Here is a 42,138-nt window from a genome sequence, read left to right on the forward strand (position 1 = left end):
CGGGTAGTGGGCGCCGGCGAGCGCGACCGGCCATCGCGAGATCAGCGCGTACCCGGCGGCGGCCACGGCCATGCCCGCCACGGCGACGGTCCGCTCGCCGAACCGGCGCACCAGCAGGCCGCCCGCGAACGCCGTGACGGCGAGGGCGACCAGGAACCTCGACAGCACCAGCGCCCCGCCCACCGCGTCCCGGCCGAGCAGGGTCTGCGCGGTGAGCTGCACGTTCACGAGCGTCACCAGAAGCGCCGCGCCGGCCAGGAAGCTCGTCGCGAGCGTGCCGGCGAACGGTCCCCGGCGCACGCCCGTCATGTCCAGCAGCCGGACGGGGGAGCGCGCCTCCCACAGCACGAACGCCACGGCCGCCACCAGGCCCGCCCCGATGGCGGGGATCCCCCACGCGGGCAGCACGGCCTTGTCCGGCTCGGGGTTGTAGAGACCGGCCACCAGCAGGCCGAGGGCCAGGGCGAGCAGCAGGCCGCCCACGACGTCGATCCGTACGCGCGGGCCGCCGCGCGGTGCGGGCGGCGGCACCGTCCGCTGGACGGCCACCGCGGCGAGCGCGGCCAGCGGGATGTTGATCCAGAAGATGCCGCGCCACCCTGCCAGCGCCGCGACCCCGGCGCCGTACAGCGGGCCGAGGACGCTGCCGAGCTCCTGCGCCGCGCCGACGGCCCCGAGCGCGATCGGGCGGCCGCGCTCGTCCCACAGGTCGCCGACCAGGGCCATCGTGATGGGCAGCAGAGCGCCCCCGGCGACGCCCTGGAGCGCGCGGCCCGCCGTCAGCAGCGGGATCGACCCGGCGAGGGCGGTCAGCGCGGACCCGGCCGCGAAGCCCGCCAGGCACGCGTGGACGAGCGGCCTGCGCCCGTACCGGTCGGAGAGCCGGCCGAGCAGGGGCATGGCGGCGACGTAGCCGAGCAGGAAGCCGGTGACGATCGGGGTGGCGCGCTCCAGCCGGTTCAGCGGCACCCCGGCGTCGGTGGCGATGTCGACCAGGACGGTCACCACGACGTAGGCGTCCAGGGCGGCCAGCAGCACGGCGGTTCCCCCGACGCCGAGCGCGACCCGGCGGCGCGCGGAGGAGGCCGGCGTGCGCGGGGCGTCGTCCGGTGGCCTCGGCGCGGTGTCGTCCGGGGACGTGCGGGGGGTCTCGCCGGGGCCGAGGGCGGGGTAGGAGGAACCGGTCATCAGTGGCTACTTCGCCGGGGCGGTGATCGTGACCGGCACGTCGTAGTCGTCCAGCGTGACCAGGACGGTGCCCGCGTTCGCCCCGCCGCCGAGGGGGAGGCTGGCCTTCACCAGGCGGCTCGTGGCCTTGTCGACCCACACCTGCCCGTCCACCTCCTGGTTCACGCCCGGGACCAGCGTGGTCACCATCTGCTTGGGCAGGTGGACCGCGACGCGGTAGGCGTCCGCGCCGCCGATCTTCTCCTCGGCCTCGGTCTTCGCGCCGGTCGCGCCCGCCAGCAGCCCCGGCACGCCCTTGGCCGGGTCCAGGATCGCCGACGGGTCGTAGATCGCCGAGAGCTGCTCGCGGGTCATGGTCTGGTACCCGCCGGTGGGGCCCTTGAAGTAGACCGTGTCTCCCGTCAGCACGAAGGCCAGCTCCTGCAGGGCGCCGAGCACCTCGACCTGGACGGTGCCCTGGGCGTCGCCCTCCCTGGTCAGGGAGCCTTCGGCGTGCCGCACAGGCACGGGAGGCCTGCCCTCGGTCGCGATGGTGAAGGCCACGGTCCTGACCGACCGCATCGTCTCGGCCGACTTCTTCATCAGCTCGGGCCCGCCGGGCAGCGCGCCGCCGCCCGGCGATGAGGAGCACGCGGTGGCCAGGGACAGCGCCACGAGCAGCGGGGCGAACGTCCACCCCCGGGCGCGGCGGCGCGGCGCGAGCCGTCCGCGCGGGACGGGAGCAGGGCGGGGACTCGAGAAGAGCGACCGTATCGACACAGCCCGGATGCTAGCCACCCTCGCCGGGACGTCAGCGCCGTTCCCGGGTATCGGTTCGGGATAATCGCTCCCGGGCCGGGCCGCAGGAAGCTCACCGCGGACCTTGTGCGGCCGTCCTGCCGTGTCGTGATTGCCCGACCGGCAGTCCCAAGCCCCATCTCTTTGCCATATAGGCAAGCCGCTGTGCTTATGGCGCATGGTGGTCGTAAGTTCATCTCAGGCGCACAAGTCCGGCGTGCAAAGCCCCGCCGCGTCACGTGACTCTCGGCATGGGGGATCACCACGGCGCCGCGCCGCATACCGCTTCGGGCAAAGGCGTGCGGCCCTCGGCAGAAACGAAAGGAATGACACCTCATGGATGCAGATCACGTTCCCTCGCACGACCAGTCGGCGAACAACGCCGCAGACAGCGTGCCCGCCGACTACGAGGCGTGGCGCGAGGGCAGGTGGGAAGAGATCGCCGGCCAGTTCGGCAAGGTGAAGGTCGTAGCCAACGGCAAGGTGGCCGGCCGGGACGCCCGCGTCATTCCGGGCGTTCCCGGAGAGTGGAGCGTCACCGAGGCGGGCGTTTTGACACTGTCGGTCGCGGCCGACGACGGCGTGACGATCAACGGCGAGGCGGTGAACGGAACGGCCGAAGTGCCTTCCGGCAGCTCTCTTGAGTTCTCTGGGGGGCGCGTGGGCTTTGCGGGAGGTGCGGACGGAACCTACGGCGTGATCGTCATGGACCACGAGGCCCTCGCCCGGTCGGGCCTCAGCGGGATCGACACGTACCCCTACGACCCGGCCTGGGTCTTCGAAGGCGTATATCGAGCGGCTCCGGAGGGCCGCCGCGTCGAAGTGGAACGCCTGACGGCTCCCCGCAGCATGGATGCCATCCTGGCGCCCGTCGACCTCGTCGTCACCATCAACGGCACCGAGTACGTGCTGTCCGTACTCGAAGAGCGGCCGGGCCAGCGGCTCGTGATCTTCACCGACGAGACCAACGGCACCGAGACACCCGAAATCGGCCGCTGGCTGACGCTGCCGCTCCTGGAGCCCGGCAGCACCGTGACCGTCGACTTCAACCAGGCGACGCTCTCCTACCACCACCTGGTCCCGACCGTCTTCAACTGCCCCCTCTCGCCTGCCGGCAACCACCTGCCCATGCGCGTCGAGGCAGGAGAACGCGCTCTCGTCTACGCCAAGAACTGAGCGCCCTTCAGTTCCCCACAAGACCACCAGTTCCTGATAAGTCACACCACGCACAAACAGGGAGCAACACCATGAGCCAGGATCTCAAGGACAAGGCGATCGCCTATCTCCGCCACCTGGAGAACAGGGAATGGGCCGATGCGCAAGCGATGTGCTCGGAGAAGGCCACCGTCTGGCACAACGACGGCAAGGGCGACGCGACGATCCGGGAGAACGTCGCGGGCATGGAGGCCCAAATCGACCCCATCGAGTCGATGCGCTACGACATCACCCGGCAGTTCTCCCAGCCCGGCGAAGTCCTCCAGCAGCACGTCGTGAACGTGGTCATGAAGGATGGAGGGGCCTTCCGGGTTGACGCCGCCGTGTACTTCCGCTTCGAAGACGGCCTCATCACCCGTATCGAGGAGTACGCCTGCTTGCCCAGCAACGGCTGAGCCGGCGGAGCACGCCTCGAAGGCGTCACATTCGCGCTGTGTCGCACCGAACCGTTCAGCTGGTGCGACACAGCGCTTGCCCGTTGTTTCGCGGACATCGCGACTGACCCGGCCGTATGCTCGCGATACCCTTGGTGCTTCTGGGCCGGTCACGAACCGCGGCGGCCTTCTCATCGGCGTCGAGTCTGATCGTCGTGGCGCCGACCGGCCGGCAGGCCCTCGGAACGGCGGACGACCTGCGCGGCTCTCCTAGGCGCGTTCCTCGCCGCGCAGCTTCAGCAGGTGCTCGACGACCGGGGCGTAGGCTGCTTCCAGGGCTTCGATCAGCTCGGGGGCGAGGCGATCGATGAAGTGGTAGCGGACGTTGGCCACGTGCCTGGGCGCCACGCGCTGGATCGTGTCCCATCCGTGCTGGGTCAGCACCGCGAACGTGCCGCGCCGGTCGTCCGCGCAGCTCTCCCTGCTCACCAGCAGCGACGCCTCCATGCGCGCGATCTGGTGGGACAGGCGGCTGCGGGACTGGATCGTCGCCTCGGCCAGATCGCTCATGCGCATACGATGGCCAGGGCTCTCGGAGAGGTTGACCAGGATCTCGTAGTCGTTGATCGACAGCCCGAACTCCTGGAGCTCGCGGTCGAGCCGGTGCTCGAGGAGCTTGTGCGCGGACAGGTGGGCACGCCAGGCACGCTGCTCCCCGCTGCTCAGCCAGTGGGGGTCGAGTTCATCGGATTCCGCCGTGCTCATGGAGGTGAATCTATCTCTCCTCGGACTCCGCGCCACCACGAGCGGTGGTGAAATGCGGTGCTCCGGGGAGTCCGACCAATGAAACATAGTTTCCTGCGCGTGGTCTTACGCCCGGTAGCGGATGTAGTCCGTGGCGATCTCCCGCATACGGGCGCCGCCGAACGGGTCGCCGTGACCCGCGCGGACCTCCTCGACCTCGAGGTCGAGGAGGCGGCGCATCGTCGCAACGTACGCCGGGATGTCGGCGCCGTGCATCTCGTCCAACAGGCCGCCCTCGTAGATCACGTCCCCCGCGTACAGAACGCGGGCGGTCTCGTCCAGCAGGATCATGCTGCCCGGGGAGTGGCCGGGGGCGTGCAGGGCGCGCAGGGTGCGGTCGCCGAGGTCGATGAGGTCGCCTTCGTGCAGGCGGCGGGGTGGTGTGAGCACCGGGCGGACGCCGTACGCGGCGAGCTCGAAGTCGTCCACGGGGACGGCGTCGAGCAGCAGTTCGGGGAACGTGAACCCCGTGACGTCGATACCGAGGAGGTCCAGCTCGGTCGTCGTGTACAGGCTCGCCGGCGCCGGGTGGCGGAGGGCGTCCGCCTCGGAGACGTGGACCCCGACCTCCCTGAACTCGTGGGCGCCGCCGACGTGATCGAGGTGCGTGTGCGTGATCAGCGCCAGGGGGTCGTGCGCGAACAGGTCGGGGAGATGGCGGCGCAGGGACGCGACACCCAGGCCGGTGTCGATGACCACGTCCCGTGCGGTGCCACGGATCCACCACAGGTTCGCCGCGACCAGTGCGTGGAGATGGGGCTCGGTGATCCGGATGACCTGATCGTCGGCCGGCTCGGTGACGAACCACCGTGTTGTGATGGGGAGTTGGGGCATGTCCGTGTCCCTCTCATGACGTGACCGGTGTCGCCACCGGCCTGGGTTCACCGGCCGGGGTCCGGGGGCCGCAGGGCGTCCGGGGCGAGGTGGCCGGCGAGATGACGCCCGCGCCGATGACGACGACATGGCGGATTCCCTCTGGCGCCTTCGCGTTCCTCCCTTACACCTCCCCGGGAAGGCCCGGCGCCGAGTCCGTGCCGGACGCGAGCAGTTCGGCGACGGCCAGGTCGGCCAGCGCCGTGCCGACGGACTTGAACACGGTCTGTCCCTGGCGTACGGGTCGCGCGGTGAGCAGGGTGGCCAGGTCCCGCAGCCGTCCGGGGTGGAGCAGGCCGCGTTCGACGGCCTCCACGATCTCGCCCGACTCGACCGCGCACGCGGAGGCGTCGTCCACCGCCACGTACGAGGCGCGGCCGAGGAGTTCGGCGGGGAATTCCCGCATCGCCGCCCGGTACGACCCCACCGCGTTCAGGTGGGCCTCCGGCCCGAGTGAGGAGGCGGAGAACAGCGGTTCGGTGGCGCCCGTCGCACAGCAGACGACCTGCGCGTCCCGTACGGCGTCGTCCGGGTCGTCCGCGACGCTCACGCGGGCCTGCGGCATCGTCGCGGTCAGGCGTTCCGCGAGGAGATCGGCCCGGCGGCGGGTCCGGTTCCAGATGGTGACCTCGTCCACCGGGCGGACCAGGGCCACCGCCGCGACCTGTGCGGCGGCCTGTTCCCCCGCGCCGAGCACCGTCAGCCGGTGCGCGTGCCGCACCGCGAGGACGTCCGTGGCGAGACTGACCATCGCCGCGGTCCGCAGGACGGTCAGGACGTCGGCGTCGGCCGCCCAGACCGGTTCCCCGCTGCCCCCGACCCACAGCAGCGTCCCGTCGATCATCGGTGTCCGTCCGCCGGACGTCGCGTCGGTGGCGACCTTCACGACCTTGACGATCGCGTTTCCGTCGGAGTGCCGCCGGGCCGCCATGACCAGCATCCGGCCGTTGCCCAGGGCCAGCCGCAGCGGCTGCTCGTGCCCCGCCGCGCCGCTCAGGAACGCCGCGCGGACAGCCTCGGTCGCGGCGCGCAGCGTGACATGCTCCTCGACCTCCCGCGCCGACCAGTACCGCATCGCCCGCCCGGTTTCCGCCCCGCTCGTCGCGCTCACCGCCCGGCCTCCTCGACCCGCCCGGACCACAGTCCGCGGGTATGGTGCAGATGGCATCGCATGAGGTCCGCGGCCTCGCGGGACCGGCCCGCCTCGATCAGGTCCAGCAGTTCGCCGTGCTCGGCGGCCGAGCGGAGGAACTCCGGGGATCCGGCGACCTTCTGGAGGCCGTACAGGCGGGTCTGGTCGCGGAGCAGTCCGACGTGCTGGACAAGACGGCGGTTTCCGTACCGCTCCAGGATCCCGAGGTGGAGGTCCCGGTCGCGGGCGACGAAGTTGGCCATGTCGCCGTCGACGGCGTACTGGGTGATCTCGTCCGCGACGCGGCGCAGTTCGGACAGGTCCGGGGTGGGGCGCGCGGCCGCTATGCGTTCGATGGCGGGCACCTCCAGCATCAGCCGCAGGTCCATCAGCTCGTCCAGGTCCTCGTCGCTGAGGGCGACCACCCGGAAGCCGCGGTTGCGCAGCATCTCGATCAGTTCGTCGCGGGCCAGGTCGAGCAGGGCCTCCCGGACCGGCGTGATCGACACCCCGAGCTTCTCGGCGAGCGAACCGATGGAGTGGATTTCCCCAGGCCGCAGTCCGCCCGAGACGATGAGGGCCCGGATCGCCTGGCCGCACTGCTCGCGCAGGGACGTGCGCGACACCGTGAGTTCGGGTGACGGAGAGCTGGTCATGCGGCTCCTTCATGGAGGGAGAGACCCGCGAGCGGGGTCTGCCCGGGGTGAGTCTCTGTGTCTGTGTACGGTACGACCGTGCCCCTCGGTGAGGTATTAAACCGTACCAATGGGTCGGGTGGCCGTCGTGGGAGCCGTCCCGACGGCGTCTCTCCCGGGGTCAATTGCCGGCCTCCCCGTAGTTGAACGTGGTGACGCAGCCCCCGTCGACGGTGACGACGGACCCGGTCATGAAGGACGCGGCGTCCGACGCCAGGAACACGGCCACCTCAGCCACTTCGTCGGGGGTGCCTTGGCGGCCCAGCGGCTGCCGCCGGGCCGCTGCCTCCCGGACGGCGGTCGCCTCCGCGAAGGCCTCCGGCGGCAGCCGCCGTCCCCGCGCCCCGAGCGCGGTGTCGATGTAGCCGGGGCACAAGGCGTTGACGCGGATGCCGTCCCCGCCGTAGTCCACGGCCATCTGGCGGGTCAGATTGATGATGCCGCCCTTCGTCGCACAGTAGGCGGGCGCCTGGGGTGCGCCGATGAGGCCGTAGGTGGAGGCGATGTTGACGACCCGGCCGTCTCCCTGGTCCAGGAAGTGGACGAGGGCGTACTTCGAGCAGAGGAAGGTGCCCCGCAGGTTCACGTCGAGGACGCGGTCGAAGTCGGCCGGCTCGACCTCGTGCAGCCGCCCCTTCGGGCCGCCCACCCCCGCGTTGTTGACGAGGATGTCCAGCCGTCCCCAGGTCCCGGCCGTGGCCGCCACCAGGTGTTCGGCCTGCGCGGCGTCCGCCACGTCGGCGCGGACCGCGATCGCGCGTCCACCCGCCTCGCCGATCTCCCGCGCCACCTTCCCGGCGTCGGGCTCCGACACGTCGGACACCGCGACCGAGGCGCCCGCGGCGGCCAGCCGGTGGGCGATCGCCCGCCCGATCCCGTTGCCCGCCCCGGTGACGATCGCCACCCTGTCGTCAAGTCGGTTCATCGCGGTGCGGTCACCTTCCGTGCGGGGACAAGCGGGCTGGTACGGGGCGGGGGTACGGGCCGTCGTGGTCGTCCTGCTCATCCCGGCAGGCTCCGGCACAGGAAGACCACGGTGACGAACCGGCGGTACAGCTCCAGCGGGTCCGGCGCGGTGATCCGCGCGGACAGGCCGGCCGCGGGACGGACACCCTCGATACGGCAGGCCAGTTCGAGGTAGTCGCTGGAACGGAACGTGACCGTGAGGTCCGTGGAGCTGTCGAACGCCGGTGCCGGGGTACGGCCCAGCCGGTCGATCGCCGTTTTCGCCCGGTCACGGATCAGTTCGGTGGCGACCGACGGGTGCAGCGAGTCGGCGGCGTATCGGCTGACCGAACGCTTCACCACGGCGGTCTGCACCCCCGGACAAAAGCGCCGGGTCTCCTCGGCGGTCACTTGGTCACCGGTGACCAGCGAGACGGGCACCCCGTACGCGCTCGCCACCAGCGCGTTGACCCCGGACTCACCGGCCACGACGTCATTGATCCGGACCTCGGCGATGGCGGGGGAGTAGTAGGTGTGCGACAGCGCGGAGCCGTGGCTGCTCGCCGACCCGTGGTACGAGACGAGGAAGACGGCGTCAAAGGTGCCGTCCAGCCCCTCCATCATGTACATCGGCTTGTACCGGCCCGAGAGGTACCGGGCCCGTCCGGCGAGGGCGTCCGGCCGGAGGTTGGTCATCGCCGAATGCGCGTCGTTGACCAGGAACTCCGTGGCCCCCGCGTCGATCGCGCCCTCGATGGCCGCGTTGATCTCGGCGGTCAGCAACTCGACGGCGTACGCGTATTGCGAGCCGTTCCGCGAGCACTGGTCCCAGTCCACCAGCCCGGCCGTGCCCTCCATGTCGGAAGAGATGAAGACCTTCACAGCACGCTCCGGGGGTGCATCTCCGGCTCGGTGGACGAGGCCGTCATCACCGCGTAGACCGAGCCCTCCATCCCGGCGGCGGCGCCGTGGCGGCCGTCGGGGGTCAGGGCCAGGCACCGCAGCTCGGCGCGGAACGCGTCGGGGAGGGACGCGGCGTCCTTCAGCATCGCGAGGCAGGCTTCGGCGGGGCCGAGCCCGGCGCGCAGGGAGGCGACGATGCTGTGCGCGCCGACGGCCCGCATGCTCAGCTCGCCCCGGCCGGTGCAGGCGGCCCCGCCATGGCGGGCGTCCGCGTAGTTCCCGGACCCCGGCAGCGCCGAGTCGCCGACCCGGCCCGGGTACTTCCACGGGTAGCCGCTGGTGGAGACACCGACGACCAGCTCGCCCGTCGAGTCGAGGGCGAGGATGTTGATCGTCCCCCAGGGCCCCGGGTGCGGGGCGAAGCGCTCGACCAGTTCCCGGACGGTCTCCCGGTAGTGCTGGTCACCCGCCTTCGCGCGGGTGTTCTCGCCCTCCACGGACTCCGGCGACGGCTCCAGCGTACTGAGCCACAGCGCCTTCGACTCCTCGGTCAGCAGATCGCTGCGGGTGAAGCCGTTCTCCTCCGCGAACAGTTCGGCGCCCTCGCCCACCAGCAGGCTGTGCTGCGGCAGACGCTCCAGCACCGCGCGGGCGATCGAGATCGGATGGGCGAAGTCCTTGACCGCTCCCACCCCTCCGAACCGCCGGGTGGACCCCACCATCACCGAGGCGTCCAGCTCGACCACCCCCCGGGCGTTGGGCAGACCGCCCGTACCCACGTAGTGGTCGGACAGATTGTCCTCGCAGCGGCGCAGGCCCTCCTCAACGGCGTCGAGGGCCGACCCCCCGTCCGCCAGGATCGCCATGGCGGCGGGCAGGCCCACTTCGCTGCGCTCGCTGCCGATCACCACCGGGGGAGTGGAAGCGGAACGAGGTGACATGCCATCTCCTTCACGTGGTCGTCTCTCAATCCTCCTGAGAGATCTGCTTGACACCCTTCGGGCTAGGGTATTACACCTTACTCGCATGAGTAATCAAGGGACGTCCGGCTGGAAGGACGCTCTGATCATCGACGCGACCTGCCCGCCCGACCTGTGGGTCCAGGGCTACCCGGACTGGATCGACGGCGGATTCTCCGCGTGTGCGCTGAGTGTCGGCGGCGGCAACCCGGGCGGCGCGGTCGCCGCGCTGGGCGCCGCCTACCGGATGATCCGGAACGACCCCCGGCTCACCCAGGTCCGGTCCGCGCAGGACATCCGCGCGGCCCACCGCGACGGCCGGCTCGGTGTGCTCCTGCACTTCCAGTCCACCCGCCCCCTGGACTACGACCCCGATCTCGTCGAGGTGTACCAGCGGCTCGGGATCCGGATGATGGGACTCGCGTACAACCGGCGCAATCCCCTGTGCGACGGCTGCGAGGAGCCCTCGGACGCTGGTCTGAGCCTCCTCGGCCGCCGGATGATCGCCGAGATGAACCGGACGGCGATCCTGGTCGACTTCGCGCACACCGGCTGGCGCACCTGCGCGGAGGCCCTGGAGGTGTCCACCGCGCCCTGTATCGCCTCGCACTCCAACGCCCACGCTGTGAAGGCCCACCGGCGCAATCTGCCCGACGCGATCATCCGGGGCATCGCCGCGTCCGGCGGTGTCCTCGGGATGAACGGATTCCCCGCCTTCGTCTCCCCGGACCCCGCGCCGACCCTGGACCAGTTCATCGACCACATCGTGCACATCGACTCCCTGGTCGGCAGCGGACACGTCGGCCTGGGCCTCGACTACTGCACCATCACCACCGCCGAGTACCAGGAGATGATCGACTCCGGCGCCTGGTCCGCGGAGAACTATCCGCCGCCACCGTGGAACTACCCGGCCGGCATCACCACTCCCCGGACCATCGGCGCCCTCGCGGACCGCATGGACGAACGCGGGTTCACCGAGACCGAGATCCGCGGTGTCCTCGGCGAGAACTGGATGCGCCTCTTCGAGCGGATGTGGCCACGATGACCGGACCGATCATGCCCGACGGCACCCTCGACCCGGCCCTCCTCACCTACGCACGCCAGGAGATGGAGACCGACGACGTCCCCGGACTGGCCCTCGGCGTTCTCCACGCCGGGCGCACCGCGACCACCGGCCTCGGCGTGACCAGCGTCCCGCACCCCCGGCCGGTCGACGGCGAAACCCTGTTTCAGATCGGGTCCATCTCCAAGACCTTCACCGTGACCGCCCTCCTGCAACTCGCCGAGCGGGGCGCCCTGGACCTGGACGATCCCATCCGCGCCCACCTGCCCGGCTTCACCGTCGCCGACGACACCGTCTCGGCACAGGTCACCGTCCGCGACTGCATGACCCACAGTTGCGGCTGGGAGGGCGACTTCTTCGACCTCACCGGCCGGGGCGACGACGCCCTCGCCGCGACCGTCCACCACATGGCCACCCTGCGCCAAGTCACTCCGCGCGGACGCATGTGGTCGTACAACAACGCGGCCTTCTATCCCCTGGGCCGCATCGTCGAGACCCTGCACGGCACCACGTACGAGAACGCCGTCGCGCGGGAACTCTTCGGACCCCTCCGCATGACCAGCGCCTGCTTCTTCGCCGAGGACGTCCTGCACCACGGCTTCGCCGTCGGCCACACCCGGCACGAGGGCCGCACCGTCGTCGCCCGCCCCTGGGCCATGCCCCGCAGCGCCAACCCCGTGGGCGGGGTGGTCGCCAGTGCGGAGGACCTGATGCGGTACGCCCAATTCCAGTTGTACGGCGGTCAGGTCCTCGGCGACTCCCTGCGCCTGGCGGCACAGCGCCCGGCAGGACCGGCCGAGGACACCCCCGAGATCGGCCTCGGCTGGTGGATCGACGGCGACGGCCCCGACCGGATCGTCCACCACGGCGGCGGGGCGAACGGCCAGCCCGCCCTGTTCGCGATGATGCCGTCCCACGAACTGGCCGTCGCGGTCCTCACCAACGGATCGGGCGGCGCGGTCACCGCCCGCCGCATCCTGGACCGGATCGCCCGGACCTATGCCGGGGTGCGCGAGAAGCCCCCCGAGGCCGAGACCGAGGCCGTAGTGGACATCGGCACGGACGACTGGACCGGGACGTACGAGACCCGGCTCGACCGCTACGTCCTCCGGCGTGAGGACGACGGGCTCGTCCTGGACAGCTCCGTCCTCGGGGAGTGGCTGGAGAACCCGGACCCCCCGACCGTCCAGGGGATCCACACCACCCCCGTCCGGCCCGTGACCGACCGCACCCTGCTCATCTCGCCGGGGCAGCGACGGCAGACGACCGCGACCCTGCTGACGGACGACCGCGGAGACATCCGGTGGCTGCGGTTCGCCCACCGCGCCGCCCTCCGGTGACCACCACCGTCCCGGAACCCCCCACCCATGTCGTGCACATCTGGAGAACATGTCGTGCACGTCTGGAGAACATGAGGACAACGCCATGGCCAACAGAACCACGGTCGTAGCCATCCTGACGGGTCTCGTCACCGTCATGGCCGTCGGGTGCTCGCCCGGCACCGGCAGCCGCGTCGGCGCGGCGGGGGTCGTGGAGGAACTGCGGGTCGCCTCCACACCCGTCTCCACCCTGGACTACAACAAGAACAACTCCGGATACGGCAGCGGGGTCGGCGGACTCGTCATGGAACCGCTGCTGACGAGGACCAAGACCGGGAAACTACGGCCGTGGCTCGCCGAGTCCTGGTCCACCCCCAACCCCACTACCTACGTCTACACGCTGCGCGACGGCGTCACCTTCACCGACGGCCACGAACTGACCGCCGAGGACGTCGCCTTCTCCCTGAACTACTACCGCAGCGAAGGCTCCACCAACGCCTACAACTTCCCCGCCACCCTCAAAAGCATCACCGCCACCGGCCGCCACACCCTGACAGTCACCCTCACCGAGCCCAACGCGGCCTGGGAAGGCGTCCTGGCCCGCAGTTCCCTGGGGATCTTCAGCAAGAGCTTCTACCAGAAGAACAAGGACACCTTCGGCCGGCCCGGCACCGGAGTCGTCGGGACCGGACCGTGGAAACTCATCGACTTCAACCCCACGACCGGCGCCGACCTGGAGGCCAACCCTCGCTACTGGGGTGAGAAGGTCCGGATCAAGAAGATCTCCTTCACCTTCTTCGACAGCGAGACCAGCCAGGCGTTCGCCTTCCGCGCCAAGGCCGTCGACCTCGCCTTCCCGTCGGACAGCCGCTCCTTCGCCTCGACCGCCGGGGTGAAGCTCGCCACCGTCCCCGGCTCCGGCGACCAGGGGCAGTTCGGCATGAACGTCCTCGTGGCCCCCTGGAACGACGTCCACCTCCGCCGGGCCGTCGCCCACGCACTCGACAAGAAGGCCCTCATCAACGCGTACGGCGGCTACGCCGAACCCGCTGACACCCTGCTCAGCCCCGGCCTCCTCCAGCCCCTCGGAACAGAGCAGCAGATCGAGGACGCCCTCGACTCGGTGCCGACGTACCCCTACGACCTCGACCAGGCCAAGGCCGAGATGGCGAAGTCCGCGTATCCGCGGGGCGTGGACGTGACCATCGCCGTGGCGGACTACGGGCAGTACGCCAGCACCGTCGGCCAGGCGGTCGTCGCCCAGTTGAAGAAGATCGGCATCCGCGCGACTCTCAAGGTGAACTCGCCTGAGATGGACATCGCCGAAGCCACCGGCAGCGACCGGAAGAAGATCCACTCAGCCTTCTCCATCCTCGGCGCGGTCTCCTCCGACCCCGGTGAAGCCTTCAACTACTCCCTGGGCAGCGCCAACGCCACCCCGGGCAACTTCAACTCCACCAACTACGGCAGCAAAACCTCCGACCGACTCATCGCCGCCGCCTTCGCCACCTCCGACCCGGCGAAACGGCTGACCTACTACACGGAACTGCTGAAGGAGTACGCCGAACAGGTGCCCTTCGTGCCGCTCTTCTTCCTGGAGAGCACCTACGCGCTGTCCACCGACTTCACCTGGCCCGCGTACACCGCCTCCTGGCGCAACAACGGACCCTGGGCACTGGATTTGAGGGCCGCCTGATGATGCTCCCCGCACTGGACGACACGACCACGTCCCCCGTGAAGACGGGCCCCGGTACCGCACGGAGTGGCCGGCTCGGTCTGACCCTCCTCGGCGTGATCCTGCGCCGGCTCGCCGCCATCGCGGCCCTGCTGGTCGTGGTGTCGTTCGCCGTCTTCTCCCTGCTCCACCTCGCCCCCGGCAACCCCGTCGACCTTCTGCTGGGCACCACACCCCGCAGCCCCGAGACCGTCGCGGCCCTGAACCGGCAGTACCACCTCGACGAACCGTTCCTCCAGCAGTACTGGGCATGGGCGAGCGACGCCGCGCGGCTCCGCTTCGGCACCTCCATCCAGTCCTCGCTGCCCGTCTCGACGGAACTCTCCTCCCGGCTGCCCACCTCTCTGTTCCTCGGGCTGTACGCCTTCGTCCTCACCATGGTCCTGGGCGTCGGGCTCGGCGTGCTCTCCGCGGTCCAGCACCGCAGAGCACTCGACCACTCCACCGTCGCGGGCACCGTCGTGGCCCTGTCCGCCCCCACCTTCGTGCTGGGTACGGCCCTGCTCTACGCGTTCGCCGTCCGCATGAACTGGTTCCCCGCCTTCGGCGCCGGTGGGGGATTCCTCGACCGGGTCTGGCACCTCACCCTCCCGGCCCTGACCCTCGCCCTCACCAGTTGCGCCTATGTCGTCAAGCACACCCGGTCGGCCATGATCCGCGTGCTCGACCAGGACTTCATCGTCTTCGCCCGCGCCCGTGGACTGTCCCTGTGGCAGGTCCTGTTCGGCCACGCGCTGCGCAACGCCGCGATTCCAGTGATCACCATGAGCGGATTCATCCTGTCGAGCCTCGTCATCGGCGCCGTCCTCGTCGAAGTGACCTTCTCCGTCCAGGGCATCGGCCAGATGCTCGTCAAGTCGGCCAGGGCACAGGACCTGCCGGTGATGCAGGCCGTCGCCCTGCTGACGGCCGCGGCCATCATGCTCACCGCTCTGCTGACGGACATCGTCTACATGCTGGCGGACCCGCGGGTCCGTCTGGGAGGCCGGTCATGACCACGTCGTACGAACGGGACACCCGTGCCGCCCGGCCCCGGGACAACGAGAGCGCCGGGAAGCGCCGGCGGCGCCTGCCGCGCTGGTCGGTCACGGGACTGTCGCTCGTGGTCATCGGCGTCGTCGTCTTCCTGACCGTCGTCGGAACGGCCATCGCCCCGCACGACCCGGCCGCCCAAGACCTCTCCCGGATCGCGGACGGGCCCTCCGCCCAGCACTGGCTGGGTACCGACGTCCTGGGCCGCGACACCCTCTCCCGGGTCGTCGCCGGAGCCCGGTCCGCCTTCGTCGGCCCCCTGGTCATCGCCGCCGGATCCTTCCTCCTCGGGAACCTCCTGGGCCTCTGGGCCGGGTACCGCGGCGGACGGATCGACGGGCTCGTCATGCGCTGGGTCGATGTCATGTGGTCCATCCCGGCCCTGCTGGTGCTGATCGTCCTCGCGGGCTCCCTCGGCGCCGGGTACTGGACGACCGTCGCCATCCTCGTCGTCCTCACCGCCCCGTTCGACACCCGCGTGGTCCGCGGGGCGACCCTGGAACAGGTGCCCCGCCCATACGTCGAGTCCGCCAAGGTGCTCGGGGTGCCGGACCGGCGGATCGTCCTGCGGCACATCTGGCCCAACGTCCTGCCGGTATCGATCGCCAACGCCTTCCTGGTGTTCGCCAGTTCGGTCGGCGTGCTCGCCGCCATGTCGTTCCTCGGACTCGGCGTCCCGCCGGGCACACCGGACTGGGGCCTCATGCTCGCCGAGAACCAGGCCCTCCTCTTCACCCAGCCGCTCGCCGCGCTCGCGCCCGGCGTGATGATCGTCGTCATCGCCACCGCGATGAACCTGGCTGGAGACGGCATCTACGAACGGCTCTCCGCCCGAGGAGGCACGGCATGACGCAGCACAGCGATGGCCACAGCGAGGGGACCGGCATGAGAACCACGGCCCAGGACACCCGTCAGCCGCTCCTGTCGGTCAGCGGCCTCCGGGTCGAGCGGCAGGGCCCCGGCGGCCCCCGGACCGTCGTCTCCGGCGTCGGTCTGGAGGTCGCCGCGGGCGAGACCGTCGGCGTCGTCGGCGAGTCCGGCAGCGGCAAGTCGATCACCATGCGGGCCGTCCTGGGCCTCCTGCCCCGGGGGCTGACGGCCACCGGCGAGGTGCGCTACGGCGACCGCGACCTGCTCGGACTGTCCGAGCGCGCCTGGCGCAGGACCGTACGCGGCACCGAGATCAGCATGATCATGCAGGACCCGTTCACCATGCTCAACCCCATAGCGACCTGCGGCGACATCATCGGCGCCTCGCTGCGCCGCCACGGCGGGGTGACCGGCCGCCGGGCCCTGCGCGAGGAGTCCGTCCGCCGGCTGCGCGAGGTCGGCATCGACGACGCCACCGTCGTCGACCGCTACCCCTTCCAGATGTCCGGCGGAATGCGGCAGCGCGTGGGTATCGCCGCCGCCCTCGCCGGCGACCCCCGCATCCTGATCGCCGACGAACCCACCACCGCCCTGGACGTCACCACCCAGCGTGAGATCCTGTCCCTGATCAAACGCATCCAGGCCGACCGCGGCATGGCCCTGATCCTCATCACCCACGACCTGCGCGTCGCCTTCGCCATGTGCGACCGGCTGCACGTCCTGTACGCGGGCTCGGTCGTGGAGAGCGCCCGCGCCGCGGACATCGACGCCGAACCGCTGCACCCGTACACGAACGCCCTGCTGCTCGCCGAACCCCCGGTGGACCGGCGCGTCGGCGAGATGGTGTCCATCCCGGGCTCGGTCCCCGCACCGGACGAGGTCGCCGGGGGCTGTGTGTTCGTCTCCCGGTGCCCGTGGGCGACGGACGTCTGCCAGGACGGCACCCCGCCCCTGCTGGAGATCACCCCCGGCCGCTGGTCGGCCTGCGCCCGCCTCACGGCGGCCCGGACCGAGATGACACGCCTGCGGGAACGGGCCGGCCAGGACCTCCCCTTCTCCGACGACACCCCGGAGAAGCAACCGGTGCTGTCCGGCGTCGGGATCTCCAAGGTGTTCACCGGCGCCGGGGGAGGGCCGGTCCATGCCCTGGACGACGTCTCGGTCACGGTGGCGCAGCACGAGAGCGTCGGCATCGTCGGCGAGTCCGGATCGGGCAAGTCCACCCTGGCCCGGATCCTGGTCGGCCTGGAGAAGCCCACCACCGGGACGATCGCCATCGACGGTATCCCGGTCACCGACTGGGGCCGGCTCAGCCGGTCCGACCTGCGGCGGATCCGCCGGACCGTCCAGATCGTCTTCCAGGACCCGTACTCCAGCCTCAACCCCCTGCGGTCCGTCGGCTGGACCCTTGCCGAGGCCATCACCACCCACCGGCCGGATGCCAAGAACGTCGGCGCCGAGGTCGAACGGCTTTTGGACGAGGTGGGACTCGCCCCCGCGTACGCCCAGAAGAGGCCCGCAGCCCTGTCCGGCGGCATGCGGCAGCGGGTCGCGATCGCCCGCGCCCTCGCGACCCGCCCCAAGATCCTCATCTGCGACGAGTCCGTGTCCGCCCTCGACGTGTCCGTACAGGCCCAGATCCTCAATCTCCTGGCCCGGCTGCGCGACGAACACGACCTCGGCTACCTCTTCATCACCCACGACCTGGCCGTCGTCCGACAGGTGACGGAACGCCTGTACGTCATGCACCGGGGCCGGGTGGTCGAGTCCGGCGCGACCGCGCAGGTGATCGACGCCCCGCGGGCTCCGTACACGATCCAGCTCCTCGCCTCCGCGCCCCGGGCCGAATCGGCATGGCTCGAAGGAACCGGGCGGCGCGATGACTGAACCCGCCGCCCGCGTCCCCACCGCCATCGACGCCCTCGCCGAGGGAGGCCCTAGCGCTCGGGAACGTCGGCATGGACACCCTCCGCGCGGGGCTGCTCCCGTGACGGTCCGTCAGCGGTCCGGGCACTGACCGCGCGCCCGCATCGCGGCGCGGACCCGCTCCTCGGCCAGAGCCCTGGCCGTGTCATGGGGGGCCAGGGCACGGGTCAGGCTCTCCCGGACGACCTGGGCGGTGTTGGCCCGCATCCGCTCCGAGATCATCTCCCGGACCGTGCCCGGGTCGACGGTGAACGGCGAGCGCCGGGCCTCCATGGAGTGTGCCGCGGCCACGATCCCCCCGGCGTTGGCGATGAAGTCCGGGACGACCATGATCCCGCGCTCGAAGAGGACGCGTTTCGCCGCCGGGGTGGTCGGCAGGTTCGCGGCCTCCACGACGAGCCGGGCCGTCGTCCGCGTGGCCACCTCCTCGCCGATGAGGTCCTCCCGGGCCGCTGGGACCAGGATGTCGCAGTCGGCGGTCAGGGCGGTCTCCGTGTCCGTGCCGCCGCCGCAGTGCAGGACGCAGTCCTCGCCGTACTCATCCCGGGCGGCCACGAGACGCGCGATGTCCAGGCCGTCCGGGTCGGTCACGGAACCCCGGGCGGTGGACACGGCGACGACCACGGCCCCCAGCGCGACCAGGCGTTCCGCGACGGCCTGGCCGACGGCCCCGAACCCCTGGACGGTCACGCGCGCTCCGTGCAGCGGCAGATCCAGCTCCCGGGCCGCCGCGTCCACGGCCTCCGCGACCCCGAACCCGGTCAGCCCGAGCCGGTCGTACGGCAGTCCGCCCAGGCTCGCGGGCAGACCGACGGCCACCCCGCGGTCGCGGAGTTCGTCCACGAAGACCGCCGCGTCCTCCTCGCTCAGCCCCATGTCCAGGCCGAAGACGTACTCACCGGGCACCTCGTTCGCCAGGGCGCGGGCGAAGGCGCGCAGCACGCCCTCCTTGCCGGGCGCCGTCGGATCACCGAGGATCCCCGCCTTGGCACCGCCGTGGAACAGGTCGCAGGCCGCCCACTTCCAGGTCATCGTCCGGGCCAGCCGTGCGACCTCCTCGACGTCGAGGTCCGGGCTCATCCGGGTGCCGCCCTTGCCCATGCCGCGGGCGGTGTTGTCGATGACCAGGACGCCGCGCATACCGGTTCGGCGGTCGGACACACAGACCACCTTCTCCGGTCCCCACGCGTCCATCAGTTCCAGGGTGTCTCGGGCCACGGGTCCGCCTCCTTCCGTCGGATCAATGGCTCCCACCCTGCGGGACGTACGCGGCGGACGGCAGGCCCCGGAGGACGACAGTCGGTCCGCCGAGACTCAGCAGATCTTGCCCTCGTTCGGACCGGGCTTCGGCATCCGCCGCCGGGCCACCTCCACGATCGTGCTCAGGGCCAGCTCCACCGCGGGACTCGGATCGACGCGTCGCCGGACCGCGATCACCTGCCGTCGCGCCGTGCAGTCCCGCAGCCGGACCGCCCGGACCCCCGGACCGGGCTGGGCACCGAGCCGGGGCACCAGGGCCACCCCAAGCCCGGCCGCGACGAGGCTTCGGACGACGTCGTAGTCGTTGGTACGGAAGTCGACCTTGGGCACGAACCCCTCGGCGCCGCACAGCCGGTGCAGACAGGCCGACCCGCCCGTGCCCACGGTCGTCGAGATCCAGGACTCCTCCCGCAGATCGTCCAGCGCGGCCGATTCGGACAGGCGGTGATCGTCCGGCACCATCAGCACCAGGTCCTCGCTGGACACGGTGGTCCGCCGCACCTCCCGGGGCCAGGCCCGGGGCACGGTGTCGTACGCGTACACCAGGGCGAGGTCGAGCACCCGGTCGGACACCAGGGGGAGGAGCCGGTCGGGCTCGCCCTCCTCCAGTTCGATGGACACCTCGGGGAGCCGGCGGGCGATTTCGGCGATGGCCGTCGGTAGCAGATACTCGCTCGCGGTCGGGAAGCTCCCGATCCGCAGATGTCCCAGCCGCCCCTCGGCCATCGACCGGACGTCGGCCTCCAGACCGTCGAGCAGGGCCAGGGCCTCCGCCGCGCGCCGCACCAGGAGTTCGGCCGCCGGGGTCGGCCGGACCGACCGGGCGTGCCGGTCGAACAGCCGCATCCGTACATCCCGTTCCAGCGCCGACATCTGCTGCGAGACCGCCGACGAGGTGTACCCCAGCTCCCTCGCCGCGGTCGCGAACGAACCGGTCCGTACGACGGCCCCCAGGGTCCGCAGATGCACTGGGTTGATCACGGTTCGAGTCCTCTCCTCCGCCGTCGCATGCCCCACCGATCATCGCCCCGGTGGACAGGTAAGAGCAAGCATCGCTGGTGCTTGGCCCATGAGCCCGCGGCTTCGGACGGTCGTCACGGCCGGGCGCCGCGCCACAGACTGGACGGGCAGCCAAGGAGTGTGGACATGGAGACCATCGACGAGCATTTCGTGCGCCGGATGCGCGAGACCGCCGCCGGAGCCGAGCGCGACCCCGGAGTCCCGGAACAGTGCCCCGGAGTCCTGTCACCCCGGGAGCGCCAGGAACTGCTGGCCTGTTTCGAGGCCCAACTCCTCAGCCGACACACGGACTTCGCCTGCCGCGCCCTCCAGGCCCGCGGCGAGGTCTTCTACACCATCGGCTCGTCCGGCCACGAGTCCAACGCGGCCGTCGCCCTCGCCCTGCGTCCCACCGACCCCGCCCTCCTGCACTACCGGTCCGGTGGCTTCTACGCCGCACGCGCGGGCCAGGTTCCCGGCACCTCCGCTGCTCACGACATCCTCAGCGGCGCCATGTCCTCGACCAGCGACCCCATCTCGGGCGGACGGCACAAGGTCTTCGGCAGCGTCCCGCTCCACGTCATCCCCCAGACCTCCACCATCGCGTCCCACCTTCCCCGGGCTTTCGGTCTCGCCTACGCCCTCGACAGCGGCGCCCGGCACCGGGCCGACTCCCCGTGGCCCGCCGACGCCGTCGTGATCACCAGCTTCGGCGACGCCTCCGCGAACCACTCCACCGCCCTCGGCGCCCTCAACGCCGCCGCGTACTGCGCCCACCGCCGGATCCCCCTCCCCATCCTGTTCGTCTGCGAGGACAACGGACTCGGCATCAGCACCAAGAGCCCGGCCGGCTGGGTGGAGAACCTGCTCCGCAGCATCCCCGGCGTCGACTACTTCCACGGCTCGGGCACCGACCCCCGCCGTCTGCTGCGCACGGCCCATGAGGCGGCGGCCGTCGTCCGGACCGAACGCCGCCCGGCGGTCCTCCACCTGGAGACCGTCAGGCTCATGGGCCACGCCGGCTCCGACGCCGAGATCGCCTACCGGTCCCGCCGCGAGATCCAGGCCGAATACGCCAAGGACCCTCTCCTCGCGACCGCCCGCACCCTCACCCGCCTGCGCGTGATGAGCCCGGCGGACATCCTCGACCGGTACGACGCGGTACGCGCCGAGGTCGCGGACACCGCCGCCCGCATCCCCCGCGACCACCTCACCTCTGCCCCGGCGGTCACCGCCCCCCTTACCCGGACCGCCCCCGAGGAGGGCCGCCGCGTCTCACTCCGGGCCGCTCCCGGCCGCACCGACGTCTTCCGTGCCCGGCTCCCCGAACAGGAGCCCCCGCAGACACTCGCCCAGACCATCAACGCGACCCTCAAGGACGCGATGGCCGCTCTCCCGGACACCCTGGTCTTCGGGGAGGACGTCGCGCGCAAGGGCGGGATCTACGGCGTCACCCGCGGCCTCCAGAAGACCTTCGGCCCAGACCGCGTCTTCGACACCCTCCTCGACGAACAGACCGTCCTGGGCATCGCCCTCGGCTCCGCACTCGCCGGATTCCTCCCCGTCCCCGAGATCCAGTACCTCGCCTATCTGCACAACGCCGAGGACCAGCTCCGCGGCGAGGCGGCCGGCCTGCGGTTCTTCTCCGACGGGCAGTACGAGAACGGCATGGTCGTCCGGATCGCGGGCCTCGCGTACCAGAAGGGCTTCGGCGGTCACTTCCACAACGACAACTCCCTCGCCGTCCTCCGGGACATCCCCGGACTGGTCCTCGCCGTACCCAGCCATCCGGCCTCCGCCGGAGGACTCCTCCGGCACTGCCTGGCCCTCGCCCGCACCGAGGGCCGGGTCTGTGTGTTCCTCGAACCGATCGCGCTGTACCACCAGCGGGACCTGTTCGATGGCGACGCGGCCTGGCTGGCGCCTTACCCCGCCCCCACGGCCTGGGAGAACGACGACACGTGCGCCCTGGGACGCGTACGCCCGGTGCGCGACGGCCGGGACCTGCTGCTGGTCACCTTTGGGAACGGCGTACGGATGAGCCTGCGGGCCGCGGCCACGCTCGCCCGACAGGGCGTCAACTGCGCCGTCCTGGACCTCCAGTGGCTCGCGCCGCTCCCCGAGGACGCCCTGCTCGCCGCCGCCGGGGAACACACCCGGATCCTCGTGGTCGACGAGACCCGCCGCAGCGGCGGCGTCTCGGAGCAGGTCGTCGCCACCCTCCTCGACCGCGGCCACCCCGGCCGGATCGCCCGGGTCACCGGCACCGACAGCTTCATCCCGCTCGGACCTGCCGCCGACCACGTCCTGCTGTCCGAGGACGACATCGTTACCGCGGCCATCGCCCTGGCCCGGCACCCCGCCCCCTGACCCCGGAGGAGATCCGTGAAGACCGCCCGCCCGCCGCAGCCCGCCCCCCTCGACTTGGCCGGGATCGACGACCTGCTGACCCCGGAGGAGAAGGAGGTGCGCGCCTCCGTACGGACCCTGTGCGAGCGCCGCATCCAACCGCACATCGCCCAGTGGTACGAGGACGGCGCGATCCCTGACATCCGCGGACTCACCCGGGAACTGGGCGCCCTGGGGCTCCTCGGCATGCACCTGGATGGCTACGGCTGCCCCGGCATGAGTGCCACCGACTACGGACTCGCCTGCCTGGAACTGGAGGCGGTGGACTCGGGCATCCGCTCCCTGGTGTCCGTCCAGGGCTCCCTGGCCATGTACGCGATCCACCGCTGGGCCACGGAGGAGACCCGGCAGCGGTGGCTCCCGGGCATGGCCTCCGGCGACCTGATCGGCTGCTTCGGCCTCACCGAACCTGACTGCGGCTCCGACCCGGCGGCCATGCGGACCCGGGCCGTCCGCGACGGCGGCGACTGGGTCATCGACGGCCGCAAGATGTGGATCACCAACGGGTCGGTCGCCGACGTGGCCGTGGTCTGGGCGCAGACCGCCGACGGAATCCGGGGATTCGCGGTGCCCACCGGAACCCCGGGCTTCTCCGCCCCCGCGATCAGCCACAAGATGTCCCTGCGCGCGTCCGTGACGAGCGAACTCATCCTGGAGGGCGTCCGCGTCCCGGACGTCTGCGCCTTCCCCGAGGCCCGCGGCCTGGCGGGCCCGCTGAGCTGCCTGAACGAGGCACGCTACGGAATCGTCTGGGGCGCCCTCGGCGCGGCCCGTTCCTCCCTCGCGTCGGCGCTCTCCTACGCGGGCACCCGTGAGCAGTTCGGCCGTCCCCTCGCCGCGTTCCAGATGACCCAGCAGAAGCTCGCCGACATGAACGTCGAATATGTGAAGGGCCTTCTCCTGGCACTCCACCTCGGCCGCCGCAAGGACGCGGGCACGCTGCATCCCGCGCAGATCAGCCTCGCCAAGCTGAACAACGTCCGGGAGGCCCTGACGATCTGCCGCGCTGCGCGGACGATCCTAGGCGCCAACGGGATCTCGCTGGAGTACCCGGTCATCCGCCACATGAACAATCTGGAGTCGGTCCTGACGTACGAGGGCACGACCGAGATGCACACCCTGGTGGTCGGTCAGGCGATGACGGGGATCCCGGCGTTCCGCTAGGTGTGGAGGGGCACCGGCGGCGCCCGGTGACCCGCCTCAGCGTTCGGCGAGCGCGGCCATCCAGGACTCGACCTCGTCCGGGCGGCGGGGCAGCGCCGAGGACATCAGGCGGGCGCCGTCCTCGGTGATCAGCAGGTCGTCCTCGATGCGCACGCCGATGCCGCGCAGCTCCCGCGGCAGCGTCAGGTCGTCCGGCTGCAGGTACAGGCCCGGCTCGACCGTGAGCACCTGGCCCGCCTCCAGCACGCCGTCCAGGTACTGCGAGGCGCGGGCCTTGGCGCAGTCGTGCACGTCCAGGCCGAGCATGTGCCCGCTGCTGCACAGGGTGTAGCGCCGGTACAGGTCGTCCTCGGCGGAGGACAGCACGCCCCAGTCCCGCAGGCCCTCGGCGATCACGGCCATCGCCGCCCGGTGGAAGTCGCGGAAGCGCGCCCCCGGCCGCAGCGCGGCGATGCCGGCGTTCTGCGCCTCGTACACCAGCTCGTACACCTGCCGCTGGACCGGGCTGAAGCGGCCGGACAGCGGCAGGGTGCGGGTGATGTCGGCGGTGTACAGGTCGTCGGTCTCGACTCCCGCGTCGAGCAGCAGCAGCTCGGCCGGGTTCAGGCGGCCGTCGTTGCGGATCCAGTGCAGCACGCAGGCGTGCGCGCCCGAGGCCGCGATCGTCTCGTAGCCGGTGGCGTTGCCCTCCAGCCGGGCGCGCAGGCCGAAGACGCCCTCGACGTAGCGCTCGCCGCGCGGGTGGGTCAGTGCCCGGGGCAGCGCGCGCACGACGTCCTCGAAGCCGCGGGCGGTGGCGTCGACCGCGTGCTGGAGTTCGGCGATCTCCCATTCGTCCTTGATCAGGCGCATCTCCGACAGGAACGTGGCCAGCTCGGCGTCGCCCTCCTGCTCGGGCACGCGCGCGTCCACGGACGCGTCCACGCCGCGCAGCACCCGGGCGGGTCCGGTCAGCGCCTCGGGCAGCCGGTCGAGGTGCGCGCACTCGATCTGGTGGAGCGCCTCGGCCTCCTCCAGCGTGGGACGCGCGCCGACCCAGAACTCCCCGTACCTGCGGTCGCGGTAGAACTCCTGCCCGGCCTCGCCCTCGGCGGAGCGGGGCGAGCGGGGGCGGGTGAACAGCGTGGCCTGGCCCGACGGCGCGATGACCAGCACGTCGTCCGGCTCCTGCCCGCCGGTGAGGTAGGCGTACGCGCTGTGCGGGCGGAAGCGGTGGTCGCAGTCGTTGCTGCGCACCTTGAGCGTGCCCGACGGGATCACGAGCCGCTCGCCGGGGAACCGCTGGACGAGCGCGGCGCGCCGCTTGGCCGTGTACGCCGCCAGGGGCGACGGCGTGAGGCCCGCGCGGCCGGTGTCCTCCCAGCCGGTGGTCATGAAGGCGGCCAGCGCGTCGGAGACGGGCAGGTCGTGGCTTCCGGTGTTCAGGTGTTCGCTCATTGCGGTCCTCGTGGGAGACGATGGTGTGTGGCATGGTACTCACCGCCCCGGGGCTTCGGGCCGACCCGGAACGGCCCCCCTACCCGTGCGGCTTTACCGGGCGGAACGCTTAACGATGACATCAGGTGGGGAAGTCACAGGTACTCTCCGGGTTCCCAGCATCACGAGGTGATGTCGATGCTCATCAGCGCGATCCTGCGGCGCAAGGGAAGCACGGTGGTGACCGTCCGCCCGCAGGCCACGGTAACGGAACTGCTCTCCATCTTCTCCGGCCACAACATCGGCGCCGCCGTCGTGTCCGAGGACGGCATGGCGATCCTCGGCATCGCCTCCGAGCGCGACGTCGTCCGCCACCTCCACCAGCGCGGCCCCGTCGTCCTCACCGAGCCGGTGTCCTCCATCATGACCACCCCCGTCCGCACCTGCACGCCGGACGCCGACGCCGGCGACCTGCGCCAGACCATGACCGACCATCGCGTCCGCCACGTCCCCGTGGTCACCGACGGCCGCCTCGCCGGAATCGTGAGCATCGGCGACGTCGTCAAGAGCGCCATCGAAGAGCTGGAGGCCGAGAAGGCCTACCTGGTCGACTACCTGCACGGGTGAGCGTGGCAGGAAGGCCGTGCGCGGGACACCGCGAGAGGCGTCCGTGAGAAGGGCCTACATCGTCGGGATCTCGGTCCCCGCCGCCGAGTTCCGCGCCCGCCTGGCCGAGATCCCGGGCGCCGTCCTGGTCCGGGAACTCCCGCCCGCCCGCGTCGTCGTGGTCCTCCCGGACGGAGCGCCCGCCAAGACACTCGCCTCCCTCCCGGGCGTCACCTCCGTAAGGGAGGACCGCCCGGAGCGCCTCCTCCGCGCGGACACCCGTGACCGGCCCTGACCGCCGGTGAACGCACGTGATGGGCTCCGGCGGTCGGCGGATGCCCGTGATCGCCCCTGACCGCCGGCCGCCGGGCGCGGCGGGATGCGTTCGCGGCCCGAAGCATGATCATTGGGAGACGCGTCCGCTCAGCGCCTGCCTGAGCTGTGGTGCGATCTTTTCCGCGAACGTGTCCGCGTTGTCGCAGTCGATGCGGTCGTGGGCGTGGCAGAGCATCAGTTCGTGCAGTTGCTCCTGCAGCACCTTACTGAACTGCGTGTAGTACGGCGTCCGCGGGCGCAGCCGGGCCTTGTCGAGCGCCTCCTTGAGGATGCCGGCCGGTGCGATCTCGGAGACCTTCTGCCCGGGGGTGTCCGCCGAGGGCGTGCCGGTGGGTCGCGGCCAGGTAGGGCGGCACTCCGCCTTCTTCTCGAAGCCGGATCTTCTGGCCGGGGCGAAGCCGCCGCAATGATAAAGACTACCGGCGGCATCGGTGCCGGTCAGCGCGGCGACGAGTTCCTGCGCCTGGTCGCGATGTTCGGAGTTCTGGTGCGCCGCGACGGCCAGGTACTGCCCGCCGAGCACGCCCGGCCACGGTAGTGGCGCCGCCGAGAACGTGCCTTCCTCCCCGGAAAGCACCTCGTACGCGTAGGCCCAGTTCCGCATGAAGGCCGCGTGCCCCTGCCTGAACCGCGTCAGCGAGTCGTCCTCGGCGTCCGCGAGGGCGCGCGGCGCGATGAGCGGCTTGCGCGGTTCCTGGGACGGATCCACCGCCTCGATGAGCGCCCTCAGCGCCGCGCGCCCGTCCGGTCTGTCGATGACCACTTGACCGGTGTCGTCCACCCACTCGCCGCCGGACGCCCAGACCGCCTCGAGCGCGTTGACCACCAAGCCTTCGTATTCCTTGAGCTGCACGGCGAGGACGGTTTCGACGCCCGGCCGAGCGGCGTACGCGCCCGCGTCCGCCTTCATGGCGGCCCAGTCCTTCGGCGCGCCGGTCAGCGGGCCGCCGGTGCGGTAGTACAGCAGCGGGACGTCGGCGTTGAAGGGCGCGGCGTACTGCACCCCGTCGAATGACCCGGCCTCCCACACCTTGTCGGGCACATCGCCCTTGTGCGGCTCGTGCCGGCCCTCATCGAGGGGCTCCAGGTAGCCGCCGGCGGCGAACTCGGGGATCCACTGGATGTCCAGGTTGTAGATGTTATAGACGATGCCGCCGGCCTGGGCGGCGCTCACCATCTCGCTGTGTTGGTCGTCGGCGATCGCTGAGATCGGCTGGAAGCACGCGTGCAGGTGGCCGGGGACGGCGTTCCACTCGTCGAGCAGTTGTTGCCGCACTCCGCCGGAGACGTCCACGCCGGTGGCTATGGTCAGCACGCATCCGTCCTTCTTCGCCGGGCCGGAGCCCGTGCAGGCCGAGGCGGTCAGCAGGAGCGCCGCGAGTACCGCCCGCCTCTTCGTGCGCGCCGCGCCGCTGTCCTTGCCTGCTCTCACGGTGCCACCGGGGTCGAGAGCTCGATCTTGACCGAGTTGAGCGCCTCGTCCGCGGAGGAGACGTTGACGGAGTGGCATCTGACCAGCTTCTTCTTGATCAGTTCGGCAATGGCCTGCTTGGCACAACCCGGGCCCCCGAAGGCGAGTACGACCACATCGACCCCCCGCAGTTCGTCCAGGTCCCGGGACGTGAGACCGTCGGGACGCCCGCCGTCGGTGAAGATCACTAGTACCCGCCGGTGGTGTTCGCCGCGCAGGTCATGGACGCCGTCACTGACGATCTTTCGGAGCGAGCCGTCGGCGTACGTGGTCGTCAGTCCTGCGGGGTTCAGCAGGTTCATGAGCCTGGCACCGTCGTCGGTGATGAAGGTGCGCGGCAGGGGTTCCGCGTGTCCGGCCCTGGCGCCGCCGGGGCCGTCGGGGAAGGTCCACAAACCGGTGGAGAGCCGTCCGGGCATGTGGGTGACGATCTCCCTTGCGGCGTTGACGGCGCCTTCGAGCCGCGAGCCTGTGGAGTTGAGCTTGTTGTTCATCGAGCCCGAGACGTCCATGACCAGGAGAAGGTGGTCGCCGAGGCCGGGCTTGCCGACCAGGTCCAACGCCGTGTCGATGGCCTTGGGTTCCTTGGGGTTCTTTGGTTCCTGTGGCCAGTCCGGAGTCACGACGGCGTTTCTGAGGAGCTCATCAGCCTGGTCCAATTTGCCAAGGTCGCCCTTGGCGTCGCGAAAGCCCAAGGCGGTGAGGTCGTCGGCCAGTTGCCCGCAGAACCGCTCGAGCACCGATCGCAGGTCGTCGCCACGCTCCGGTCGGTCCGGCCAGTTCAGCGGGACGCACTGGTACCTCAGCGCGTGCCCGCCCTTCGGGTAGTACGGGTACAAGGTGGAGGCGGCGCCGGACTCCGAAGCCAGGCCGGTGCAGTCGGACCGGGTCCAAAGGCCGCCGTCGGCCTTCCTCCGTGCCTTGTTGAAGTCGTAAAGCTGCTGCTCCGTCATGATCAGCGCCGGTATAGGGTCACCGGACAAGCCGTCGGCATCAAGGTACCGGCACATCACCTGGTAGATGTCCTCGGCCGGGCCGACATCCTGGGAGACCTGGGCCTCCAGCGTCGCGCGTTCGCTGCTCCGCTTGGGAACCGCGAGGCTCTCGTACATTCCGGAGGTCGCCAGCAGACCCGTGTTGGACGTGGACGGGTACGGGCGCAGCACGGGCCGCGACTGCACTGTCTCGATCAGTTGCTTCCACCCAAGAGCTCCTGGGTCGAGGTTTCCGATGAAGTCTCTGGTGGCTTCAGGGACGGCGAGGACCAGCGGGGATGTGGCGACCGTCACGGCCGTGCCGAGTCCGACGGGTTTGGCGTCCTTCACCTTGGCCACTTCGGCCGGGGAGTCGGCGATCCACAGCATGGGACGAGGTCCCGGCGCCTTCGCCACCCAGCCTCCGGACAACTGGGCGCGCAGTGCGGCGGCCGACTGCGGCGCGGTGACCGTGATGTGCGCGGTGCGGCAGCCTCGCCAGTCGCGGCTGACGCGGGCGTACGTGTCGGCGACCCGGCGGACGGCGGGCGCGGTCTCGCTCGACGCGGCCACGGGAATCTCCCGAGGCACCGGGCACGGCGCCCACCACGGATTCCGCAGGACGTACATGACGCTCGCGGCCAGTATGGTCACCGCGATCGCGGACGCCATCCCGGCGGGGGAACGCTTCCAGAGCCGCGCGCAGGCGGAGAACAGAACGGTGAGGATTTTCGCGGGCACACCCAGGACCGCGGCCAGATAACGCCCCGCGCGGGCCAGCGGGCCGGGGCCCGGCAGCGCGGATATCCATTCGGCGACGACGGATAATATACCGACCGAAACGGCCAGCCCGGCCATCAGCAGCACACGGGGAAGCACCTCGTTGAGCGGAGCGGAGGCCGGGAGCGCGATGACCGCAGCAGCGAGCATTCCCACGATCGTGTTCTTCAACGGGGACGAGGAACGCTGCCCTGACCGGCGATGCTCTGGTGCCCCCGTACCGGCTCCGGCCGGTGCTCTGCTGCCCATCGACGGGTTCCCGTCCCTCGCACTACATAAGCTTGCCCGACATCCGAACGCTCCCCCCGACCGTTTCTTACACGGTATGTCGTGATCGCCGAACACGCGATGCGGAAGCCGCGTTATGGACGCCTGAAAACGTATGTACGATCACCGCAAATAGGAGGATTAATCCCCTCTTGGGTGGCGATTCTGGATGCCCTCCTCGCTCGCGCGGCCTCCTACTGACCGCCCTCCTGCTCCTTCAGGCCGCCGAGGAACGCCCGCCATTCGCCCGGGGTGAAGAGGAGCACGGGCCCGTGGGGGTTTTTGCTGTCGCGGACCGCGACGCTCCCACGCCCGTTGCCCGCGACCTCGACGCACTGCCCGCCGTTCCCGGACGAGCGCGACGACTTCCGCCATACCGCATTACTCAGGTCCATTTCAGCTTCGCTTCCTCGATCATTTGGAGGGATACGCGCTCAGGATAGGAAATGAAAAGCCGCCCCGGCATCGTATGAACGATGCGCGGGACGGCTGCTGATGACCGCGTACAGGCGAGCGGGCGCCTCTGCGCGGTGTGGTGGTTCAGGCGGTGCGGCGGCGGAGGGTGGCGGCGGCGAGGGTCAGGGTCACGATGACGCAGGCGACGATGATCGCGAAGTCGCGCCAGAGGGTGCCGGTGGCCGTGGCGTGCGCGCCGACCTCCTGGAGGGCCTCGACGGCGTACGTCATCGGCAGCGCGCCGCTGATCGCCTCCAGCCAGCCCGCCATCTGGTCCCGGGGGACGAACAGGCCGCACAGGAGGATCTGGGGGATCACCACGATCGGCATGAACTGCACGGCCTGGAACTCGGTGCGGGCGAACGCGCTGCACAGCAGGCCGAGGGCGACCCCGAGCACGGCGTTGGCGATCGCGATGAGGATCACCAGACCGACCGCGCCCGAGGTGTCGAGCCCGAGCAGCCAGTAGGCGACGGCGGAGGCGATCGAGGCCTGGACGGCGGCGGCGACGCCGAACGCGAGCCCGTAGGCGAACAGCAGGTCCAGCTTGCCCATCGGCGTGGTGAGCAGCCGTTCCAGCGTGCCCGTGGTGCGCTCGCGCAGCATCGCGATGCTGGTGATGAGGAACATGATCGTGAACGGGAAGACGCCGAGCATGACCAGGCCGGTGCGGTCGAAGACGCCGGGCACGTCCTGGAACATGTAGTAGATCAGCGCGAGCAGCAGGACGGGCACGACGACCAGGAGCGCCATGGTGCGCCGGTCGTGGCGGAGCTGGCGCAGGATGCGCGCCGTGGTGGCGGCGAGGATGCGCGCGTTCACGAGGCCACCGCCTCGGCGCGGATCAGGTGGAGGAAGGCGGCCTCCAGGTCGGCGGTGCCGGTCCCGGCCAGGATCGCGCCCGGCGCGTCGTCGGCGATGAGCCGCCCCTCGCGGATGAGCAGCAGCCGGTCGCAACGGCCGGCCTCGTCCATCACGTGGCTGGAGACCAGGACGGTGGTGCCCTGGGCGGTCAACGCGCGGAAGCGCCGCCACAGCTCGTCGCGCAGGACGGGGTCCTGCCCGACCGTCGGCTCGTCGAGGATCAGCACCGTCGGCCGGCCGACCAGGGCGCAGGCCAGCGACGCGCGGGCGCGTTGCCCGCCGGACAGGGCGCCGACGAGCTGCCCGGCGGCGTCGGCGAGACCGACGCCGGCCACGGCTGCGTCCGCGTCGTCCGCCGTGACGCCCTTGTAGAGAGAGGCGAAGTAGCGGGCGTTCTCGCGGACCGTGAGGTCGGCGTAGACGCTGGGCGCCTGCGTGAGGTACCCGATCATGCCGCGCAGCGGGGCGGACCCGGCCGGCATGCCGAGCACGGTGACCGTGCCCGACTTCACCGTCTGCACGCCGACGATGGCGCGCATGAGGGTGGTCTTCCCGCTGCCGCTCGGGCCGAGTAGCCCGGTGACGCTGCCGCGCGGGATGGAACAGCTCAAACTGTGCAGAACGCGGCGCCTGCCACGTTCGACCACGAGATCACGAACCTCGATCGCGGGTTCCATAGGTACCACGGACTCCCTGGCGGACAAACTCAACGAGTGATGAAATCAAGGTAGTTGAGATCGCGAAGGCCGACAAGGGGGCGAGCGATAACGGAAGAACGCCCTGCCGGGAGCCCGGCAGGGCGTTCGGGGCGAGCCCGCGATCGAGGTCCGTCAGCGCGGAGTCTCGGCGCCGACCGCAGGCTCGCCGGACGCGAGGGCCGCAGGTTCGCTTGATGCGACACCTGTCGGCTCGCCGGACGCGACGGCCGTCGCCGGCAGGGCGCTCGCGGGGGCCTTGCGGTGCTTGCGCAGCACCTTGAGCAGGCGGTCCGGGCGGAGCAGGCCCTCGGGGCGGTCGAGCAGGCCGGTGACGCGGACGAACGCCGACGAAAGCGACGAATCGACGACCGCCGCCGCGTGCAGCCGGGGCAGGTAGGCGTTCACCAGGCGCACCTTCGGCGTACGGCGCCCGCGCACGCCCGGGAAGGCCAGGTCGGTGCCCGTGGCGATGCCCCAGGGGACGTCCACCACCTTGGCGACCGCCTTGAAGTATGCCTTCCAGCCCGGCGCGCGCCCGCCGGACAGCAGCCGGCGCAGGGTCGCGGCCTCCAGGGAGGCGACCGTCATCCCCTGGCCGTAGATCGGGTTGAACCCGCAGATGGCGTCGCCGAGCACGAGCAGCCCGTCCGGGAAGCGCGACAGCTTCTCGTAGCGCCGCCGCACGTTGGCCGGGTACTGGATGGCGACCGGATCGGTGAGCGGCTCGCCGTCCACGATCAACCGGTGGACGTCGTCGAAGGGCAGGCTCTCGGCGAAGGCGAGGAAGCCGTCGTGGTCGGTCGGCGGATGGTCGCCGAGCAGCCCGGCCAGCGTGACCAGGACCCGCCCGTCCTCCTGCGCGGACACGGCGGCGGCGCGGGGGTGCTCGGGGGTCCAGTTGGCCAGGATGAGACGGTCGCCGCGCAGCGCGTCCGGCGCGAGGCGGTACGCGCGCGACGCGTAGCCCACGCCGATGTGGATCTTGTCGACCCGTGGCGGCCGGTACCCCAGCTTCTCCAGCCACACCGGCGTGCGCGAGCCCCGCCCGGAGGCGTCGACCACCAGGTCGGCGGGGATGCCGCGCAGCTCGCCGCCCGGCCCCCGCATGGTCACGCCGGTGACGGTCCGGCGGTCGGCGGTGGTGGTCAGCCCCGCGATGTCGTGGCCGTCGCACAGCCGTACGCCCGGCAGCGCCAGCACCCGCGCACGTACGTGCGCCTCGAGCAGGGGACGGCTCGGGAACAGCACCGGCTGGCCGATGTCGACCCGGCTGATCCGGTGGCCCGACAGCAGCCAGCGGATCCCGCCCAGCAGGTCCCCGGCGGGCGCGCCCGCGGCGACCACCTCGGCGGTCAGCCCCGGGAACAGCTCGTCCAGCACCTCCCCGCCCCGGGCGAGCAGCGCGTGCACGTGGTGCCCCTGCGGCACGCCCCGCCGCTGCGCGGCCTCGCGCGGCAGGACGTCCCGCTCCACGATCGTCACCTTGTCGTAGAACTCGGCCAGCACCCGCGCGGCCAGCAACCCGGCCATGCTGCCCCCGAGCACGACCGCCCGCGTTCCCGCCATCCGCGCCACTTTCCGGCCCCCATAGTCCGACGCCTGCCGTCGATTCAGCATCCGCCGCGGACGGGGCCCGGACATCTCCGAGCGTGCTGTACGGCCGGAGGGCGCCCGGACACGCGGACGGGGCCGGCAGGATGCCGGCCCCGTCGTCGTGGTGCTGGTGAACTATCCGGTCGTGACCTACTGAACGGTGATCTTGTCGACCTCGACCGTGACGCCCTTCACCTCAGGTGTGGACGTCGCCGTCGTGATCGAGCCGACGCCGGACGTCACGCCCTTCACCTTCAGCGTGTAGGTCAGCTTGCCGCCGGGCGCGCCCGGGGTGCTGCTCACGCGGTAGTCCTCGACCGGAGGCCCGGAGATCTGGCCGCCGGCCGTGCCCTCGGCGTTCTCGGCGCCCACGGTCAGCCCGTAGGACGGCCCGGGGTCGCCGGGGAGGTTGGACGGGTTGTAGGAGTAGGTGATGTCCTCGGTGCCGTTGACGCCGATCCACTGCTGGAAGGCCTTCAGCCCGGTCTGGCCGTACAGGTGGACGCGCCACTCCAGGACGAGCCAGGTGTCGACGCCGTCGGTGAGCGTACCGGCGTAGACGCCCGGCGCGCCCGTGCCGTCCAGGTCGGTCCAGTAGGACGCCAGCACGTTGTTCGGCGGGGCCGCGTCCGGCAGCGTCTGCGGCGCGAAGTCCACGTCGGCCGAGCCGGAGCTGCCGCCGGGGATGCTGTAGCCGTTGGAGACGACGCCGATGCGGTTGTAGGTCTTGCCCGCGTAGACGAAGCCCGGGACGTTGAAGTTGATCGCTTCCTCGTCGCCGATCGGGTTCGGCCTGATGCCGAACAGGTCGAGCGGCAGGTAGCCCGCCGGGCCCGTGCCGGGGGCGATGCCGGGCTTGTCGGGCTTGCGGCCCGGGAGCGCGGCCTTGGCCGTGGCGATCTGGCTGCCGACCTTGGTCGCGCCGGTCACGCTGTTGAGCCGCAGCTTGGAGTCCAGCGTGGTCAGCGCGGTGACCTCGGTGTCCTTCAGCGTGGTGTTCTCGACGGTGACCGTGCAGGTGGACTCGCCCGTGTTCTTGGCGATGGTGCTCGGCGCGCAGGTCTGGTCGACCGGGACCGCGCCCTCCTGGCGGTAGAAGGCCACAGGCAGGTGCAGGTTACGGCTGCCGCCGACCTGCTTCAGGTTGACCTGGCCGAAGTACTGACCGTCGGGCAGGTCGGGAGCGGCGATCAGGACGGTGAGGTCCTGCGTCTTGCCGGGCTTGACGGTGAACAGCGGGGGCAGCACCGTCACGGAGGCGCCGCTCGGGGCGGTGCCGGTGGCGGTGTAGACGAGCGTCTTGTCGGTGACGTTCTTGACCGTCCGCTTGGCCGTGATCGCGCCCGGCATGATCGGCGCGTTCACCGACGGCAGGTTCAGGTCGATGCGGTTGAGCGAGTCGTTGGCCGCGGCCGCGTAGTTGGCCGCGGTCTCGTCCAGCGTCAGACCCGGGTCGCCGGCCTTGGTGAGGTCGATGCGACCGCCGCCGTAGTCGAACGGGTCGGCCGGGGTGACCCGGTCCTCCTTGGTGACCGACGTCTTGGCCGTGGTCTCCAGGGCGGACTTGACCTGGCCCGGCGTCCAGTCCGGGTGCAGCGCGAACAGCAGCGCGCCGGCCCCGGCCACGTGCGGCGAGGACATCGAGGTGCCCGCGATGGCCTGGTACAGGTTGCCCGCGGGGCCTTCGGCGGCCGACTCGGGCGTCGGCGTGCCACCGGCGAGGATGTGCAGGCCGGGCGCGGTCACGTCCGGCTTGAGGAAGTCGCCGCCCGGTCCCCGCGAGGAGAACGAGGTCATGGCGTCGCCCTGCCAGGTGGTCTTGGTGCCCTGGGTGAACTTCGCGGTGGTCGCGGGGTTGGCGGCCAGGAAGTTCAGCAGGGTCGTGCTGTCAGGCTGATCGACGTGGACGGCCGGCAGCCAGTGGTTGTCGGTCATCACGTCGAGCGGCGTCGCGTTGTACATGATCATGCCGGCCGCGCCGCCCTGCTTGACGGTGAAGCCCTTCATGACGCGGCCGGGGCCGCGCTGGCAGAGAACGATCTTGCCGGAGAACAGGCCCGGCGGGGGCGTCCTCGTACACAGCGGGTCGGAGTACGGCGGGGCCGCGGCCGACACGACGGGGAGCGGCGAGCTGATGCCCGCCGTGATCGAGGCGCCCGAGACCGTGGCGGTCGCACCGCCGGCGCCGGTCAGCGTCACGGTCGACCGGTAGGTCCGGGTCTGCGTGGACGCGGCGACGGTGGTCACCCAGGGGCTGTGGTGGTCGGTGGTCGCCGCGCCGGGGCCCGAGTTGCCCGCGGAGGCCGAGACGAACACGCCGGCCGCGTACGCGTCGAGGAACGCCAGCTCCACCGGGTCGCTGTACGGGTCACTGCCGCCGGAGATCGAGAAGTTGATCACCCGGACGCCGTCGAGGATGGCCCGTCCCACGGCCGCGGCCGAGTCCGACGGGAAGCAGCCCTCGGCGCCGCAGATCTTGTAGACCGACACGGCCGCGGCGGGCGCGATGCCGTGGATCGGTCCCCGGCTGATGCCGAGCGGGTTGGCGTCGGCGACAGGGCCGCCCGCGGAGGTCGTCGCGGTGTGCGTGCCGTGGCCGTTGGAGTCACGCGCGCTGTCGGGGTACACCTCGCCGCCGAAGACGGCGTTGTAGGTGTCCAGGAACGGCCTGCCGCCGATCAGCTTGTTGTTGCAGACGAAGACGTCGGTGGCGGGCGTCAGCGGGTTGTCGCCGAAGTTGCAGACGCGCGGGGTGCCGTCCTTGGTCGGCGGGGGAGTGGGCAGGTTGCCCGGGTCCTTGAAGGACGGGTGCTCGGGCCAGACGCCGGAGTCCAGGTTCCCGTAGATCACGCCCTTGCCGGAGGACGGGCTGCCGCCGAGCTGGTTGTAGATCGTGGGGGCGCCGATGAAGTCGGGGCTGGAGTCGGTCAGCGGCTTCTGGAGCTTGTCCTCCTGCACCGCCGCGACGCCGGGGAGCTTCAGCAGCTCGACGGCCTTGTTGGCGGGCAGCCGCACGGTGATGCCGCCGTAGACCGTCCGCAGCCTCTGCCCGGCCCTCGCGCCCGGAACGTTCTTGCCGAGGGCGCTGAGGAAGTCGTTCTCGACGCCCTCGATGTGCTTCTCGTACTTCTTGGCGGCGTCGCTCTTGATGTCCAGGCTCTTGCCGGTGACCGACGGGCTCGTGCCCTTCAGGTCGTCGACGCCGCCCTTGTAGGCGGCCAGCGAGTCGTAGTCGAGCTTGACGACCACGTTGACCGGCGCGTTGCCGGTCGCCTTGAACAGCGCGGTGTCGCTCTTGGCCAGCTTGCCGCTGGGGGACTTGGCTCCCTGGACCCGGTCGACGGCGGTGAGGGGGGTCGCCTTCCACTTGCTCGTGGACGCCGCCGCCGGCCCCGGAGTGGGGGCCGCGGACGCCGGGACCGCCGGGCTGATCGCGCCGACGAGGACGAGACCGGCTCCGAGCGCCACGGCGCGGCGTGTCCGCGATAAGAGGAGAGGCAGGGGATTGCTTGGCACGGCACCTCCTGGAGGACCACTGGGACCTGCCGCCCAAAGGGCATGGAGAAGCCGCGCCGCCCGTACGAGGGCATGACGAGGAGACCCCACCCTCCCCGTTGGGCGACATGTGCCCGGCCGCCCGGGTGTGCGGGCGACCAAACACAGGGGGAGTCTAAATGCCTGCTTGATATCCGCCTAGATCGATTTACCGACTGATCTGCGGCAATATATGACCAAAAGTGGACACATTCCGGTTAGATGGTGTGGTCGGCGCAGTTAGAAGAACGTTCCATTCGCCGGGACGTACAATCGGCTGCGTGAAGCTGAAGCTGGATCTCCACGACATCTACAACCGGGGCGCCGAGATCGACCGCGCCCTGCACGGGATCATCCAGGAGGCGGTGCGGAAGAAGGCCACCGAGGTCGAGATCATCCCGGGCAAGGGATCGGGCCAGCTCAAGAAGAAGGTCCTGCGCTTCCTGGACCAGAAGGAGATCAAGGCCCTCTATCACCGCATCGACAAGGACGCCAAGAACCACGGCCGCCTGTTCGTCTACTTCCGCTGGAAGTGACCCCGGCCTCGGGCGGAAGTCGCCCGCTTGACGGATTTGCGCGGTTGGCCGATACCGGACATAGGTGCTTGATGTCCCTGTAACCGGAAATAGCCCGCAACGTATGCTCAGGGGCGTACGCAAGATCGCCTGGGGGAGCGGTGATGGACGTCGTGGAGATCACATCCGAGGCCGAGCTGCGCGAACTGCTCGGCGAGCTCATGCCCCGAGCCCTCACCAAGGAGCGCGTCCTGCTCCACGACCGCCGTCGCACGCGCGCATCGTGAAGAGCGTCCAGCGGACCGAGGAGACGCTGGAAGAGCTGGAGGCGTACTACGGCGCGGAGTACGCGGCCCGGCCGTACCGCGGCTGACCCCCCACGCCCTCGGGGTCATCGGGGCCTTCGGGATCGTCAAGGGAGGAAGCGGTCGGCTATGCGCAGGGCCGGGTCCGTGCACTGCTCAGCGAGGAGGAGTGCGGCGAGGCCAAAGGCGTTCAGGCGTTCGATCGCTTCCTCGTTTCGAGCATAACCCCTGGTCATCGCCCCGGCGCCTCGGCCGGGAGGGTCGCGCGCCCGGCGATGTGCGGCCCGCTCGTGGTCGTCCGCGTGGCCCGCGGGTGGCCGCCCGCCGCTTATACCGTTTGTACGGTCGGGTCTTATAGGTCGGAGCGTCCGCGGCCATCCCGCCGCCGGCCGTCAGCGATCGGCGTCCGCGCCCGTTCTTTCCGGTTTCCCGAGGATCGCGGCGAGCAGGCCGGGGAAGCGGTCCTCCAGGTCGTCCCGGCGCAGGCTCACGTACCGCTGCCGGCCCGAGGGGACGTTGCGGATCACGCCCGCCTCACGCAGCGTCTTGAGCTGGTGGGACAGCGTGGACTTCGGGATCTCGCCGCCGGTGGGCTGGCAGGCGGCGACCTCCAGCGGGCCCTCCGCCAGCCGCCGCACGAGCGCGAGCCGCGCGGGATCGCTCAAGGCGAACAGCACGTCGGTGACCGCCAGCTCGGCGGCCTCGGGATGTGCCAGCTCACGCGAGGAAGCATTCACGGTTCGATAATAGTTGAACAGTGAGCCCCGGGTATCGTAGCCTCTGACAGTTCGAAAAATTTGGAACAGTCAGGGGGCGCCTCGATGCGCATCACCGAAGACGGGGCCACAACGCCCGCGACCGCCTCACCGCACGCCACACCCGATCCCCGCCACAACGGGCACACTCCTCGCGCCAGGCCCCGCCCCGCCTCCACCCCGGCGGAATCCGAGGGCCTGCCGTCGTATCCCCCGCGGCCGGGTTCGGAGGCCGGAGACGAGTCGTCGCTCGCCACGCGGCCGGGCCCCGGCGGTGCCGGGACGAACCTCGGTGCCCATGCCGCGGCGGGACGCCCGAGGCGGCGGATGTCGCGTAGAGCTGGGTTCTGGCTGTTCGCGGGCACGTTGCTCGCCTTCATGGCCGCCGCCGGCGCCCCCTCGCCCCTCTACGTCGTCTACCAGGCCCGATGGGGTTTCTCCCCCGCGACGCTCACCGCCGTCTTCGCCGTGTACGCCCTCGCCCTGCTGTGCGCGCTGCTCACCGTCGGAGGGCTCTCCGACTTCGTCGGACGCCGCCCCGTCCTGGTCGTCGCGCTGTTGCTTGAGGCCGTGGCCATGGCGATGTTCCTCACCGCAGGCGGGGCCGGGCATCTCCTCCTCGCCCGGGCGCTGCAGGGCCTCGCCACCGGCGCCGCGGCCGGAGCCATCAGCGCCGGGCTGGTCGACCTCCAGCCCGCCCCCGGATCCCGCCTCGGATCCCTGCTCAACAGCGTGGCGCCGACCGCCGGTCTCGCCGCGGGCGCCCTCGGCACCGGGCTTCTCGTGCAGTACGCGCCCGCCCCGACCGCCCTGGTGTTCGCCCTGCTCACCGTGGTCTTCCTGGTGCTGGCCTGCGCCGTCGCCTTCCTCCCCGACACGGTCGAACCCCGCCCGGGCGCGCTCGCCTCACTGCGCCCCAAGGTGTCGGTGCCCACGGGCGCCCGTGGCGTCTTCCTCGCCGCGCTGCCGTGCCTGGTCGCGACCTGGGCGCTCGGCGGCCTGTACCTCTCCCTCGGGCCCTCGCTGATGGCGGGCGTCCTGCACGTCGGCGACCACTTCGTCGGCGGCCTCGTCGTCACCGCCCTCACGGGCGCGGGAGCGGTGGCCTCGACCGTCGTCCGCGACCTTCCCCCGCGCCGTGTGATGATCATCGGCTCGGCGACCCTGGCGGCCGGCATCGCCGTGACCCTGGCCGCGCTCGCCGTGTCGTCGGTGCTCCTCTTCTTCGCCGGCACGATCGTCGCGGGCTCCGGCTTCGGCACGTCCTTCCTCGGCGCCTTCCGCTCGCTGGCGACGCTCGCGGCCCCGTCCGAGCGCGCGGAGCTGTTCGCCGCGGTGTACCTCGCCAGCTACCTGGCCTTCAGTATCCCCGCGGTCCTGGCGGGCAAGGCCGTCCCCGCCTTCGGCCTCGAACCCACCGCCCTCACGTACGGCGTCCTCGTCATCGCCCTGGCCCTCCTGTCCGCCACCATCACCGCCACCCGCCGCCCGTCCCTCGCCCACAGGACGCCTCCCGCGCCTGGCGAACGGACGATCCGCTCACTGTGAACCCAGAGGAGCGCCGGCGGGGCTCAGGACGGTGCCGGACGGGTCACAGGCCGTACTCCTCCAGGAGGTGGAGCCAGAACTCGCTCACGGTCGGGAAGACCGGGACGGCGTGCCAGAGCCGGTCGAGGGGGATCTCCGAGGTCACCGCGATGGTGGCCGCGTGGAGGTGGTCCAGCACCGCGGGACCGGCCAGGGCGAAGCCGAGGAGCACGCGGCGGTCCTCGTCGACGATCATCTTGACGCGGCCGGTGTAGTCGTCGGCCTGGAGGTAGGCGCCTTGGACCCCGGCCAGGTCCACCTCGACGACGCGTACCGGGAAACCCTCGGCGCGAGCCTGGGACTCCGTGCGGCCGACCGCGCAGATCTGCGGGTCGGTGAAGATGACCTGGGGCGCGCCCAGGTGGTCGGCGACGTCGCGCAGCGCCGGCAGGTCGTCGGGGAGGCCCTGTGCGCGGGCGGCGATCACGTCGCCGCAGATCCGGGCCTGGTACTTGCCCATGTGCGTGAGCAGGTCGAGCCCGTTGACGTCGCCGACGGCGTACAGCCAGCCCTCCGGGACGGCCGTCGCCCGCATGCTCGCGTCCACCTTGATCGGGCCGTCCGGCTCCAGGCCGATCGTGTCCAGGCCGATGTCCCCCACGGCCACCCGGCGGCCGGTGGCGACGAGGATCTCGTCCGCCTCGACGCCGGATCCGTCCTCGAGGTGGACGGTCACCGGGCCGTCCGGGAGCGGGCGTTCGACGCGGGCGGCGGAGGCGCCGAAACGCACGTCGACGCCCCACCGCCGGAGCGACTCGGCCAGGAGGACGCCCGCGAACGGCTCCATCCGGGACAGCAGGCGCTCGCCGCGCACGAGCATCGTCGTCTCCTGGGCGCCGAGGGAATGCAGCGCCTGGGACATCTCGCACGCCACGGCGCCGCCGCCTATCACGACCAGCCGCTTCGGCACCTGCTGGACGGCGGTCGCATCCCGGTTCGTCCACGGGTTCGCCTCGCGCAGGCCGGGCACGGCGGGGATCACGGGATCGCTCCCTGTCGCGATCACGACGGCGTGCCGCGCCCGCAACGCCCGGATGCCGCCGTCCGGGCTCGTCACGTCGACCCGCAGCGGCCCGGCCAGGCGTCCCCGGCCGCGGACGAACGTCGCCGGGAGGTTCTCGATCCAGCTCACCTGGCCGCCGTCGTCGAGGCCGGACACGGCCCGGTCGCGGCGGGCCAGCACGGCGGCGGTGTCGATCGGGCCGCGCAGCTCCAGCCCCGGCAGGCGGCTCACCTCGTGCGCCAGCCCCATCGGCCGAAGCAGCGCCTTGCTCGGGACGCACGCGTAGTAGGCGCACTCGCCGCCGGCCAGGCGTTCCTCGATCACGGCCGCCGTCAGGCCGCCCCGCACGGCGCGTTTGGCGGCGGTCTCCCCGACCGGGCCCGCCCCTATCACGATCACATCGAAAACGTCGTCGTCCACCATGGAACTCGCCCCCCTGTCGTCCCAGGTCAGTCATGCCCCGTGCGAGGCGAATGCGTGCATGCTCTGCGGCATGCGGCGGAGAAAGGGGGCCTGGGCCTGTGGACGTCGAGAGGCCGGGTCAGAGTTTGCGGTAGATCCTCGCGTCCTCGGCGGCGTCCAACACGTCCTGCAGGGAACCGCCGACGCCGGCCTGCACGGCTCACCGGTCCGCAGATGTTGCGACCCCTCTCAGGGGCGATGAGGACGCGCCGGACCCGGACACCATCGCCGACCTCGTGGAGGCGTTGCGACCCCTCTCAGGGGCGATGAGGACCCCGTCACGCACCTGCGGGTGGCTTATGCCATCTGGTTGCGACCCCTCTCAGGGGCGATGAGGACCGGTGCTGTGCATCATCGCCCTGTTCCTCATGGCGGTTGCGACCCCTCTCAGGGGCGATGAGGACCGACCGGCCGGGGCGAATCGACGGTGTATGCCACGTTGCGACCCCTCTCAGGGGCGATGAGGGGCGATGAGGACCGTGGACCGAGTTCCTGGCCCGGATGAGCTGACCCGGTTGCGACCCCTCTCAGGGGCGATGAGGACCCCGGCTCTACACCCGGCAGGCCCCCGGCGACCCCAGTTGCGACCCCTCTCAGGGGCGATGAGGACCATCGCCTACGTCGCGCAGACCATGCACCTGCGATGTTGCGACCCCTCTCAGGGGCGATGAGGACACCACGTGCGCGTCATCGCGCTCAACAGCATGCACGTGTTGCGACCCCTCTCAGGGGCGATGAGGACCGGCGGGTTCCGCGAGGTCCGCGGCGTCGCCACCTTGTTGCGACCCCTCTCAGGGGCGATGAGGACCATCGCCTACGTCGCGCAGACCATGCACCTGCGATGTTGCGACCCCTCTCAGGGGCGATGAGGACA

36 protein-coding genes and 1 CRISPR repeat array (1 of these 37 cut by a window edge) are annotated in these 42,138 nt (G+C 71.1%); of the genes, 15 read left to right on the plus strand and 21 right to left on the minus strand.

What is annotated here, in order from left to right:
- Positions 1 to 1,188, minus strand: the 5' portion of a protein-coding gene (locus AB0H21_RS09845; RefSeq protein WP_358513995.1) for an MFS transporter. Its footprint begins 411 nt before the window's first position; the window shows 1,188 of its 1,599 coding nt (coding positions 1-1,188); its start codon is at positions 1,186 to 1,188; the stop codon falls past the left edge of the window.
- A 6-nt stretch (positions 1,189 to 1,194) separates the two neighbouring features.
- The gene (locus tag AB0H21_RS09850; protein ID WP_358513997.1) at positions 1,195 to 1,947 is read right to left on the minus strand and encodes an LppX_LprAFG lipoprotein; all 753 of its coding nucleotides are present in this window, start codon (positions 1,945 to 1,947) and stop codon (positions 1,195 to 1,197) included.
- 354 nt (positions 1,948 to 2,301) lie between these two features.
- Between AB0H21_RS09850 and AB0H21_RS09855 the strand changes: the two genes are divergently transcribed.
- Together AB0H21_RS09855 and AB0H21_RS09860 are read left to right on the plus strand one after the other, a co-directional pair.
- Positions 2,302 to 3,141 carry a DUF1684 domain-containing protein gene (locus AB0H21_RS09855; protein ID WP_358513999.1) on the plus strand — a complete coding sequence of 280 codons (840 nt, stop codon included), beginning with the start codon at positions 2,302 to 2,304 and terminating at the stop codon, positions 3,139 to 3,141.
- A gap of 71 nt (positions 3,142 to 3,212) precedes the next feature.
- A complete protein-coding gene (locus AB0H21_RS09860; RefSeq protein ID WP_358514001.1) occupies positions 3,213 to 3,575 on the plus strand; it encodes a nuclear transport factor 2 family protein in 363 nt (120 codons plus the stop codon).
- 249 nt (positions 3,576 to 3,824) lie between these two features.
- Here AB0H21_RS09860 and AB0H21_RS09865 read toward each other — a convergent pair whose 3' ends face one another.
- From AB0H21_RS09865 to AB0H21_RS09895, 7 genes are all read right to left on the minus strand, one after another.
- Positions 3,825 to 4,319: a MarR family transcriptional regulator gene (locus tag AB0H21_RS09865; RefSeq protein WP_358514003.1), complete on the minus strand. Its 495-nt coding sequence runs from the start codon at positions 4,317 to 4,319 to the stop codon at positions 3,825 to 3,827.
- 105 nt (positions 4,320 to 4,424) lie between these two features.
- Complete coding sequence (locus AB0H21_RS09870; protein ID WP_358514005.1) at positions 4,425 to 5,192, minus strand: MBL fold metallo-hydrolase; 768 nt, start codon at positions 5,190 to 5,192, stop codon at positions 4,425 to 4,427.
- Positions 5,193 to 5,355: 163 nt separating this feature from the next.
- On the minus strand, positions 5,356 to 6,342 hold the full coding sequence (locus AB0H21_RS09875; protein ID WP_358514006.1) for an ornithine cyclodeaminase family protein: 987 nt from the start codon (positions 6,340 to 6,342) through the stop codon (positions 5,356 to 5,358).
- Positions 6,339 to 7,019, minus strand: coding sequence for a GntR family transcriptional regulator (locus AB0H21_RS09880; protein ID WP_358514008.1), 681 nt, complete (start codon positions 7,017 to 7,019; stop codon positions 6,339 to 6,341). Before AB0H21_RS09880 ends, AB0H21_RS09875 begins: the two co-directional genes overlap by 4 nt.
- Positions 7,020 to 7,179: 160 nt before the next feature.
- Entirely contained in the window at positions 7,180 to 7,983 is an 804-nt protein-coding gene (locus tag AB0H21_RS09885; protein ID WP_358514009.1) for an SDR family oxidoreductase, read from the minus strand.
- 77 nt (positions 7,984 to 8,060) lie between these two features.
- The gene (locus tag AB0H21_RS09890; RefSeq protein ID WP_358514011.1) at positions 8,061 to 8,885 is read right to left on the minus strand and encodes a M55 family metallopeptidase; all 825 of its coding nucleotides are present in this window, start codon (positions 8,883 to 8,885) and stop codon (positions 8,061 to 8,063) included.
- Positions 8,882 to 9,847 (minus strand): N(4)-(beta-N-acetylglucosaminyl)-L-asparaginase, encoded by a 966-nt coding sequence (locus AB0H21_RS09895; RefSeq protein WP_358514013.1) that lies wholly within the window; start codon positions 9,845 to 9,847, stop codon positions 8,882 to 8,884. The genes AB0H21_RS09890 and AB0H21_RS09895 overlap by 4 nt, the downstream gene beginning before the upstream one ends.
- An 85-nt stretch (positions 9,848 to 9,932) precedes the next feature.
- Between AB0H21_RS09895 and AB0H21_RS09900 the strand changes: the two genes are divergently transcribed.
- From AB0H21_RS09900 to AB0H21_RS09925, 6 genes are all read left to right on the plus strand, one after another.
- Entirely contained in the window at positions 9,933 to 10,910 is a 978-nt protein-coding gene (locus AB0H21_RS09900; RefSeq protein ID WP_358514015.1) for a membrane dipeptidase, read from the plus strand.
- Positions 10,907 to 12,268: a serine hydrolase domain-containing protein gene (locus AB0H21_RS09905; protein ID WP_358514017.1), complete on the plus strand. Its 1,362-nt coding sequence runs from the start codon at positions 10,907 to 10,909 to the stop codon at positions 12,266 to 12,268. Before AB0H21_RS09900 ends, AB0H21_RS09905 begins: the two co-directional genes overlap by 4 nt.
- Before the next feature lie 85 nt (positions 12,269 to 12,353).
- Positions 12,354 to 13,943 carry an ABC transporter substrate-binding protein gene (locus AB0H21_RS09910; RefSeq protein ID WP_358514019.1) on the plus strand — a complete coding sequence of 530 codons (1,590 nt, stop codon included), beginning with the start codon at positions 12,354 to 12,356 and terminating at the stop codon, positions 13,941 to 13,943.
- The gene (locus AB0H21_RS09915) at positions 13,943 to 14,977 is read left to right on the plus strand and encodes an ABC transporter permease (protein ID WP_358514021.1); all 1,035 of its coding nucleotides are present in this window, start codon (positions 13,943 to 13,945) and stop codon (positions 14,975 to 14,977) included. Before AB0H21_RS09910 ends, AB0H21_RS09915 begins: the two co-directional genes overlap by 1 nt.
- Positions 14,974 to 15,864 (plus strand): ABC transporter permease, encoded by an 891-nt coding sequence (locus AB0H21_RS09920; RefSeq protein WP_358514023.1) that lies wholly within the window; start codon positions 14,974 to 14,976, stop codon positions 15,862 to 15,864. Before AB0H21_RS09915 ends, AB0H21_RS09920 begins: the two co-directional genes overlap by 4 nt.
- Positions 15,861 to 17,771, plus strand: a complete 1,911-nt coding sequence (locus AB0H21_RS09925; protein ID WP_358514025.1) for an ABC transporter ATP-binding protein — start codon at positions 15,861 to 15,863, stop codon at positions 17,769 to 17,771. The genes AB0H21_RS09920 and AB0H21_RS09925 overlap by 4 nt, the downstream gene beginning before the upstream one ends.
- 111 nt (positions 17,772 to 17,882) lie before the next feature.
- Here AB0H21_RS09925 and AB0H21_RS09930 read toward each other — a convergent pair whose 3' ends face one another.
- Together AB0H21_RS09930 and AB0H21_RS09935 are read right to left on the minus strand one after the other, a co-directional pair.
- Entirely contained in the window at positions 17,883 to 19,028 is a 1,146-nt protein-coding gene (locus tag AB0H21_RS09930; RefSeq protein WP_358514027.1) for a Glu/Leu/Phe/Val dehydrogenase dimerization domain-containing protein, read from the minus strand.
- 96 nt (positions 19,029 to 19,124) lie between these two features.
- The gene (locus AB0H21_RS09935) at positions 19,125 to 20,051 is read right to left on the minus strand and encodes a LysR family transcriptional regulator (RefSeq protein ID WP_358514029.1); all 927 of its coding nucleotides are present in this window, start codon (positions 20,049 to 20,051) and stop codon (positions 19,125 to 19,127) included.
- A 165-nt stretch (positions 20,052 to 20,216) separates the two neighbouring features.
- On the opposite strand from AB0H21_RS09935, the gene AB0H21_RS09940 reads away from it, so the two are divergent.
- Complete coding sequence (locus AB0H21_RS09940; RefSeq protein ID WP_358514031.1) at positions 20,217 to 22,439, plus strand: thiamine pyrophosphate-dependent enzyme; 2,223 nt, start codon at positions 20,217 to 20,219, stop codon at positions 22,437 to 22,439.
- Positions 22,440 to 22,454: 15 nt separating this feature from the next.
- Positions 22,455 to 23,642, plus strand: coding sequence for an acyl-CoA dehydrogenase family protein (locus AB0H21_RS09945; RefSeq protein ID WP_358514033.1), 1,188 nt, complete (start codon positions 22,455 to 22,457; stop codon positions 23,640 to 23,642).
- A 36-nt stretch (positions 23,643 to 23,678) separates the two neighbouring features.
- Here the strand turns inward: AB0H21_RS09945 and AB0H21_RS09950 are convergent, their stop codons facing one another.
- A complete protein-coding gene (locus tag AB0H21_RS09950; protein ID WP_358514035.1) occupies positions 23,679 to 25,079 on the minus strand; it encodes an aminopeptidase P family protein in 1,401 nt (466 codons plus the stop codon).
- 177 nt (positions 25,080 to 25,256) lie between these two features.
- Between AB0H21_RS09950 and AB0H21_RS09955 the strand changes: the two genes are divergently transcribed.
- The gene (locus tag AB0H21_RS09955; RefSeq protein WP_358514037.1) at positions 25,257 to 25,685 is read left to right on the plus strand and encodes a CBS domain-containing protein; all 429 of its coding nucleotides are present in this window, start codon (positions 25,257 to 25,259) and stop codon (positions 25,683 to 25,685) included.
- Positions 25,686 to 25,728: 43 nt separating this feature from the next.
- A complete protein-coding gene (locus AB0H21_RS09960; RefSeq protein WP_358514038.1) occupies positions 25,729 to 25,959 on the plus strand; it encodes a hypothetical protein in 231 nt (76 codons plus the stop codon).
- Positions 25,960 to 26,067: 108 nt separating this feature from the next.
- Here AB0H21_RS09960 and AB0H21_RS09965 read toward each other — a convergent pair whose 3' ends face one another.
- From AB0H21_RS09965 to AB0H21_RS09995, 7 genes are all read right to left on the minus strand, one after another.
- Complete coding sequence (locus AB0H21_RS09965) at positions 26,068 to 27,432, minus strand: extracellular solute-binding protein (protein WP_358514039.1); 1,365 nt, start codon at positions 27,430 to 27,432, stop codon at positions 26,068 to 26,070.
- Positions 27,429 to 29,375 (minus strand): VWA domain-containing protein, encoded by a 1,947-nt coding sequence (locus tag AB0H21_RS09970; RefSeq protein ID WP_358514041.1) that lies wholly within the window; start codon positions 29,373 to 29,375, stop codon positions 27,429 to 27,431. Before AB0H21_RS09970 ends, AB0H21_RS09965 begins: the two co-directional genes overlap by 4 nt.
- A 311-nt stretch (positions 29,376 to 29,686) precedes the next feature.
- Positions 29,687 to 29,887, minus strand: coding sequence for a DUF397 domain-containing protein (locus AB0H21_RS09975; protein WP_358514043.1), 201 nt, complete (start codon positions 29,885 to 29,887; stop codon positions 29,687 to 29,689).
- 145 nt (positions 29,888 to 30,032) lie between these two features.
- Positions 30,033 to 30,770, minus strand: coding sequence for an ABC transporter permease (locus AB0H21_RS09980; protein WP_358514045.1), 738 nt, complete (start codon positions 30,768 to 30,770; stop codon positions 30,033 to 30,035).
- A complete protein-coding gene (locus tag AB0H21_RS09985; RefSeq protein WP_358514047.1) occupies positions 30,767 to 31,489 on the minus strand; it encodes an ABC transporter ATP-binding protein in 723 nt (240 codons plus the stop codon). The genes AB0H21_RS09980 and AB0H21_RS09985 overlap by 4 nt, the downstream gene beginning before the upstream one ends.
- A gap of 153 nt (positions 31,490 to 31,642) precedes the next feature.
- Positions 31,643 to 33,076, minus strand: a complete 1,434-nt coding sequence (locus AB0H21_RS09990) for an FAD-binding monooxygenase (RefSeq protein WP_358514049.1) — start codon at positions 33,074 to 33,076, stop codon at positions 31,643 to 31,645.
- 177 nt (positions 33,077 to 33,253) lie between these two features.
- Positions 33,254 to 36,619 (minus strand): S8 family serine peptidase, encoded by a 3,366-nt coding sequence (locus AB0H21_RS09995; RefSeq protein ID WP_358514051.1) that lies wholly within the window; start codon positions 36,617 to 36,619, stop codon positions 33,254 to 33,256.
- A gap of 299 nt (positions 36,620 to 36,918) precedes the next feature.
- Between AB0H21_RS09995 and AB0H21_RS10000 the strand changes: the two genes are divergently transcribed.
- Both AB0H21_RS10000 and AB0H21_RS10005 read left to right on the plus strand, forming a co-directional pair.
- A complete protein-coding gene (locus AB0H21_RS10000; protein ID WP_203983620.1) occupies positions 36,919 to 37,173 on the plus strand; it encodes a Smr/MutS family protein in 255 nt (84 codons plus the stop codon).
- A gap of 143 nt (positions 37,174 to 37,316) precedes the next feature.
- Complete coding sequence (locus AB0H21_RS10005) at positions 37,317 to 37,439, plus strand: hypothetical protein (RefSeq protein WP_358514054.1); 123 nt, start codon at positions 37,317 to 37,319, stop codon at positions 37,437 to 37,439.
- 410 nt (positions 37,440 to 37,849) lie between these two features.
- On the opposite strand, the gene AB0H21_RS10010 is transcribed toward AB0H21_RS10005, so the two are convergent.
- Positions 37,850 to 38,194, minus strand: a complete 345-nt coding sequence (locus AB0H21_RS10010) for a metalloregulator ArsR/SmtB family transcription factor (protein ID WP_358514056.1) — start codon at positions 38,192 to 38,194, stop codon at positions 37,850 to 37,852.
- 345 nt (positions 38,195 to 38,539) lie between these two features.
- Between AB0H21_RS10010 and AB0H21_RS10015 the strand changes: the two genes are divergently transcribed.
- Complete coding sequence (locus tag AB0H21_RS10015) at positions 38,540 to 39,760, plus strand: MFS transporter (protein ID WP_358514058.1); 1,221 nt, start codon at positions 38,540 to 38,542, stop codon at positions 39,758 to 39,760.
- A gap of 43 nt (positions 39,761 to 39,803) precedes the next feature.
- On the opposite strand, the gene AB0H21_RS10020 is transcribed toward AB0H21_RS10015, so the two are convergent.
- Complete coding sequence (locus AB0H21_RS10020; RefSeq protein WP_358514060.1) at positions 39,804 to 41,225, minus strand: NAD(P)/FAD-dependent oxidoreductase; 1,422 nt, start codon at positions 41,223 to 41,225, stop codon at positions 39,804 to 39,806.
- A gap of 215 nt (positions 41,226 to 41,440) precedes the next feature.
- Positions 41,441 to 42,137: direct repeats of the CRISPR family, unit length 30 nt; unit sequence GTTGCGACCCCTCTCAGGGGCGATGAGGAC.
- Position 42,138: the final 1 nt, after the last annotated feature.

The organism is Sphaerisporangium sp. NPDC051011 (assembly GCF_040653595.1).
GTDB lineage: Bacteria > Actinomycetota > Actinomycetes > Streptosporangiales > Streptosporangiaceae > Sphaerisporangium.

Bases quoted from the DNA above. Each gene is read 5' to 3' on its own strand.
- AB0H21_RS09855 (WP_358513999.1), top strand. From the start codon at position 2,302: ATGGATGCAGATCACGTTCCCTCGCACGACCAGTCGGCGAACAACGCC.
- AB0H21_RS09860 (WP_358514001.1), top strand. From the start codon at position 3,213: ATGAGCCAGGATCTCAAGGACAAGGCGATCGCCTATCTCCGCCACCTG.
- AB0H21_RS09865 (WP_358514003.1), bottom strand. From the start codon at position 4,319: ATGAGCACGGCGGAATCCGATGAACTCGACCCCCACTGGCTGAGCAGC.
- AB0H21_RS09870 (WP_358514005.1), bottom strand. From the start codon at position 5,192: ATGCCCCAACTCCCCATCACAACACGGTGGTTCGTCACCGAGCCGGCC.
- AB0H21_RS09880 (WP_358514008.1), bottom strand. From the start codon at position 7,019: ATGACCAGCTCTCCGTCACCCGAACTCACGGTGTCGCGCACGTCCCTG.
- AB0H21_RS09885 (WP_358514009.1), bottom strand. From the start codon at position 7,983: ATGAACCGACTTGACGACAGGGTGGCGATCGTCACCGGGGCGGGCAAC.
- AB0H21_RS09895 (WP_358514013.1), bottom strand. From the start codon at position 9,847: ATGTCACCTCGTTCCGCTTCCACTCCCCCGGTGGTGATCGGCAGCGAG.
- AB0H21_RS09900 (WP_358514015.1), top strand. From the start codon at position 9,933: ATGAGTAATCAAGGGACGTCCGGCTGGAAGGACGCTCTGATCATCGAC.
- AB0H21_RS09905 (WP_358514017.1), top strand. From the start codon at position 10,907: ATGACCGGACCGATCATGCCCGACGGCACCCTCGACCCGGCCCTCCTC.
- AB0H21_RS09910 (WP_358514019.1), top strand. From the start codon at position 12,354: ATGGCCAACAGAACCACGGTCGTAGCCATCCTGACGGGTCTCGTCACC.
- AB0H21_RS09915 (WP_358514021.1), top strand. From the start codon at position 13,943: ATGATGCTCCCCGCACTGGACGACACGACCACGTCCCCCGTGAAGACG.
- AB0H21_RS09920 (WP_358514023.1), top strand. From the start codon at position 14,974: ATGACCACGTCGTACGAACGGGACACCCGTGCCGCCCGGCCCCGGGAC.
- AB0H21_RS09925 (WP_358514025.1), top strand. From the start codon at position 15,861: ATGACGCAGCACAGCGATGGCCACAGCGAGGGGACCGGCATGAGAACC.
- AB0H21_RS09940 (WP_358514031.1), top strand. From the start codon at position 20,217: ATGGAGACCATCGACGAGCATTTCGTGCGCCGGATGCGCGAGACCGCC.
- AB0H21_RS09950 (WP_358514035.1), bottom strand. From the start codon at position 25,079: ATGAGCGAACACCTGAACACCGGAAGCCACGACCTGCCCGTCTCCGAC.
- AB0H21_RS09955 (WP_358514037.1), top strand. From the start codon at position 25,257: ATGCTCATCAGCGCGATCCTGCGGCGCAAGGGAAGCACGGTGGTGACC.
- AB0H21_RS09970 (WP_358514041.1), bottom strand. From the start codon at position 29,375: ATGCTCGCTGCTGCGGTCATCGCGCTCCCGGCCTCCGCTCCGCTCAAC.
- AB0H21_RS09975 (WP_358514043.1), bottom strand. From the start codon at position 29,887: ATGGACCTGAGTAATGCGGTATGGCGGAAGTCGTCGCGCTCGTCCGGG.
- AB0H21_RS09985 (WP_358514047.1), bottom strand. From the start codon at position 31,489: ATGGAACCCGCGATCGAGGTTCGTGATCTCGTGGTCGAACGTGGCAGG.
- AB0H21_RS09990 (WP_358514049.1), bottom strand. From the start codon at position 33,076: ATGGCGGGAACGCGGGCGGTCGTGCTCGGGGGCAGCATGGCCGGGTTG.
- AB0H21_RS10005 (WP_358514054.1), top strand. From the start codon at position 37,317: ATGGACGTCGTGGAGATCACATCCGAGGCCGAGCTGCGCGAACTGCTC.
- AB0H21_RS10015 (WP_358514058.1), top strand. From the start codon at position 38,540: ATGTCGCGTAGAGCTGGGTTCTGGCTGTTCGCGGGCACGTTGCTCGCC.
- AB0H21_RS10020 (WP_358514060.1), bottom strand. From the start codon at position 41,225: ATGGTGGACGACGACGTTTTCGATGTGATCGTGATAGGGGCGGGCCCG.